The 57,671-nt window shown below is 35.7% G+C and carries 43 protein-coding genes and 1 pseudogene (2 of these 44 cut by a window edge); 20 read left to right on the top strand and 24 right to left on the bottom strand.

Annotated features, from left to right (window positions below; genetic code table 11):
• Positions 1-3,126, bottom strand: partial view of a S41 family peptidase gene (locus CG11_RS00795; RefSeq protein ID WP_052592139.1) — the 5' portion only. 144 nt of this gene lie to the left of the window's left edge; only the first 3,126 of its 3,270 coding nucleotides appear in the window; it begins with the start codon at positions 3,124-3,126; the stop codon falls past the left edge of the window.
• Positions 3,127-3,902: 776 nt separating this feature from the next.
• Between CG11_RS00795 and ychF the strand changes: the two genes are divergently transcribed.
• On the top strand, positions 3,903-5,006 hold the full coding sequence (ychF, locus tag CG11_RS00790) for a redox-regulated ATPase YchF (protein ID WP_052592136.1): 1,104 nt from the start codon (positions 3,903-3,905) through the stop codon (positions 5,004-5,006).
• Between the two features lie 78 nt (positions 5,007-5,084).
• Here the strand turns inward: ychF and CG11_RS00785 are convergent, their stop codons facing one another.
• The gene (locus CG11_RS00785) at positions 5,085-6,260 is read right to left on the bottom strand and encodes a thioredoxin family protein (RefSeq protein ID WP_052592134.1); all 1,176 of its coding nucleotides are present in this window, start codon (positions 6,258-6,260) and stop codon (positions 5,085-5,087) included.
• Between the two features lie 306 nt (positions 6,261-6,566).
• Positions 6,567-6,953, bottom strand: coding sequence for a VOC family protein (locus tag CG11_RS00780; protein ID WP_052592132.1), 387 nt, complete (start codon positions 6,951-6,953; stop codon positions 6,567-6,569).
• A gap of 546 nt (positions 6,954-7,499) precedes the next feature.
• Here CG11_RS00780 and CG11_RS00775 point away from each other — a divergent pair.
• Complete coding sequence (locus CG11_RS00775) at positions 7,500-8,876, top strand: MATE family efflux transporter (RefSeq protein ID WP_052592130.1); 1,377 nt, start codon at positions 7,500-7,502, stop codon at positions 8,874-8,876.
• A 33-nt stretch (positions 8,877-8,909) separates the two neighbouring features.
• Here the strand turns inward: CG11_RS00775 and CG11_RS00770 are convergent, their stop codons facing one another.
• The 3 genes from CG11_RS00770 to CG11_RS00760 form a co-directional block, all read right to left on the bottom strand.
• Positions 8,910-9,818 (bottom strand): polymorphic toxin type 23 domain-containing protein, encoded by a 909-nt coding sequence (locus CG11_RS00770; RefSeq protein WP_052592127.1) that lies wholly within the window; start codon positions 9,816-9,818, stop codon positions 8,910-8,912.
• 4 nt (positions 9,819-9,822) lie between these two features.
• Complete coding sequence (locus CG11_RS00765; protein ID WP_052592125.1) at positions 9,823-10,485, bottom strand: B3/4 domain-containing protein; 663 nt, start codon at positions 10,483-10,485, stop codon at positions 9,823-9,825.
• A gap of 237 nt (positions 10,486-10,722) precedes the next feature.
• Positions 10,723-12,576, bottom strand: coding sequence for a hypothetical protein (locus CG11_RS00760; RefSeq protein WP_052592123.1), 1,854 nt, complete (start codon positions 12,574-12,576; stop codon positions 10,723-10,725).
• A 430-nt stretch (positions 12,577-13,006) separates the two neighbouring features.
• On the opposite strand from CG11_RS00760, the gene CG11_RS00755 reads away from it, so the two are divergent.
• Positions 13,007-13,414, top strand: a complete 408-nt coding sequence (locus tag CG11_RS00755; RefSeq protein ID WP_156039613.1) for a hypothetical protein — start codon at positions 13,007-13,009, stop codon at positions 13,412-13,414.
• A 51-nt stretch (positions 13,415-13,465) separates the two neighbouring features.
• Entirely contained in the window at positions 13,466-14,467 is a 1,002-nt protein-coding gene (locus CG11_RS00750) for an SPOR domain-containing protein (protein WP_052592119.1), read from the top strand.
• Between the two features lie 25 nt (positions 14,468-14,492).
• Here CG11_RS00750 and CG11_RS29630 read toward each other — a convergent pair whose 3' ends face one another.
• Together CG11_RS29630 and CG11_RS00740 are read right to left on the bottom strand one after the other, a co-directional pair.
• Positions 14,493-15,683: an alpha/beta fold hydrolase gene (locus tag CG11_RS29630; RefSeq protein ID WP_081909418.1), complete on the bottom strand. Its 1,191-nt coding sequence runs from the start codon at positions 15,681-15,683 to the stop codon at positions 14,493-14,495.
• Positions 15,670-16,314 (bottom strand): MarR family winged helix-turn-helix transcriptional regulator, encoded by a 645-nt coding sequence (locus tag CG11_RS00740; protein WP_052592117.1) that lies wholly within the window; start codon positions 16,312-16,314, stop codon positions 15,670-15,672. The genes CG11_RS29630 and CG11_RS00740 overlap by 14 nt, the downstream gene beginning before the upstream one ends.
• Before the next feature lie 238 nt (positions 16,315-16,552).
• Here CG11_RS00740 and CG11_RS00735 point away from each other — a divergent pair, with 238 nt between their 5' ends.
• Entirely contained in the window at positions 16,553-19,015 is a 2,463-nt protein-coding gene (locus CG11_RS00735) for a TonB-dependent receptor (RefSeq protein WP_052592114.1), read from the top strand.
• 296 nt (positions 19,016-19,311) lie between these two features.
• Here the strand turns inward: CG11_RS00735 and CG11_RS00730 are convergent, their stop codons facing one another.
• Positions 19,312-19,671, bottom strand: coding sequence for a hypothetical protein (locus CG11_RS00730; RefSeq protein ID WP_052592112.1), 360 nt, complete (start codon positions 19,669-19,671; stop codon positions 19,312-19,314).
• A gap of 196 nt (positions 19,672-19,867) precedes the next feature.
• On the opposite strand from CG11_RS00730, the gene CG11_RS00725 reads away from it, so the two are divergent.
• The gene (locus CG11_RS00725; protein ID WP_052592110.1) at positions 19,868-20,197 is read left to right on the top strand and encodes a hypothetical protein; all 330 of its coding nucleotides are present in this window, start codon (positions 19,868-19,870) and stop codon (positions 20,195-20,197) included.
• A 43-nt stretch (positions 20,198-20,240) separates the two neighbouring features.
• The gene (locus tag CG11_RS29140) at positions 20,241-20,375 is read left to right on the top strand and encodes a DUF1963 domain-containing protein (RefSeq protein ID WP_081909417.1); all 135 of its coding nucleotides are present in this window, start codon (positions 20,241-20,243) and stop codon (positions 20,373-20,375) included.
• 87 nt (positions 20,376-20,462) lie between these two features.
• Here the strand turns inward: CG11_RS29140 and CG11_RS00720 are convergent, their stop codons facing one another.
• Positions 20,463-22,175 carry an NAD(P)/FAD-dependent oxidoreductase gene (locus CG11_RS00720; protein ID WP_052592108.1) on the bottom strand — a complete coding sequence of 571 codons (1,713 nt, stop codon included), beginning with the start codon at positions 22,173-22,175 and terminating at the stop codon, positions 20,463-20,465.
• Between the two features lie 597 nt (positions 22,176-22,772).
• Here CG11_RS00720 and CG11_RS00715 point away from each other — a divergent pair.
• Positions 22,773-25,649, top strand: a complete 2,877-nt coding sequence (locus CG11_RS00715; protein WP_052592107.1) for a CocE/NonD family hydrolase — start codon at positions 22,773-22,775, stop codon at positions 25,647-25,649.
• 69 nt (positions 25,650-25,718) lie between these two features.
• On the opposite strand, the pseudogene CG11_RS00710 reads toward CG11_RS00715, so the two are convergent.
• Both CG11_RS00710 and CG11_RS00705 read right to left on the bottom strand, forming a co-directional pair.
• Positions 25,719-26,594: pseudogene (locus CG11_RS00710) on the bottom strand (ADP-ribosylglycohydrolase family protein); the annotation flags it as partial.
• A gap of 304 nt (positions 26,595-26,898) precedes the next feature.
• Positions 26,899-27,489, bottom strand: a complete 591-nt coding sequence (locus CG11_RS00705) for a GrpB family protein (protein WP_052592103.1) — start codon at positions 27,487-27,489, stop codon at positions 26,899-26,901.
• Positions 27,490-27,691: 202 nt separating this feature from the next.
• Between CG11_RS00705 and CG11_RS00700 the strand changes: the two genes are divergently transcribed.
• Positions 27,692-28,372: an alpha/beta fold hydrolase gene (locus CG11_RS00700; RefSeq protein ID WP_052592101.1), complete on the top strand. Its 681-nt coding sequence runs from the start codon at positions 27,692-27,694 to the stop codon at positions 28,370-28,372.
• 36 nt (positions 28,373-28,408) lie between these two features.
• On the opposite strand, the gene CG11_RS00695 is transcribed toward CG11_RS00700, so the two are convergent.
• Together CG11_RS00695 and CG11_RS00690 are read right to left on the bottom strand one after the other, a co-directional pair.
• Positions 28,409-29,161: a hypothetical protein gene (locus CG11_RS00695; RefSeq protein WP_052592099.1), complete on the bottom strand. Its 753-nt coding sequence runs from the start codon at positions 29,159-29,161 to the stop codon at positions 28,409-28,411.
• A gap of 12 nt (positions 29,162-29,173) precedes the next feature.
• Positions 29,174-30,781 (bottom strand): FMN-binding glutamate synthase family protein, encoded by a 1,608-nt coding sequence (locus CG11_RS00690; protein ID WP_052592098.1) that lies wholly within the window; start codon positions 30,779-30,781, stop codon positions 29,174-29,176.
• Between the two features lie 249 nt (positions 30,782-31,030).
• Between CG11_RS00690 and CG11_RS00685 the strand changes: the two genes are divergently transcribed.
• The gene (locus CG11_RS00685; RefSeq protein WP_156039611.1) at positions 31,031-32,257 is read left to right on the top strand and encodes a hypothetical protein; all 1,227 of its coding nucleotides are present in this window, start codon (positions 31,031-31,033) and stop codon (positions 32,255-32,257) included.
• A 2-nt stretch (positions 32,258-32,259) separates the two neighbouring features.
• On the opposite strand, the gene CG11_RS00680 is transcribed toward CG11_RS00685, so the two are convergent.
• The 8 genes from CG11_RS00680 to CG11_RS00645 all read right to left on the bottom strand — a co-directional run bounded on the left by CG11_RS00680 (position 32,260) and on the right by CG11_RS00645 (position 39,428).
• On the bottom strand, positions 32,260-33,120 hold the full coding sequence (locus tag CG11_RS00680) for a hypothetical protein (RefSeq protein ID WP_052592095.1): 861 nt from the start codon (positions 33,118-33,120) through the stop codon (positions 32,260-32,262).
• A 31-nt stretch (positions 33,121-33,151) separates the two neighbouring features.
• On the bottom strand, positions 33,152-33,889 hold the full coding sequence (locus tag CG11_RS00675; RefSeq protein ID WP_156039610.1) for a hypothetical protein: 738 nt from the start codon (positions 33,887-33,889) through the stop codon (positions 33,152-33,154).
• 145 nt (positions 33,890-34,034) lie between these two features.
• Complete coding sequence (locus CG11_RS00670) at positions 34,035-34,355, bottom strand: helix-turn-helix transcriptional regulator (RefSeq protein ID WP_052592091.1); 321 nt, start codon at positions 34,353-34,355, stop codon at positions 34,035-34,037.
• A gap of 299 nt (positions 34,356-34,654) precedes the next feature.
• The gene (locus CG11_RS00665; RefSeq protein WP_052592089.1) at positions 34,655-36,595 is read right to left on the bottom strand and encodes an OmpA family protein; all 1,941 of its coding nucleotides are present in this window, start codon (positions 36,593-36,595) and stop codon (positions 34,655-34,657) included.
• Positions 36,596-36,888: 293 nt separating this feature from the next.
• A complete protein-coding gene (locus CG11_RS00660; RefSeq protein WP_052592087.1) occupies positions 36,889-37,443 on the bottom strand; it encodes a cob(I)yrinic acid a,c-diamide adenosyltransferase in 555 nt (184 codons plus the stop codon).
• A 201-nt stretch (positions 37,444-37,644) separates the two neighbouring features.
• Positions 37,645-38,310 (bottom strand): deoxynucleoside kinase, encoded by a 666-nt coding sequence (locus CG11_RS00655; RefSeq protein ID WP_052592085.1) that lies wholly within the window; start codon positions 38,308-38,310, stop codon positions 37,645-37,647.
• A 5-nt stretch (positions 38,311-38,315) separates the two neighbouring features.
• On the bottom strand, positions 38,316-38,807 hold the full coding sequence (gene folK, locus CG11_RS00650) for a 2-amino-4-hydroxy-6-hydroxymethyldihydropteridine diphosphokinase (RefSeq protein WP_052592083.1): 492 nt from the start codon (positions 38,805-38,807) through the stop codon (positions 38,316-38,318).
• Positions 38,808-39,428: an NUDIX hydrolase gene (locus tag CG11_RS00645; protein ID WP_052592081.1), complete on the bottom strand. Its 621-nt coding sequence runs from the start codon at positions 39,426-39,428 to the stop codon at positions 38,808-38,810.
• A gap of 180 nt (positions 39,429-39,608) precedes the next feature.
• On the opposite strand from CG11_RS00645, the gene CG11_RS00640 reads away from it, so the two are divergent.
• On the top strand, positions 39,609-40,730 hold the full coding sequence (locus tag CG11_RS00640) for an 8-amino-7-oxononanoate synthase (RefSeq protein WP_052592079.1): 1,122 nt from the start codon (positions 39,609-39,611) through the stop codon (positions 40,728-40,730).
• A 9-nt stretch (positions 40,731-40,739) separates the two neighbouring features.
• Here CG11_RS00640 and CG11_RS00635 read toward each other — a convergent pair whose 3' ends face one another.
• A complete protein-coding gene (locus CG11_RS00635) occupies positions 40,740-46,832 on the bottom strand; it encodes a hypothetical protein (protein WP_052592077.1) in 6,093 nt (2,030 codons plus the stop codon).
• A 240-nt stretch (positions 46,833-47,072) separates the two neighbouring features.
• On the opposite strand from CG11_RS00635, the gene CG11_RS30030 reads away from it, so the two are divergent.
• The gene (locus CG11_RS30030) at positions 47,073-47,561 is read left to right on the top strand and encodes a hypothetical protein (RefSeq protein WP_156039609.1); all 489 of its coding nucleotides are present in this window, start codon (positions 47,073-47,075) and stop codon (positions 47,559-47,561) included.
• Positions 47,562-47,658: 97 nt separating this feature from the next.
• On the opposite strand, the gene CG11_RS00625 is transcribed toward CG11_RS30030, so the two are convergent.
• Complete coding sequence (locus CG11_RS00625) at positions 47,659-48,078, bottom strand: DUF4293 domain-containing protein (RefSeq protein WP_052592073.1); 420 nt, start codon at positions 48,076-48,078, stop codon at positions 47,659-47,661.
• A 263-nt stretch (positions 48,079-48,341) separates the two neighbouring features.
• Here CG11_RS00625 and CG11_RS00620 point away from each other — a divergent pair, with 263 nt between their 5' ends.
• The 8 genes from CG11_RS00620 to CG11_RS00585 all read left to right on the top strand — a co-directional run.
• Positions 48,342-49,523 (top strand): thiolase family protein, encoded by a 1,182-nt coding sequence (locus CG11_RS00620; RefSeq protein ID WP_052592071.1) that lies wholly within the window; start codon positions 48,342-48,344, stop codon positions 49,521-49,523.
• Between the two features lie 70 nt (positions 49,524-49,593).
• Positions 49,594-50,844, top strand: a complete 1,251-nt coding sequence (locus CG11_RS00615) for a YihY/virulence factor BrkB family protein (protein WP_063832977.1) — start codon at positions 49,594-49,596, stop codon at positions 50,842-50,844.
• A gap of 352 nt (positions 50,845-51,196) precedes the next feature.
• On the top strand, positions 51,197-52,393 hold the full coding sequence (locus tag CG11_RS00610; protein ID WP_081909415.1) for a caspase family protein: 1,197 nt from the start codon (positions 51,197-51,199) through the stop codon (positions 52,391-52,393).
• A 504-nt stretch (positions 52,394-52,897) separates the two neighbouring features.
• Positions 52,898-53,839: a hypothetical protein gene (locus tag CG11_RS00605; RefSeq protein WP_052592065.1), complete on the top strand. Its 942-nt coding sequence runs from the start codon at positions 52,898-52,900 to the stop codon at positions 53,837-53,839.
• A gap of 248 nt (positions 53,840-54,087) precedes the next feature.
• Positions 54,088-54,456: a BlaI/MecI/CopY family transcriptional regulator gene (locus CG11_RS00600; protein ID WP_052592063.1), complete on the top strand. Its 369-nt coding sequence runs from the start codon at positions 54,088-54,090 to the stop codon at positions 54,454-54,456.
• A gap of 90 nt (positions 54,457-54,546) precedes the next feature.
• The gene (locus CG11_RS00595) at positions 54,547-55,869 is read left to right on the top strand and encodes a M56 family metallopeptidase (RefSeq protein WP_052592061.1); all 1,323 of its coding nucleotides are present in this window, start codon (positions 54,547-54,549) and stop codon (positions 55,867-55,869) included.
• 154 nt (positions 55,870-56,023) lie between these two features.
• Positions 56,024-56,455: an energy transducer TonB gene (locus tag CG11_RS00590; protein WP_052592059.1), complete on the top strand. Its 432-nt coding sequence runs from the start codon at positions 56,024-56,026 to the stop codon at positions 56,453-56,455.
• Between the two features lie 285 nt (positions 56,456-56,740).
• Positions 56,741-57,671, top strand: the 5' end (the start) of a protein-coding gene (locus CG11_RS00585; RefSeq protein ID WP_052592057.1) for a sensor histidine kinase. The gene runs 2,837 nt beyond the window's last position; only the first 931 of its 3,768 coding nucleotides appear in the window; its start codon is at positions 56,741-56,743; its stop codon lies off the right edge, out of view.

Below are 57,671 nucleotides of genomic sequence, written 5' to 3'. Positions count from 1 at the left end.
AACCATTCCTACTTGTGGAATACCAAAAACATATCCACCGGGCAAACGTTCCCACCAAACAGCTGTCCCCGTTCCTGGCACAGGCATTCCAACCAGTTTTCCTACACCCAATGCCTTGTAAACATATGGAAATAGATGCGCGTCAGAATAATTTCCTTCCCCCATCAAAACACAAGATGGCTTAGACCATTTAAACATAGGCTCTCTTCCTATATCTTGTCCACGAGGCAAAATTTTCATATATATTTTTCCCCCTAAGAAAGTTGCTAAGTCATCGTGCAACCAACCACCTCCATTAAAGCGAGTATCCACAATAACAGCATCCATGCCAGCATTACGCCCTAAAACTTCTTCGTAAACCGTTTTATAACTTTCTGTATTCATTCCTCTAACATGCACATACCCGATGCGACCGTTCGAAACTCGTTCTGCTGTTTCCCTACAGTTTTCTACCCAACGATCATAACGAATATTAAACTCCGCTCCTCTGCTAATTGGCTTTACCGTTTCTTCCCAACGCTCTCCAGAAGCTGGATCAAATAAAGAAACTAAGGTATAGTTGCCCGCTTTTCTATTTAACATTGGATAAAAATTGGTCTCTGCTAGAATTTCGATACCATCTATTTTTTCTATAATGTGCCCAGCTTCCAATTTAGACGCTTTTTTATCAAAAGGACCTTTATTAATCACTTCTGCCACTTTCAAGCCTTTACCCTTATAGCCTTCATCATAATACAATCCTAAACTAGCTGTTGCATCGACCGTTCTATTATAAGGAGGACGATAGCGACAACCTGTATGAGAAGCATTCAATTCACCTAACAATTCGCTCATCATCTCTGCAAAATCAAAACCATTATTAATATGTGGCAAGAAACGCGCATATTCCTTTTTATAAAAGTCCCAATTAACGCCATGCAAGTCTTTTTTGTAAAACTTTTTAACAACTTGTCTCCAAGCATGCTCAAACAAATAAGCTCGTTCTTCTGCTTCCTTCAAAATCATTTCTCCCCGAATAGTAATCGCTTTTTTCTTCTTTGAAGCTAGTTCAATGCGAGCGATACGCCCTGCATTAACAACAAAAAGATACTTACCATCCTTAGACAATTCCATTCCTCCACCTCTAGCACCTAGCTTCATTAAGATTTTTGTCTCTCTAGTTCTCAAGTTTGTTTCCCACAAATCAAAGCCCTTCTCAAAGCTAGCCATATAATATAGCTTTTCACCATCTTTCGAAACAATAGCATCCATAATAGAAGCAGAATGAATGGTTAGACGTTTTTTTCTATCGTGAATTCCATCAAAATCAATTGTTATTTCCTCCAACTTAATTTCATCATCATCTCCATCCTTATCTTCTTTATCTTTATCTTGGTCTTTTTTATCCTCAGTTTCTTCCTCTGTATCCTTTTTGTCCGTTTTCTTTTTCTTTTTGTCTTCCTTCTCCTTTTCCTTCAACAAAGCATACTCTTCCTTTGTCAAGTTGAAACGATCCCATCCTTCTTCTGTCAAAAACATACCGTAAATATCCGACTGTCCGCCCCAACTAGCTTGCGCCTTCATACCATCTCGTCCTGATCCCCAAATAATCATTTTGCCACCCATTACAAATTTAGGCGCATAATCACCATAACCACTACGAGTCAAGTTAATGACGGATTCTTTCCCATCGGCTTTAATTAAACCAACTTCAGAAATCCATTGTTGAGGCTGTAAAAAGTTCACCAAGAACCATTTTCCATCTGGAGACCAAGAATAAGTTTGGTCGCCATCTGCATAAGAATAGTTCTTATCTGCAGGCATTACCTCTCGAACTGCCTTCGATTCCAAGTTAATTACCTTCAAAGCCGTGCGCTCTTCCAAGAAAGCAACCTCTTTGCCATCAGGAGAAAAAGCAGGTTGAAACGTTTCGTTTTTACTTTCCAAGATAGGCTCTTCTTTAAGAATCGTAGAATTGAAAAAATACGTTTCTTCTTCTCGTCCTAATTTAGTCTGATATAAGTTCCAACTTCCGTTGCGTTCACTCGCATACAAAATAGCACGTCCATCTGGGCTAAAACTGGCTGTACGTTCTCTTTCTGCCGTATTGGTAATTCGCTTTGTCATACCACTTTCAACAGAAGTCACAAATACTTCTCCTCTATTGACAAAAACGATTTCTTTTCCATTTGGAGAGACATCCATTTCTTGTGCAGCACTAATCGCAACTGTTTTTTCCTCATTGTAACGAGCATCTGCAACGATGTTAATCGACACTTTTAATGGTTTGTTGCCATCTCTCAGCAAGTAAATTTCACCATTATAACTAAAACACATTAACCCTTCATTAGAAATCGTTAAGTTACGAACAGGATGATTTTTTAGTTTGGTTACCCTTCTGGTGCTTTTGGGGTCGTCTAATTTAATTGCATGAACATTCATTGTCCCGCTTTCTTCACTTAGGTAAAATAACTCCTTGCCGTCTTTTGAAAAAACAGGGTTTCTATCTTCTCCGATAAAAGAAGTTAATTGAGTATATTTCTTGTCCTCTATAGAATACGTCCACAAATCGCGCGTCACAGAGGAGGTATGATGCTTACGAAACTCATCTTCATAGCCTTTTCTATCGTGATAAGCAATCATTTTTCCATCTTTTGAATATACAGCATCATCAGCCGGGATGGTCAAAATTTGTTGCACTCGCCCTCCTTTTGTTGGAACCTGATACAATTCTGGCATTCGTCCTGAAGGAAACATTCTATTTTGAACATTATCCAAGCGCAACGAACTAAACAACACCCCGCTATCATCATTGGCAAAATCTGTTGGAAAATCATTGGCGGAATGATACGTCAAACGCGTAGGACGACCACCTGTAGCTGGCATGATATAAACATCAAAATTGCCATATCGATTAGAAGCAAAGGCAATTTGCTTACCGTCATTAGACCATACTGGTCGAGAGTCATGCGCATCGTGCAATGTTAAGGCTGTTGCCGTCCCTCCTGTCGAAGGCACCTTGTATAAATCTCCTTTATAACTAAATACAATCTGCTTTCCGTCTGGGGAAATGGCAGCATATCGCATCCACAAAGGAGGTCCATCCTGCGCCCATACTTGATTTATTGCTACGAATAATAATGCCATTAGGCATAATCTCCAATTTGTTATCATTTGAGTAGTATTTTGGTAGTATTAGTGTAATAATACTCCGTTGATTTTTTAGTTTTCCTACGAAAAACGTAAAAAATCATCTTGCATTAGTTTGATTATCAGCCTTTTAGTACAAAAATCAACAAAAGTACATCTTACTGATAATCAAACTAATACGATTTTTCAACGGAGTAATGTGTAATAATAGAAACTTCTAAGTTAAAAAATATCTAGCGATAATTGGATTGAGAAAGGGCTTGTTTCGGATTACATTCAACATTATCAGACGAACGGCTTGTTATAAACGATGAATTAAGAAAAACTAGTGATAAAAGCTTTCTTTAATCCTCTGCAATCATCGGTACTATCAGTAGAAACCACACAGCAAATTTGGTTAACAGAAAGAGAAAAAAACACATTTATAGTAGCTTATTTCATGGAGTTATAAACTCCGCTAGTTTCGCTCCTACTACCTCGCATTTCAAAAGCATTATAAATACTGATAATCAAAAGGTTAATACAAAATAAAATAAAAACATAAGTCGTTAATTCTTAGGCTTATAAAATTTAGCTGTGCTGCTACTACATGGTTTCAGCGAACTATTGTTTCAGACTTTGACAAATAATTGTATTTTTGCAGCAAGTTTTGGCAATAACGTTTCAAATGTTTCAAAAAACAACTGTCTTTATTAGACATTTTGAAGCATTTATAAATTTTATTAAGTGGCCATTAACTTCTAAATTTGCTAACTATTTAACTTACATACAACATGGCATTAAAATGTGGAATTGTTGGACTTCCAAACGTAGGAAAATCAACGCTTTTCAATGCACTTTCTTCTGCTAAAGCCTTAGCAGCTAATTATCCTTTTGCGACCAAAGAACCCAATATTGGTACGATTACAGTACCAGATGAGCGTTTGACAAAATTAGAATCTATTATCAATCCTCAAAAAGTAATTCCTACTACTATTGATATTGTGGATATTGCTGGATTGATTCGTGGTGCTAGTAAAGGGGAAGGACTTGGCAACCAATTTTTAGGTAATATTCGTGAAGTAAATGCTATTGTGCATGTTGTTCGTTGCTTTGAGAATGGTAATATTGTACATGTTGATGGCGATGTAGATCCTGTTAGAGACAAAGAAACGATTGATTTGGAGTTAATTTTCAAAGATATTGAAAGTGTTGAGAAGCAGATTCAAAAACAAAAAAAGATGGCTAAAGGTGGCGATAAAGCGCTACAAAAATTAGTCGTTATCTTAGAAAACTTGTTGAAGCACTTAGAAGATGGCAAACCTGTTCGTAGTTTTGACGATTACGAAACAGAAGAAGCTGAAATTATTATCAAACAATTGCAACTTCTAACTGCAAAACCCATTATCTATGTTTGTAACGTTGATGAAGATTCTGTTATCTCTGGCAACGAACATACTGAAGCTTTTAAAGAAGCTGTAAAAGATGAAAATGCAGAAATCATTCTAGTTAGTGCTGCTATTGAAGCTGATATAGCGGAGTTGGATACTTACGAGGAACGCATGGAATTTTTATCTGATTTAGGCTTGACAGAGCCTGGTGTCAATAAATTGATTCACGCTTGTTATAGTATTCTAAATCTTATCACTTACTTTACTGCTGGAGAAAAAGAAGTACGTGCTTGGACCATTAAAGTTGGAACCAAAGCTCCCGCCGCAGCTGGTGTTATTCACTCTGACTTTGAGCGAGGATTTATCAAATCCAAAACCGTTGGTTTTGATGATTTTATTGCCAACAATGGTTGGAAAGGTGCCCAAGAAACAGGCACTTTGCGTCAAGAGGGCAAAGAATATGTCGTTCAAGATGGCGATTTGTTAGAATTTATGTTTAACGTATAGAATATACTTCGTTTTTTGTAAAAAAAAAGCGTTGAGAGAATCATTTAGAAATCTTTCAACGCTTTTTTATTTTAACAATTATTCCCCCTTAATTTGAGCTATCAAAGCTTCTGTTTCTTTGATGTATTTATTCTCTTTTTTGCTCAGCTCTAACTGTTTATTGGCCACCTCCAAAGCAGCCTCCCGATCTTCTAAGGCTAGTAGAATCAAAGCTTTGGTTTCTAGAGTTGCGATACTTTCTTCTAACAAAATTGCTCGATCTACCCACTCCAAAGCCGCATTCAATTGCGTTTTACTTTTACCATATACATCCAACATATAACGAGCGATTCCATTCAAGCTTTTGGCATCTTTGCAATGCTTTTCATATTTGCGAGCCAAACGATAATCTCTGCGCTCATCTCCACGCTTGCTATAAAAATCAATTCTCGTCTTAAAATACTCTACCCTATCAGGCAAAATTTGTTTTACTTCTTGTAAAAAATCACGAATAACTACTTGACTCGAACCATTTTCAATAATTTCATAACAACGAATGTTAAAAGCGGCATCCAAATAACTATCAACTCTATCAATCCCCAAACTTGTGATAAAATCTGATTTGTTAGCTACGACATAATGATAAGCTCTATGGTTATAGTTATTGATACAATGCTCTAGAACATCAAAATGCTCTGCCTCTTTTAGTGCCTCCATCCCCACCAAATCAATGTATACATCGGCTATATAGGTATAATCTTCTCCAACACGTTTCAATGCTTCGGCATATTTTTTAAGAAAAGCTGGGTTATCTTTTTCCGTTTCAAATTGCTTTTGTAAAGTGTAAATTTGATTTTCAGGCAGTAGAGCTTCTTTGCTTTTAGTAATTAAATCTTCTGCTTTGTAAGCACCAATAATTCGGTGTACCAACTCCCCCTCTGCATCAAAATACAACAAAGTTGGATAAGAAGTCACCCTATATTTTTTCGCAAAATCTACTCCTTCTCCTTTTTCTATATCCAACTTATAACTAATGTAGTTTTCTTTAAAAAACGCACCGACTTCGGCTTTAGAAAAAGTATTGTTATCCATCCACTTACAAGGCTCACACCAAGAGGCGTAGGTATCAACAAAAATTGGTTTATTCGAGTCTTTCGCCTTTGCTTTTACCGACTCCCAGTCTGCTGCTTCAAAATCAATACCTTGAGCATTTATCAACGAGGAAATCATAAACAATGGAGCCGTAAACAGAAAAGTAAGTAAGTAATTTTTCATCATGGATTGCTTTTACAATAGTTCGTTGAAAACCTTATTAGTTTGATAATCAGCAAGTTGCACCTTTGTTTCGTTTCACACTAAAGCTTTGATTATCAAAACTAATATAAATGTGCTTTTTTATTTTTTTGGTAAAAAAGTAAAAAACTAAGCTTGCACCCTCATGAGCGTAGCGAACTAATCAACGAACTACTACTTTTAATAAAGAAGAATAAAGGCACTTTAAAACAACAGATGCATTGTTTTCGTTTCGATAACACTAAAATAAGACCAATTGTTCTAATTCAACGTCATAGAACTGTCATTCTAAAGTTTTTCATCTACGGGCTCCCACAACTCAATCTTGTAACCATCAGGATCCAAAATCCAAGCAAATTTACCATATTCAAAGCTTTGCATTTCTCCTACGATCGTTACGCCTTCCTCTTTTAGACTAGTCAACAAAGCCTCTAAATCATCTACTCTGTAATTAACCATAAATTCCTGTTCAGAAGGATTAAAGTAAGTTGTATCTTCTGGGAAGGCATTCCACACCGTATTTCCTTCTTGTTCAGGATTTTCTTTTTCTAACCACTTAAAAGTTGCCCCATACTGGTCAGACTCTATCCCTAGATGATTTTGATACCAATTTTTGCTTTTTTGAGGGTCTTTTGTTTTAAAAAAAATGCCTCCAATTCCTGTTACCCGTTTCATAGTTATAAAATTTTAAGTTGATAAGTATAAGTAATCGTTCAGAAAAAACTATATAAAAAACAACTTTCTTTTTGCGCTACTCTTCATCGAAACATCTTGCTTTAGCCCGCTAAATCTGCACTTTTTCTCTTTGACTAGCACTAAAAATAAGTCTATTTTTTTAGCTATATTTTTTTCTGCCCACTTACTTAATAGTTGGTGACACTTAAGAAATACAATGCAGATATCTTTTAATTTAAAATACTAGAATCCAGCAGTTTTACAAGTTTAATGCCTTTTAATAATGACTTTTTTATTTTAAACTAAATGAACAATTCTTACTTTATTATGTTTGCAAATAAGTGCCTTTAATAAACCTTTACAATTTACCAAAACCAACAAATTATAATTACAAAATACACATTTCTTTTATTAGCACCTAAGTAAGTGAGCATAAAAAATTATCGGTAAAAGTTATTGAACACGCATCTCATTTATGAGTCAAACAGTAACTTATTATGGTTGCTATATTTTTTTCTAAACATTTACTTATATTCCAGAACTTGTATGCAACCCAATAATCTAAGTACAGAAAAAAAATCCAACGAATTAGGCACCGAGACAATCGACAAATTGATTGCCAAGCAAGGAATTCCAGCTGCAATTGGTTTTTTAGTCATGTCTATCTATTTGATTGTCGATACTATCTTTGTAGGGCATTGGGTTGGTGCCATGGGAATTGGAGCTATCTCAGTTGTCTTACCTGTTACATTTTTAATCGCCTCTATTGGAATGTCGATAGGAATTGGAGGCGCCTCAATCATTTCTAGAGCATTAGGTGCAAACGACAACCAACACGCACAACAAGTCTTTGGCAATCAGATCACATTAAACATGTCTATTGCTACCTTTTTTGTTATCATGGGAATGATTTTCAAAGAAGAGTTATTAATGATCTTTGGTGCCAAAGACGACATCATGCCCTTTGCCAAAGAATACTTCACCATCATACTGCTAGGCATACCTTTTTTGTCGTGGGGAATGATGAGCAACCATGTTATTCGAGCACAAGGTTTTCCCAAAATAGCTATGAATGTAATGCTTGTTCCTGCTATCTTAAATTTAGTGCTAGATCCTATTTTTATCTATTGGCTTGATTGGGGAATGCAAGGAGCTGCTTTGGCTACTATTTTTTCGTATTCTGTAAGTGCTAGTTATACCATTTGGTTCTTTGTAAAAGGCGATAGCGATTTGAGAATTAGTAAAAAAAACTTAGTCCTACATTGGTCCATTATTTCTGAAATTATCTCTTTGGGTTTTGTCTCCTTAGCACGCCAAGGAGTGATTAGTATCTTGGCTATTGTCCTCAACCACTCCTTATATACTTATGGACGTAGCGAAATTTATATTTCGGTCTATGGAATTATCAATCGTGTTATGATGTTCGCTATGTTCCCAATCACAGGAATTACACAAGGTTTTTTACCTATTACCAGTTATAATTATGGCGCAAAAGAATACCATCGTGTCAAAGAAACCATTCGAAAATCAATTATTTATGGAAGCTTAATTGCGATTCTTATATACATCTGTATTCTGTATTTTCAAGTTACAATTGTTAAACTTTTCTCTACCAACAAAGAGATTTTAGCAATTACTCCCGAAGCTATGGCGATTGTATTTATGGCAATGCCTTTGATACTCATACAATTGATTGGTTCTTCCTACTATCAAGCTATCGGGAAAGCCGTCCCTGCGTTATTACTAACCTTAACCAAACAAGGTTTTTTCCTCATCCCATTGGTTTTTATACTTCCTCGTTTTTGGGGGATTAATGGCATTTGGTATGCTTTTCCTATTGCAGATGTTTTGTCAATGTTGGTAACCGCTATTTTCCTATGGAGGGCTTATCGTCAACTGGGCACCCCTTCTAAAATAGAATAATACGAATAACTAAAAAACAAACAGACTGCTGAACTAATACAATGCCGTATTATTTCCTTGTATCTGAAAGAACAATTTAGCAGGTCGAACTTTTTGTCCTTCTTCGTACAAATATTGTTTTCCTTCGGTGTCGATCATTGGAATATGTGGATCTGTTAATAAAAAGGAATCGTGAATCAATAGATTTTGAAAAGCATTTCTTACTTGATCTGCATCAACCCCTAGCGTTGCCCCTAAATATTGCCCAAAACCTAGATACTGTTCTATTCCTATTGCCAATACGCCAGCACTTTTTTCTTGATACAAAACATCTTTCATGGCTCGATAACCATATTTCGCAGGAAATTGCTTTGATTTCATGGTAATGCTTCCTGGACCGTAGGGATCGGCTGTCCAAGCAATATTAGCAATCGAAATTTGAGTATTTTGTATTCTATAATATAAACCAACCGCTCCAGTTCTGTGCTTATCCTCTTGAAAAAATGCCAAAAAATCATTTTCCATCAACAAACTAAAACCATAAATTCCAAAACCAAATGTCCCAGTTAATTGAGAAGTTTTTATATTATCCAAATAAAAATTATAGCTATAACCAATGGAATATGGGCGACTTGTTTGGTTGCTAATTTCATGAATAAAAGGACTGTAATGCACCGAATCTTTAGCTCCAAAAGCAGCTACAACTCCCACTCTAAGCTGCCCCTCCCAAGAAGGAATTTCTGTTGCAAAAGAACGTGGATTGTAATAACCTGCTAGTTGTAAATTTCCTTGTATGTGCTCGTAATGGAAATAAACCTTTGCGATCAAACCAATTCGGTTAAAATGGCTTCCCAAATTAAAAGAAAAACCAATCTGCCCGCCAAAACCTTGTCCAAAATCCAGTTGGGCAGTTGCACTACATGTTATCAAAAAAAAGAACGTTGACAAAAAAAATTGCTTCATCAGATTACTCGATAATTAAAGTTTGGCAATCCGTTGCATTCGTATATTCCTCATACAAGCTCTTGGTCTGTATCAAACTATCTTTTAAAGTGGCATGATTTCCAAAGTTTAGAAAAACCATCAAAAAAGAACTTGTATTTTCTGTCACCATCGTTCGAGTAGAGTCACTCGTTGGCGTACCAAAAGCCCCTTTGTTATCTCTAAAAACAGGCAAATGTTCAATATTTAAATCTCCCTTTCCTATCCCCTCATAAAGTTCTCCTTTTGCACCTATTCCCAACACAATATCCCCCTCTATTTTTGCAGCATCATAACCTCCTATCGAATATCCCGTCTTTATGGAAATTAAATTCAATGTATCTACAATCGTATTAATTTGATACAATCCCTTTCCAGAGACTACTCGCCTTAATAAAGCCTCTGCCGATAAACGATAACGGCTAGGATCTTTTCCCAAAGCCTTGTAAGCTGCTCTAGAAGAAGCGATCGCTTCAATTTGACTGATTTCTGGTCTAGTCAACTCTTGAGCCAAAGAAGCGCAAGTATCTTGTATTTTTTTTTCGAGTCCTTTTGAACTAGCCTCCCAAGTCAATTGACAAGAGAAGCAGCCCAAAACCAAATCAGGGCATTTTTTTCTTATTTCTGGAGCAATAGAAATATTATTCATAAATGTGTAATAATGCTTTTATAGTTTAGTCGTATGCTAGTAATGCCTTACTAAGCCATTTTTGTCCCAATTGGGAACAATTAGAAATTGATTTCGGGGGCTTTTAATCGGCTTATTGTTTTAATACTGGAAGGATTAATCATCCAATCCATCCCAAAATGCATTTTTCAGTTTTTTGTTAAAACTCAAAAAAATATAAAACCACGCAATAATAGCACAGTTAAGTTTTATCTTTTACTAATCGTCTAATTTAATAAACTGTTTATTTCTCAATATATAACGATGCGCTCCAATTTCAACAATTTCTCCTTCTTTTTTTTCGCTAAGATTGAGAATATCTTGTCTTAAAGTATGAATAGAACCTTTTGTTCGATGGGCAATGGTCAAATACTCTTCGTTGATATCTGGCTTAAGTACTTGATAAAAGCTATTTTTTTCTTCTGCTCCACATAGAATAATTCGAATTGGAATGTCGATTTGTGAGAGTAACTCCATATCACGAACACGACTATAACTATCTGCAATTAGCACTACTTCTTCTATATCTTGACGTTGTTGAATGCCTTTTAAGACCGCTTCTAAATCATTTTCGGGCGGCTCTCCCCCTCCTAAACCTCGTTCTATAGCCAGATGCATGGTATTTATAACTAAAGGCAATTCTTCCCAAGCACCTTCACAGTCATAAATCCCCCCCGTTGCTCCTATTTTTTTTGCGCTGGCCATTTTCTGATCGCCATCATTAAAAAATAAATACTTGGTGTGTTCTCCTTGTTTTAGATTTAACAAATGCCAAATTAAAACCTCCTCCAAGTAAGGGTTCATACTTTGTGTTATATCTGTCACTACAACTTTTCCTTTCCATGATTCCTTAAAACGCTGTAATGTTGCCAAAATCGGTTTCCCTTCATCCACAAAATAATTGGGATTAACCTTCAGTTGCTCTTCTATGATTGCTACCTTAGCTTTTACCGCTTTTCTAATTTTAAACGTTCGTTTAATCGGAATAGGTTGATTTTTTCGAATCAGCTCTTGTATCAATTTTTCTTCTAAATTTAGCTTCCTTAACGAGTCTAATTCTTTTGCTTGCCGCAACTCTTCTGCCACCGCTATAGAATCTCGACGGGCAGCCAAGAGCTCCTGTTTCTTTTGACGAGCACGCCATGCTTTAGAGGTAACCGACTCATAAACAATAGTTTCAACTACAATATCACTCTCCTGATCCAAAACAACTTCTTTTTCACCAAAATTGAGATTATAAGTCGCATTGAGCACATAGACATCATCTAGAGGTACCAAAATCTGTGCAATCCCATAAGCATTTGTCACTCCTTCGTAGCGAGTCCCGTCTTTTTTGCTAATCAACCAAAAGGTTTCTCCTTCGGTCAAATTTCCATCCAAATCTTGAAATACAAAATTAAATAATGCACGATGAATAGATGGGTATTTATCCATTCCTAATTTTCGCTCAAACAACACATCCTCAGTCCAAGCAGCGTAAGGTTTGTTAGGAATTTCAAATTTATAATAATTCGGTGCTCCTTTCAAATTTAGCATATACTCACAACCTATTGGCAAATCAAGTGCCGCTCGCCCATTCGAATCCGTCGTTACCCGATGTGTTTTTCGGCTCGTTCCACTTCGTATCGTCAATTCTTCCACCAAATTAGATGGCTTATTATCACTGTTAATGAGCCGAATATGCACTGGTATATCAATCAACAAAGCACTCCCATCTTTAGGCATTTCGTAAAAAGGCACTGGAATTTCGTGTCGTTGATATTCCCCCTTGGGAATTGTTACCGAAGCAAAACGCTGCCAATTATCCAAATGCACTGCATAGATGTCGTCTATAGGTACCAACGAAGCTGCTTTCCCTTCTTTATCCGTCTCTAAATAGAGTTCTTTTTTATTTTTTTGTCCTTCTAATACAAATTTCTTCCCTCCAACGGGTTCTTTTGTCATTGGATTAGTGAATATAAATGTCACAACCGCTTCTGTTTTGGTTGGTTTTAATTGTGCCTTGACAGAAATGGGGATATTGCACAGCAAGAATAGAAGAAGAAAAAAATGACAGATTTTGGACATGGGCATATAAAATAATTATTGAATATCGACGTTTAATAATAGTAATTGGTTTATTCTATACAAAACGAAGCCGTAAATAGAGTATAATAATATTATCTTTAAACGAATAATTCTCTTTGGTTAGTACCTCAAATATTAGGTTAATAATAATTTTTTGTGTCCTATTGATTAAGGTTTTATTTTATAATTGTTATTAACCAAATGGTTGTTAAAACTATAACATTGTCTTAAAAAAAAGAAATTAAGCATTCTAAATTTGGTAATTCTACCAAAAAACCCTATTATTGATAGCCGTATAGATAGAATATTGAAATAAAAGACATCAAAAGTAAGTTCCTATAACATTGTAGTAAATAAAAAAAATAGCTATTCTCCAATGTTGAACTACTTTTTAAGAAAAGAAAAAAACTCGCTAAATTTTCTAAAAAAAAAATTAATGAAGGCCGTAACTTGCATTACCTTTATTCTCCTATTATGCCAATACGCAATAGGACAACATCAAACCGCTTCTACCTCTGACATTGCCATTGTTTCTACTCCTTCCTCTGATATTGATTGGGCTAATTTTGAAAATGAATTAACCAAAGAAGATAATTGGTCTTTTCACACCAACCAAGAAGGCAAATTGCTTTATATAGATTTTGAATCTTTAGGTGGCAAAATGAATCGTTTGGTCTTAAAGTCTTCCGAAAAAGATATTGTTATTGAAGATAATCACCTTTTTGACCTTCCAATCAACACTATTTACGAAGTAAATTTGGAAAAATTAAAAAGAGGTAGTTATTTTGTAGAGTTATATACTTACGACAACAAAATTATTCGTGAGGAAATAACCATTCAATAAATTATCAACAAGATAGAAAAGAGTTTTTCTATCTATCTAATTAGACTTGGCTTGGATCTATCTTATCACATAGAAGAACTCCTTTTTTCAAACGATTGTGTTATTATACCCACAATTGGGGGCTTTATTGTCAATTACGCTTCTGCATCAATTGACTTTGTAGAACAGCGTCTATTACCTCCTCAAAAAGTCGTTTCCTTCAATCCCAAGTTAGTCAACAACGATGGCTTGTTAGCCAACCATATTGCTCAAAAAGAACATTTAACTTATAAACAAGCTACTCAAAAAGTAGAGGCTTTTAGTCGTCAAATTGAAGTTGATTTATTTAACAATAAAATTGTTCATTTTGAAAATATTGGTAAACTGTATTTTAACTCAGATTCTAAATTAGAATTTGTTCCTGCTGATACTAATTTCTTGAAAGACGCTTATGGGTTACCTAGTTTGGCTTGTACTCCAATTCTTCGCAATAAGGATTACTTGAGCAAACAAGACATACCAGAGCATTTAGTTCCGATCAAACGAAAACAAAAAGCAGGTATTTTGTCGATTGTAGCACAACCTAAAGTGATTGCTATTGCTGCTGTCTTTATTTTTGCTTTATCTACACCGTTTATCTATCGGGCTATTGTTGGTACTTCTAGCACTAATCCACCTACAACTATTGCTAGCAATAACAATACATCTACTCAAGATACAAACAATAGTTCTCAAGCTTCTTTGATCCCATCTATCGGAAGTAATCCAACAGCAACCCAACCTGAAGTTGAAGAAACACCAGTTGATACAATTGTTGAGAAAGTGATTGAAGAGTTGCCTGAGATAGACAAAAATGCAGAAGATTATGTTATTGTTTTGGGAGCTTTTGGAAAAAAGAGAAATGCTGATCGTCTGGCCAAAAAATTAGAAAAAGACAATTACCTACCAGAGGTAACTGTAAAAAATGGGTTAAATAGAGTTGGTGTTCAAATTACTTGTACTCCAGAAGAACTAAAGTTGCATTTAGATTTTTTACAAGAAAATTATAACAAAAAAGCTTGGGTTGTAGAGTAACCCAATTGCTAAAGTTGACTTTGTATTAATCAAAAAAAGAGACTACCTTTTGGCTAAAAGTTTTCACATCTACTTGTTCTATTGGATGCTTAACTCCCTCTAATAATTTAAACGTCCCGTTGGGTAAAGTATTGGCAACCGCTCTAGTCTCTTCTTCACTAACCATTCTATCTTTTGAACCGACTGTTAATAAAACCCTATGCTGAATTTTTTGAAAATCTTCTGTAGACAACTTTGCACCATTGCCCAAAGCTAACATCATTGCAGCTGTTTTGCTTAAATGAACCTTCCAATCTAAGGGAGCATGTCGTTCTTTCAATGTTTCTGCAAAAGCAGGAACTTTCTTTTCTATCACAACTGGATCAAGCATTTTTACTTCTTTAGAAGCACTTTCTGCCGACCAAGCAAATTTTGTTGCTAACGTAAAAATCCTAAAAACTTTGCTAGGATGTTTCAGAGCTAGATTCAAAGCCACATAGCCCCCCATTGAATATCCTAAGATATCAATCTGCGCAATTTTATTTTTATTGAGGTACTCCAACACATTTTCTGTGAAACAATCAATAGAAAAATTTGCTGCTTCTGTCGCTCTTCCTCCATGTCCTTCAAAATTAAGTGTATGTACCTCAAAATAAGGTTCCAATGCCTGTTTCAAGGGGCTTAATTGCTCAGCACTCCCTAGTGCTCCATGTAGTAACAATAGTTTCTGATTCATTTTGCGTTGAATTTCAAATACGATTCTTGCGGAATAGTTTTCTTTTATAGTATGAATTGCTTGCTCATAAAAATTGCGACGTTCTTCTAATTTTTGCTCAATAAAAAGACGCAATGCCACGCTATCTTTGCCCTTTAGCAAAGGTCTTTTGTCTTGTTCGCCAATCAAACGTTCTACCAATACATCAATCGGCGGATCCAAAAAGAAACTGCATCCCGTTTGATTGATCCAAGGCATATTACCCGAAAAACAAGGCGTTCCCCCTCCCAAAGCAATGACTGCTCTAGCCGATTCTAACTGCCGTAAACACACTGTTTCTACCTGCCGAAAGTAAGCTTCCCCTTTCTGTTCAAAAATATCAGTGATTGTACATCCCTCTTCGGACTCAATAAAGGCATCTAAATCTATCAATGGCACGTCTAATACCTCTGACAGTATTTTGCCAATATGCGATTTTCCAGAGCCCATAAAACCCAGCAAATATATATTATGTTTCAACATAGTCCTCTACAATTATCTCCAAAGGAGCGTCTTTTTCATTGTGAAAAATAGGATTATGAAAATAGTTCAATTTATTCAATAGTTCAAACAATTGCTGTTTTTCTATATCCGTCAACTCTCCTGTCGCTATTGCACCTATTTGTTGTAATATAGGCAAGGCACTAAAAAAAACCTCCTGACCTTTTGCAGTAATTTTCACTCGTTTGGCCCGTTTATCCTCTGGATCAGGAAAAGACTCAATCAATTCATTCCGCTCTAACCTACGAATAACTTCCATTCCTGAAGTAAATTCACTAGTATTTTTTTGAATTAATTTATTCTTTCGTAAATCTCCAAAAGTAGCTAGCGTTGCCAAAAAACCAAAATCTTCCGATGTTTGTAAAAGTGAATTCTTAAATCCCTTTTTATAGTAAAATCGAGTGTATTTATACATTAATGCAATCAATTGACAAATTTGAGCATTAATATTTCCCTGCAATGGTACCGACTTTAATCTTTTGCTCCCCACACTTTCATCTAAGATTGGAGTTCCTTGCATCCAACTAATAAAGTCTTTTACCGTCTCTCCATCTCCTTTCTTTTCAAATTGCTCTAAATAAGGAAGTATTTCTATCAATAATTTGTATTTCATCCACTAAGCTGTTTAAATAATTTTCTATTGACAATTATTTTTTATTAAAAATATCTCAAAATAAAAAGCAAAAACACCACTGTATATCAAACATTTAAATCACAAAACAGTTTGCTTTTCTTGTCATTTAGAAAAAAATAAGCTGTAAAATAAACTTTTTTTTCTTGGATATTAAACCTAATTACATTTACTATGTTATCACAATATTATTAACAATATTACAACAAAAAAATATCAAATGAGTTCTAATTGTCTACAAAAGTCCTTCCTTTTTGTATTTGTGCTTTTTATTCCCCACTTTTTTTGGGCACAAACAGGAATTATCAAAGGAAAAGTCCTTGAAGCCGCCAACAATCAACCCATTCCTTTTGCCAATGTATTCATCGAAGGAACAACCATAGGCGTTACAACAGATATTGATGGAAATTATGAATTGAATCAACTAGAACCTGGATTGTATACCGTTAATGCTACCTTTTTAGGATTTAAGACCGAAGCCAAACGAGAAATACAGGTTACCAATTCAAAACCTGCTATTGTAGACTTTGCATTGGAAGAAGATACTGAAAAAATAGACGAGGTTGTTGTGAAAGCATCGCCATTTAAGCAACCAGCAGATGCCCCTGTATCCCTACAAACAATCGGAACAGCAGAAATTCAACGAAATCCAGGAGGCAATAGGGATATATCAAAGGTTATACGTTCTTTGCCAGGAGTCACGAGCGCTTCTAGTTTTAGAAACGATTTATTGATTCGTGGTGGTGGTCCTAGTGAGAACCGTTTTTTCTTGGACGATGTTGAAGTGCCCAACATCAATCATTTTGCCACACAAGGTTCTTCTGGAGGTCCTAATGGTTTGATTAATGTGGACTTTATTCGTGAGGTAGACTTTTACAGTAGTGCTTTTCCTGCTAATCGAGGCAATTCCATGAGCTCTGTCTTTAATTTCAAACAAAAAAATGGTCGTGATGACCGCTTGGGGTTTACAGCAACCGTTGGTTCTAGTGATTTAGCCGCAACTTTGGAAGGTCCCATTGGAGATAAGACAACATTTATCTTTTCCATTCGCCAATCGTATCTACAATTCTTATTTCAGGCATTAGATTTACCATTTTTGCCCATTTATAATGATTTTCAATTTAAGTTTAGAACTCGTTTTGATGATAAAAATGAGCTTTATTTTGTAGGCTTAGGTGCTTGTGATCGCTTCAAGTTGAATTTAAATGCTAACAAAACAGAGGCACAACGTTTTCAATTGGAACGACTACCTGTCTATTTTCAATGGAATTATACAATTGGAGCGGTATACAAACATTATATGGAAAAAGGCTATTTTACAGCCGTTGTTAGTAGAAGTATGCTGAACAATGATATTTACAAGCATGTTGATAATGATGAAAGTCAAAAAAGGATTATTGACTATACTTCTCAAGAAGCAGAAAATAAAGTACGTCTAGAACATCGTGTTAATCTACCAAAGGGTTTCATTTTAAACTATGGTGTTGGATATGAATACGCCCGATATACTAACTTGACTAAGATTGATGCTACGACTTATCAAGAAATAAGAACCGACCTAAGAATGAATAAATACGCTGCATTTGGACAGCTAAGTAAAAAATTCTTTTCTGATAGGCTTGTCTTATCAACAGGAGTTCGATTGGATGGAAATGATTACAATGAAAATATGATGAATCCTTTTAATCAAGTCTCTCCAAGATTCTCTGCTTCTTTTGCGATTATGAAAGGTCTAACCATCAATGCCAATACAGGGCTTTATTATCAACTACCTTCTTACACCACATTGGGCTACCAAGAAGATAATGAATTTGTGAATCGAGATCGACTACAATATACTCGCTCTTTTCACCTTGTAGGAGGACTTGCATATGTGACAGAAAGTAGCACTAAGTTTAGTTTGGAAGGCTATTATAAATTATATGATAATTATCCTTTTTTAATTGAAGATCAGGTTTCTTTAGCAAATTTTGGCGCTGATTTTGGCGTCATTGGCGATGCTCCAATCTCTTCTACTGGAAAAGGGCGAACATATGGTTTAGAATTGTTGGTTCAACAGCGCTTGTACAAAGGATTTTATGGCATTCTAGCTTATACGTTGGGATGGTCTGAATATACTGATGGCAGTGGGCAATTCGTTCCCTCAGCTTGGGATAGCCGCCATATTGTTAACTTAACCTTAGGTAAGTCATTTAAAACCATGAATCAAGCCATTCGTGATAAAATCAACGCCAAACGAGCAGCCAAAGGCAAAGCCGTTTTAACCAGAAAAGTTGTTGCTCAAACATTAGAAATTGGAACTAATCTTCGTTTTCAAACAGGACTACCTTATACACCATACGATGTAGAACAATCAGCATTGGTGACCAATTGGAATCGTTTTCGTCAAGGTATTTTAGATTATGACCAACTCAATTCTCAGCGATTGGGTGCCAACTACAGTCTTGATTTTAGAATTGATTACAAATGGTTCTTTCCAAAGTGGAGCTTCAATTTATACCTTGATCTACAAAACATTCCTGGAGTTGTCACAGAAAATGCTTCCTTGGTTTTGGATAGAGATGCTGATGGAAATCCTCAAATCGAAAATCCTGGGGGACAAAATCAATCTTATAAGTTAAAAACGTTGGACGCAGGCAGAGGCACAGTTATTCCGACCATAGGCATTATTGTACAGTATTAATACTATTTATAACTTACACTACTCCGTTGAAAAATCGTATTAGTCTAGCTGCGCTGCTACTACGTGGTATTGCATGAGTGCTTCGCAGTTGATTAGCAGCAAGATACTTTTTTATATTTTCACTTCGTAAGTCTACGGGTTCTTAGAAAAACTAAAAAACTAAGCTTGCGCCCTTACGACCGCAGGGAGCTACCACGAAGTAGCACCGCAGGTAATCAACGGAGTATTAAACTTATTGATATAAAAACATAAAAGCTGCTTTTTATAAGTGGCTTTTTTTCTAAATAAACGCTGCATCATCTAGGCTTGGGATACACAATCACCTTGGGAGGATTAAAAGTTTTCAAATCCATTTCTTTTAAAATTCGATACATTGAAATGCCATATAGACACTTCCCTTGATGAATTTTTCCTACTATCTGATTATTATCCTCTCTCTCAAAAAGAAAAAATGTATCTTCCTTTATTTTCCAAGTACCGCATTGAGTTCCTATTGTTCGGAGACAAAATGTAGAATCTGGATACATTTCAAATTGATAGGAAATAATACTACTATTATAATAACCCGCCATAGATGCCTTTTTTTTCTCTGAAAAAAGCAAACAACTCCCTAGAAGGCTGCTCATTAAAACGACTATACCTATGCTTCTTTTCATTTATTTTTTAAATGTTTCTTAATTCCCTCCCTCTACCTAACAACAATAACAACTGCTTTTACACCAATACGGAACGTTTTCTTCAAAGTAGCTGTTATCGATAAAAAAAAATTATGGAAATAATAATAGAGCTGGTGGTTGCCTTTTTAAGTTTTTTAACGGATGTAATTCTAAAATTAATTGGTGTCAAAAAATAATGGGAGAAATTGTTATAGAAATTATCGGTCAATTTGTCTTAGAATTATTTTTTGCGGTCGGTGGTCTCCTATTGGACTTGTTGTTAATAATAACAAATGTTCGTATTTCATGGGGACATTGTTATAATAAGCATCCACTTGCTTCTATCCTTACTATAATTCTCTGTATTTTATTTCCAGTCCATATTTGTAACTGGGGGTTCACCAATGGATTATTTGTATATTTAGGTATTTTAGTATGCACATTTATTGTTGTTTATTTATCAAATGTTAATGTAAAAAAAACGCTTAATAAATCCAATATTTTGGACGATGAGTTTTTGAGCTAACAATCACCAAACTTCTCAATACCCTAGACCTGATGAAACTTGGATATCATTGTTAAATCTTGCATCAATTCAAGAATTGGATTGGTGTTGGCACGATGGAGATTTTTTAATGTTATTTATTGAAAAAGAAAAACTTGCTAAAGGAGACTTTTCGAATATCCAGTCTGATGCAGGATAAGGTATATTTCTCATTCACTTTCTTTTATTAACGTCCGTTTAAACAAAAAAGGCTACCCATCAAAAGACAAGTAGCGCTTAAAAAAATTTAATCCTTTTTATTTCTTTTTTCTTTTTGCTCTTCGGCAGGCGTTTTGCGCTGCACCCAAGAATTGTCGTATGCTTCAAAGGCTCCTGTTTCATGAGCTTTCTTGTGATCTATTTTCCCATCTGCGTATTGGGCAAAGGCTTTAAATGCCTCTGTTTTTTGAGTTTTCAAAACAATCAAAGCTGCATTGGCAGCAGATTTAACAGCAATAGGTACACCGCCACCTAAATCCGCCCAGTGTCCACCCAAAATTAAGTTTTTGACAGGCGTTTGATAATGCGCAATTTTTGCTTCCATATTCGCCCTTCCTGGACGTGCTCCCATGATCGATCCTCCCCGATTATAACTATACCTCCAGTGTGTAATAGGAGAAGCTACATCCATAAACATAATATGGCTGCGCAAATCGACCTTTAGACGTTCTTCTATACGGTCTAAGATAATATTCGCAAATTCCTCTTTTATTTTATAATAAGCGTCTGTACGAACATAGTTTCCAGTAGCGTCTACTTCACACCCCCAATAATTCTTATAATCAATATAAGCAGAAGAATATACTGTTAGAGTACCTTTCCCTTCTGGTGCCAAGCTTTTATCTCTCAAACTAGGCGGAATAATAGAAATAGCAGTTTTGTAAGGATCTCCTGAATCGTGCTCTGCCCTGCTAATTCCTTCCGCTTGAATCATAATTAACTCTTCGGTAAATCCTAAATCCTCTGTCGGGCAATCTAATGCTAAAGAAATAGCCACTGCCGAACTATATAATTCAGCTGACTTTAGATTATCTTTCAAACTTTGAGGAATTAAATCGGTCGGTAGTAAGCGTTCGTAAAGCATTTCCACATCACAAGCGGCAATTACCTGTTTGCTTTTAACCGTATGTACTTTTCCTTTTCTCTCAAATACAACCCCCTTACAGACATTGTCTTCCAACAAGATACTTTGAACCGTAGCACCATATACGATATCGTTTCTATAAAACTCCGTTACGTGCGTCAACCACTCTATAAATACTTGGCTTCCGCCTTGAGGTGGTAATTGATAATCTCCAATATAAGCCCAAGCAATTGGAAACAAACAAGACAACAAATCATGCTCCGAAGCCCAATAGCGGTGCAATTCAGGGTCTTTAAAGAACAAATTCAGCCCTTTTGTAACGCCCTCTTCTCCATGATACCAAATGTAGCGAATGAGTGGGCGGATGAAATTCAGTTTTTTCATTCCATTAGACACCTTATCCAAAACAGACATGGTTTCTGCTGCTCTAAAATTTTCTGCATACAAATCCCAAGTACGTGCTATTTTTTTTGCAGCTCCAAAGAACTTTTCTATACCAGCCTTTTCGTGTGGAAAATCTTTGATCAACTGCGCTTTTAAGTCTTCGGGATTACTAGTTAATACATAATCCAAATGCTCTGCCTTGTTTCTGTAGATTCGATCCAAAGGTTTTGGTTTAGGGCGATCTTCTCCTATAAATTGAAACACTCTGGTTACAATTCCTTTTTCACCACATTGATTCAACCAATGAATAGCAGAATCAAACCGAAAGTTTTTTCGTCTAAATCCTGCCAAATATCCTCCCGCATGAGGTTCTTTTTCTACGACACAAACAGACAAGCCCGAACGGCTTAACAAAGCAGCCGCAGTCATTCCTGCGATTCCTGCACCAATAATGACGACATCATACGCTGATTTTGCCACAATTTCACTCATTCCTTATTTTATTTTCAATGAATAAAGCAACTTTACAATATTTCGTTACAAAATCTTATCCATTTAATTATCAACAAAATAACCTTCAAGCATTTAAAGAATTAAAAACATGACAATCAAACCGAGATAAAGAAAAAAGCTATGCTGCCAGTACTAGCCTTTAGTGTACACTTACATGACTTAGCATATGGTTTCTATCATTTTTTTAACGACTACTTTCTCTATTCATTATTGTTTATATTTTAAGAGCATGTAGATTTATACTCTTCTAAAACCGCCCTTTGTTTTTGGGGAGAACAAAGCTAACAAATAATTCAGATATACAGAATTATTTGTTCGAACACCTTTATTGTTAGTTTCTATCAAAAATAAAAAGCATACTAAAGTTTTATAAGATCAATAGGCTAACATACAACCATCTATAAAACTCAATTTGCAGTATCTTTGAACAATGCTCCCTCTATCTACTCCTTCACAACTAAAAGCATTTTTATCCTTTTCCTCTCTCATCAATAATTCTAACTACTTTTTTTTAGCAAAAAAAATGCTTATATTCATCCGTTATTTTTTATTCAACTGAACAGACTACTTAACAATATGCTATTAAAAATTCCCCCACTTTTATTGTCCCTTTTAATCAATACTTTTTTTTTCATTTCTGCTTATGGTCAAAACAACAATGGTCGACTAGATCAAATCGAAGAGCTAGGCACCAAACTATCGGTTCCGATTAGAGCTCCAGGAGACGTGCATATTGCTACCGATTTATTTTTACCAATTACAAGTGATAGCTTGGTCATTAATACCAATATTTTAGGACAAAACATTAATTTAGAATTAATTCCAAAAGGAACACAAATCGTAGTATATCCCGAAATTATGGATAGCTCAGGAAATTGGATTCCTAATCCTAATCCATATCAACTTCCTATCGTTCTGACTAGAACACCTTATGGCAAAGATGGTTTGGGAGGCATTGGCAATATTATTCCCATTTTAGGCTATGCTTACGCCAATCAAGATGTACGAGGTAGAGGTGAATCCGAAGGCGTTTATCTGCCTCTTTATAGTGACAGTTGGCAAAAAGCTCCCTATCACAACTACAATCATTTATTAGACATTAGCAACTCTACAGATTCTACCAATGGTCGTTTCCATGAAGATGGCTGGACTGTTTATAAATACTTGTTGAACGACCTAAAAAAAGATTTTGATTTAGATGGAGATGGAATTGCCGAAACGAATGCTACTATTTGTAATGGTACCATTGGACTCTTTGGCGCGTCAGCCTTTTCTATTCCTCATTTTCAACTGATGGCATCCAACTACATTGATCCATCTCCCAATCTACCAGGCTTAAAGGGCAATGTTGCTTTAATTGCTACAGGTGAACATTACAATACAACAGGCTACCATAATGGTGTTTTCAGACAAGGTCTAGTCAGTAAATGGCTAGAAAAAGAAATGGAATCTATAGAAGACTCTATTGGAACAGACAATTCACTATCCAATGCCTTGCATACCCCTTTTGATTTTGGCTTACCCACCAAAGCAGATGTTCTTTATGCAACTGTTGACCATTATACTGCATACAAATACCCGAACTCCTCCATTGCCAATGGCTACCCCAACTCTATTGGGCGGACTGAAATGGACATTAGCTATGCTCCTGTGGATATAAATGGAAAAGGAGATCCTAACGGAACTTTTTCTAGATATACCAATATGAATGTTCCTACTTACCACTTAACAGGTTGGTACGACTTATTTGTAGATGGGCAAATCAAAACTTGGAAAAATCTACGTACACACACCTCTACTCAACAAAAAATTGTCATTGGTCCTTGGGCACATACCTCTCTTACGATGAATCAATCTGGCGACTTAGTTTATCCCAAACAAGCTGCTGATTTACTTGGTTTTGACGGCTCTGGACTGGATTTAGGAAATTTAGCAACAATAGACTTTAGTAAAATACTGGGAACAGAACCTATCGAGTTTATGCGTTACACACTTAGTAGCAATGGTTACCTCAAATTGGGCGACCCAGTGATTCGAATTCCTGAAAGTAACACATGGCAAGGCAATAATTTAAAAGTTAGAATTCCCTCTCAAAACTACGATTTGAGTCTTATCCAATTGCTCAATTTTATTGCAGGGCAAGGAAGTTTGCCTGATATTCCTGTAGAAGCGCAACTCGGTATTTTACCAGCTGTTAATTTAAACATTCCATTTCCTAATGTAAGCGGCTTATTACCTAACTTGCCCTTTACTCTAAACCAACCCATTGCAGAACCCAAAGATATAGATTTTGATACCATTCCAGATGTTCGCTTCTACGTCATTGGTCCAACCGATAGTTTAGCAGGAAACGAGCGAGCTGGCAACTACTGGTATGCTGCCACAGAATTTCCTCTTAGTCAAGGCATTCATTATACTCCTTTTTATTTGCATCAAAATGGAACCATTGATGGTATTCGCCCCACCACAAATGAAGGAAGCACAACTTATATACACGACCCTAACCACCCTGTTTTAACAGTCGGGGGCGGTAATCTTTTCATCAAAAATCCTGACGGCAGAGATTCTCACGGGCAAATGAACTTGGCTGATTCTTCTGTTATCAACAGAACTTTAAATCATGCGGGAGTTATTCAGTTTGAAACAACTGTCTTGACGGATACTTTTTCTATGATTGGTATCCCTAAAGCCACTATATATGCCCAATCAGAGCCTCAATCTAGCGGTTCTGGCGAAACAGATACAGACTTTTTTATTAGAATTGTAGATGTTTATCCTGATGGCAAGGAGTATTTGGTCATTGAAGGGGCTGTAAATGCTCGGGCAAGAGCGTACGCTAAGTCAATTTATGATAACAACGAAAATCCTAATGCCCTATTCTCAAACATCCAAATCGGTCAAATTTATGCGTATCAATTTAATTTATTACCTATTGCCTACACATTCGGCAAACAGCACAAAATGAAAGTGTTGATTAGCAGCAGCAATTACCCTCGTTATATGGCAAACCCTAATATTCCTTTAGAAAATGGTGATTTCTTTAGAAGAAGACCCAACGATGGTAAAACGTATACCTACCAAAATCAAACCTATAGTGCTAGAGTCGCTGACAACAGCATCCATTTTAGTGATAGTTTGGCTTCTCGATTAGAATTGCCTATATATGGCAAAAATCCTTTTCCTGTTTCTATTGAAAAAATTGTATCGAACTCAGAAAATTTCTTACAATTAAGTCCCAATCCTAGCAAAGACTACTTACAACTTACATTATCCCAACAATGTGATGGTTTGATTTCGGTTTATGATAATCTTGGTCAATTAGTACTCCAAACATCCATTCATTCCAAAATAAAACAATTAGACATTCGAGCCTTAGCTACTGGGGTTTATAGGGTTCAAATAACAGATCATGACACCCAACAAAAACGAATTGGCAGTTTTGTAAAGCGCTAATTTCAAACAACTTCCAAGTTAGAATACTTTAACAAAAACGACTTCCTGTAGATCACGAAGTCGTTTTTGCTATTCATTTTGACCGTTCCAAAAAATACTAGTCTCAAAATCCTCCACTGCACGCACCCACTTTTTAGGAATATTTTCTTCTTTTGAGGATAAAATGGTAATACTTCCTACAATTGCCCCTATGGTATCTCGATCTCCCAAAATAGAAACAGCCTTCCACAAAGCATTCTCAAAATGCTCTAAATTATGTGCAGCACACCAAATTGTAAAAGGAACCGTATCTTGCGTCATAATCTTGCTGCCATTACCTAATATAGTTTTTACCGTATCTATATGATAAGAATAAGGCACGGATAAACTTTTCTTAATTTTGGAGCGCGTGTCTGTATCAGGCAAATGAGCTAGAATCCGATTTATAAATTCATGAGGATTTAAGGATATTTGATGCAACTTGATTTGAGTTGCTAAAGCAGCTCCTAACGCTACAGCTAATGCTCCTGTTTTTGCTTCTATGTTAGCATGCGTGACTTTTGATGCATCAAAAGTTAGCATTTTTATCTTCTCAAAATCATCATAGTAGTAAGCACCAATTGGAGCTACATGCATAGCTGCTCCATTTCCCATAGACCCCATTCCATCAAATACAACCGTTGTGATTTTACGCCAATCTCCCCCTTCGCCTACTTCTCGTAAAATTCGCCTAGCGGTAGCTCCATATCCTCGATTTGGATCTTTATCATGATTTTCTACAAACAACTGAATCAACTCGTTGGGTACAATCGATTCGTGCCGTTTCAACTGCTCAACAATAGCAATTGCCATTACGGTATCATCAGTAAACTCCCAAGTTGTTGTCGGAATTTCTCGTTGCGCTATTTTAGATAATACAAACGCCCTTTCACCAAAAAAGCTTTCACCAAAAGCATCTCCAATCGAAAGTCCTTTTAAGGATTTTTTTTGCCAACTTTAAACGATTCATCCTTGTTATTTTATTTTTTATGGTTCTCCCCAGCCTCATTGCTTCGTGGAAAAATCGCATCAGTTTGATTATCAATAGAGTACACTTTCGTCGCTTGATTTCTTAAAGAATTGATAATCAAACTGATGCAAAGATGCTTTTTTAGTTTTTTACAAAAAAGCTAAAAAAGCCACGAAGTACTACAGCCTATAATTCTCATTAAATTATTACAACAATAACCATAGTACAAATCGTTCACGAATCCCAATCAATTATTCATCTTTAGGTATTTTCAAACCCCAACGATTTCATAATAGTGTTGATAAACCCTGATTTAGCTTGAGCATAATCATTTTCCGATTCCCAGTTCAAAGCCCCTAAATGCAGTTTCAATGCTTCGTAGGCTTGTCTATCTTCAACCTGCTTTCTCAAATGATTTCTAAAGGCTATGTGCCGTGCATAAAAATTAGTGTCTTCATGTACTATGTGGACATGAAACACTCGATCATAAGTTTGACGCAAGGGCATCTTATCTTCAGTACCAATCTCTTTTTGAGACCATTTTTGTAAAGGATTCTTTGATTTGATCTTAATAAAAAAACGACGAAATGGCATAATTCCATTATATTTGGAGACATATATATACCCCAATTTCTTAAAAACAGGAATGCAATCATCTAGTGTTGCCTCTTTGGCTAAACCTAATAAAATATCTATCGTTGGCTTAGCAGACAACTCAGGAACAGAAGTACTTCCAATGTGGGCTATTTTAGACGATATATTTGCTACCTTTAAAGCTCTTAGTATCCTTTGTTCTTCTTTTTGGTAAATTAATTTCCAATAAGGATTATGGGGAACGATTTCGATTTGCATTTGTTAATTTAAAATGAGTAATCTTCAAAAATAATAAATACCATACAGTAGCAGCATCGCTACAACCATCTTATTCTTTAATATTATTTTTTTTGACCACTGACTTAGAATGATAAACAGTAAAACTATCTTTTTTAATTTATTCTTGTTATGTTTCTTCATAACACTTAAAAGTAAAGCTAGTTTTATAAATTCCCAAACAATGCCAGTACAAGAGAAAAAAACAACGGTCTATCTATTATCTGGATTGGGCTTAGACCCAAATGTTTTTAAACATTTAACAATTCATTCAGATGACATTCATCATCTCAAATGGTTAGAACCAAAAAAGAAAGAATCATTAGAGTCCTATGCTTTGAGAATGTCAGAAGGCATCCAGCTTAAAGGAGACAACAAACTTGTCTTAATTGGACATTCCTTCGGAGGTGTGTTGATGCAAGAAATTTCAAAAATTATAACAACAGATCAAATTATTTTGATTTCAAGTATTAAAGCAAAAAAAGAAAAAGATGCAGGAATGAATTTTTGGATGCGTACTTTTCCTCTACACCAATTAGTAACTCAAAAAATGGTCGTTAACAGCTTCAAATCTTGGGGCAAAAAACATGGTTACCAAAGTCAAGAGGCACAAGCTATGTTTCTCCATGCAGCACAGCAACACAGTAGTTATTATTTCCGCTGGGCAACTTCCCAAATTATCGCTTGGGAATCAAAAGATATAACCACCCCAATTGCTCATATTCACGGCACAAAAGACAAAACTTTTGCCTTCAAACGCATTCAACCACCCCTTATAGCAATCGAAGGGGGTAGTCATTTGATGGTTTTTAACAAAGCTGCTGAAGTAAGTCAACACATCAATCATATTCTTGATAAGATGTAATATTCTCAGCAACTCTAACGATAAACAGAATTATATTTAATAGCTTCTAAATGCCCCATTTTTCCAAAACAATTGATGGTGCAATCCTTTTTCTCTTGCTCCCGTTTTAAAATTAAATGTAGGCTGGTAATAATGTATTTGCTTTCTGCGAGCATTGTAAGTTAATTCGACGGGATATTGAGTGGACCCCTCGACACTCCAGTAAGATGTTTTACTATCAAAGCAATGAGCACATTCTAAGAGTTGATTGTGTTCAAGAGAAAAAATGCGAAGTGTCGTGTGTTCTTGCCCAACGCCATGGCTGCCTTTTCCCAAGAATAGATAATACAAATCATTAGAAGGAGTGTCTAACAAATAAATTTCTTGAATAAAAACATCCTTATAATCTCTCTCCCTTTCCTTTCCATCGGACAAAACATGGAAATAAGACTCATTTCGAGCTCCTCTAAACTGAGCAATGGAACAGACTGTTCTGCCATTACCTAAACAGAATGCATCCCAACTAAAAACACGAATTCTCTTATCGGGAGATTCGACTATTTTGATCAACTGTTTTAATCGCAAAAAAGGATAATAATAACTCCCTTCTTGCAACAAAACATACATCAATTGACTTTTTAGTTTCTCACTAAAAATTTGTTGACGCTCTGGGTTTTGTTCTAAGTTCGCCTTTTTTAGAATTCTATAAGTATCTAAAATTTGCTGCTCAACTTGTCCAAAATCTATTTGTGCCTGCAAATCAAGTATTGCAAACAATATTACAATTAGTACAAAACCTATTCGATTCATATTATTAACCTCTTATTCGTCCTCTTCTGTATCTCCTAATAACATCAACATCTCTCGTTTAAACAAATCAGGAATTTCCTCTGTATTCAAACAACAACCAACAGGGATATTGGGATACAATTGATCGTATCGGCGAACCAAACCAACGGTTGTTCGTCTAAATATATGCTTACGTTTGATTTTTGCTGGTTCTGCAATGCCCGCAGCAGCCATCATATCCACAAAAGCGTACAATGTTTTTTTATGGAAATGATAAACACGTTCACTCTTATCATCAACATGCAAACCTTTCATTAACTCTTTGTCCTGCGTAGCGACACCAGTAGGACACTGATTCGAATGGCACTCCAATGCTTGGATACATCCCACCGCCATCATCATAGCTCGAGCACTGTAACAAGCATCTGCTCCCATTGCTAATACTTTGACCATGTCAAATGCTGAAGTAATTCTACCAGCAGCGATAACTCTAATGTCTTTTTTTAGATTAAAGCCTCTCAATGTATCAATGGCAAATGACAATCCTTCTTTCATAGGCATTCCCAAAGAGTCGGAAAACTCGACAGGAGCAGCTCCTGTTCCTCCTTCGCCTCCATCAATGGTAATAAAATCGGGATAAATATTAGTCTTTATCATCGCTTTGCACATATCATAAAACTCTTGTTCGCTTCCTATGCAAAGTTTAAAACCAACGGGCTTCCCTCCTGATAAATCTCTCAATTTTTTGATAAAATGCATCAACCCTTCAGGGCTGCTAAAAGCTTTGTGGTAAGCTGGCGAAATAACATCTTGATGAGGCTCTACACCACGAATTTTTGCAATTTCTTTTGAGTTTTTAATAGCAGGCAAGATACCACCTTTTCCAGGCTTTGCTCCTTGAGATAATTTTAGTTCTATCATTTTGATAGATTCGTAGGCAACCGTTTTTTTATACTTTTCGGCATCAAAAGAACCATCTTCGGCACGAGCACCAAAGTACCCTGTTCCTAACTGCCATATCAAGTCGCCACCTTGCTTGTGATAAGGGCTAACTCCGCCTTCTCCTGTATTGTGTGCAAATCCACCTTTTTTAGCTCCTTTGTTCATTGCCATTACAGCATTAGCACTCAAAGAACCATAACTCATAGCAGAAATATTGTACAAACTTAAATCGTAGGGATGTTGACAATCGGCCCCTCCTACTCGAACTTTAGGATGTCGATTCATTTTGGAGGGATCCAACGGGTAAGCTGAATGCACCATCCATTCGTACCCTTCTTCGTAAACATCAATCTGAGTTCCAAAAGGTACGTTCTCATTGACCTCCTTGGCACGTTGATAAACTAAAGAACGGCGACGGCGACTAAATGGCTTTCCATTTAAATCATTTTCTACAAAGTATTGTTGTATAGCTGGTCGAAAGGATTCCATTACATACCTCAAACGTCCTAATATAGGGTAATTTCGTCGAATAGCATGTTCTTTCTGAAAAACATCATACAAGCCCATTAGTATAAGTGGGGCAAGTACGGCGAATGCCCATAAAGCTTTTGGTGTGTAAAATTGTGCCAACAATAGGACCATCGCAATGGATAAGATCGAAACAACATAGAATTTCAGACGCAGGTTTGGTATTGTCATTGAGGATTTTTTTAGTAAAATAGTCACTAGTATAACTGCAAAAACAGAAAACAGTTTAAATTAATAAAAAAATCTGATTTTTTGACAATGGATTGAATGAAATCCTAGAGCAGTGGCTTTTGTGGTTGTGTATAACCATAATATAACTTGCTTCCCCTTCTAGCAGTCTTAAAAGGAACTTTCTAATGACACCAAACGGTTTATTAAATAATCATTTCTAACACTATTCATTTTTAAACCTAACCCTTCATGAAAAAAAACACTCTTTCAGAACTTAGAATAACAAAGAAACATATCATAAGTGTTATGGTTATGCCCAGCATCATCTTTAGTTTTTTATTTTATCATGGTTTTATAAATCCAACCAAAGATGATAGTAACGACACCTTGTTTATCTATTCTATAATGATAATCTTAATTTTATGGGCTATCACTTATATTTGGAATGCCTTAAAATATAAATTAACTGTCACCGACCAATTTATTCATTTAAAAAGTCTATTCACAGATAAAAAAATATTAGCTGCAAGTGTAGACAACTATAAAACAGATCAGTATGGTTTGCATATTTACATAAAGAACTACTCTGAATCTCCTTGTATTTCAATAACTGCTAATTTAGATAATTCTGAAATACTATATACATGGTTGGCGTATTATTCTAAAAACCTCGAAACAGAAACTTATGTAAGAGCTTATGAAGATGAATTAAAAGAAATTTTGAGTGATAATAAATATGGAAAAAATAAAATAGAAAAAGAAGAGAATATAGCTTCTGTCAATCACTTTGTGAAAATACTAAATAGGTTTGCATTTATTTTATTCATATTGGTCTTTGTAGGTAGTCTAAATCTATTCCCCATCCCCTATATTCTGCTAGATATAAGCATTTTTTTAACCATTTTAATTCCTATCATATTAGTGTACTTCTCTCTGAGATACCAAGGCTTTTTCAGTTTAGATGAAGAACAAAATAAAATATCTCATTTCCCAAGCATATTTGAATCATTAATCAATCCAAGTATATCGCTCAGCACCTATTGGCTTTTGACTGGTTTTTATATCTTTGACATTTCTACTATTTGGATATATGCTTTAGTGATAAGCTTACTTATCACCTTTCCTATATTTTATTCTGCAAGAGATGTTTCGTTTAAAAAGATTGGTGATTACTTTGGTGCATCATTGGCTGTTATTCTCATGCTAGGATATGGGTATGGAACCATAGCTTATCTAAATTTTTATTTTGATAAATCTGAAGCTCAAATATACCCTGTTGAAATATTAAATAAAAGATCAGGGAAAAACAATGACAGTGCAAAGCATATAACATTGGCTCCGTGGTCCACCTACAACAAACCTCAAGAAGTAGAGGTTCTTCAATCTTTTTTTCATAAAATAGAAAAAGGAGATAAAGTAAATATTTACCTAAAGGAAGGCTATCTTGGGATTAAATATTATAGTATCAATACTTAGTTTCATTCTAGCACTGAAGTAGCATGGAAATATTTTAGACTCGATTGATTAACTAGATTAAATACTTCTTTTTCCAAGCCTCTTGCATCATACAATGTCTTTATAATGAAACTATCCCTTTGCTCACTTAAATCTGTATACAAAGCTTTCTTTTGAATTATCAGCTTACTTTTTCCTTGATACCTAAAAGTTTCTTCAATTTTGGGTTTAGAAGAAAGCATTACTCCTTCAAAAGGGTTGTGTAAAACTGTCATATAACGAAAATCTTTTTCTAAGTTCAAATATAAAGTTGTGATTTTTTTGACTCTATTCAATGAATCATACTGATATGCTTTTTTGTAAGCAATACTTTTTACCTCTTTATCTTCGTGCCAATATCCATTTTCTGATAATAGCAAGTTTTCTGATGAGAATATCAAAATAGTAGTATCTGAAAGCGGCATTTCACTCGGGTCCATTGTTTCTAATGATTGTTGGGTCTTGAACCAAATTTGGTGTAGTTTTCTTTCTTTAGGGAAAAAATCATATCTAATGCTAAAAGAGGCTATATAATCTGTTATGAATTCTTTCTTTATAAGAAATCCTAATGAATCATATTTTAAACGAGTACGCCCAGTTGAGGCATTTATATAAATTACGTTTCCTAATGAATCAAATAAATTATATCCAACTTGCAAGGTATTATGCAAAGAGTCCTTGTAACAAACAATCGTTTTCTTGATTTCGTTTTTGATGATAACAGGTTGGTTGGTTACAGGGAAAATTAAATCTGAAATATTAGGCAGATTTTCAGTTTTATTGAGCGTACATCCTTCTAGTATAAAAAGTAGTAAAGTTAAGACTACTATTTTAGTTTTTATCACCTTGTCAATATTTATATTACAGGAGAAATAACTACTTCTTAAACGAGCATTGAACTCCTAGCATCAAACTAACTTGGTCTCCTTTGTATTGAGCATTAAGAATGCCTTCATCATCCAAGGCAGGTGTTTTTCGTTCCCAATAAACCAAAGAGTCATGTATAGAAGTACTTCCCAATGTAAAACCCAACGACAAAGTAATGCTAAAATGTCTTGTGATTTTATACTGAGCAATCAACCCCGCTTCACCAAGTAACAAATACCTAGATTTGAAACTAGCATTGTACTCATATTTAAAGGAAGAACTATTGGTAGGATCTTCTATTTTTTGCTGTTGAAAACGCCACTCATAACGCCCTGTTTCGTGTCGATGCACCAAGAGCGCAATTCCAAGATAAGGATGAATCGATAGTTTTTTGTCAATCGTAAAAATAGTCGTTTTTAGCCGCAGTGGAAATTGTAAAAATTGCCCAGGCAACCATTGCTCTTTGTCCAACCAACTTACTCCATCCAAATGATAGGCATAGTTATTATTCAGTTGATGGGCATATACTCCCATCTCCAAGGCAAGGTAAGGATTGATTTCAAAACCCAAACGAGCTCCACCAATAAAATCTGGGCGATTGACAAAATTAAACTCCCCTTGCGAAGCAAACGTTTGGACAATATCCCATTTCAGACCACATTCCATATTCACATAGAATTGAGCCTCTACTGATTTATGAATAAAAAGTAAAAATAGTATACACAACCAATAATTCCGTAATGGCATATTTTTTATTTTATAAAGTAGAGATTATCCCTCCAATAAGACAATTCTTTATAAGATACAATTAAAAATTCAAGTCTAAAAAAAAACGTTGCAAGCATTCACTTACAACGTTTTAATTTTAACATTTTTATTACATTCTTGGGAACTAGAAACAATTAACACAAGTATCTAAACAAGATAGCAAATTGTTTAAGGCAGGTAGTTTGAGGTAATAATAAACTCGTTGTCCTTCTCTCTTGCTTCCTAAAATTCCTTTCAGTTTCATATTGGACAAATGATGTGAGGTTAGAGACTGCTCACTATTGATTCGTTCGCAAATTTCGTTAACGGATAATCTATCCTCATTGTCTAACAGTTGCAAGATAGATAAACGAATAGGATGTGCTACAGCTTTTAGTATCGAAGCTGCAAATTCTAATTGATCTGGTGATAAAGAGGTTTTCTTCTCTATTTGAACATCTTTCATAAAAGTGAATTAAACGCAGGTTATACCTAAAAATAAAGTAGGTGTTAATTGATGGCAGTTCGGGGGAGTTTTTCTATTTACAAGTAGGTTAATTAATTCCTGCAATATAAGCAACCAACTGATAACTAAACACATAAAAGCATTGAACTCTCTTAAGTAAATGTAAGATCGAACTATTTAATTGATTGATAGCAATGAATTGGTATTCTATATACCTTGAAATACCAATTCAAAACTCCAATAAAGATACTTCTTTTAAATCACTTTTCAAAATATGAAAGACTTATCATAACTATTTTTTAATTAGAAATAATAATCTCTACTCTACGTTTCTGATGCTTTGCAATATCGCCTTGAACAACGCCTCCTCCTTCATATTTAACTTGCGAGGTATCCAAGCCCAAACTAATTAAATAGTCAGAGACCATTTTAGCTCGCTCTATGGATAGAGCAAGATTAAAATCTTGGTTTCCAACATCATCAGCAAAACCAGTTACTTTTAGCTTTATGGTTGTTTTATCTTCAAATTGGTTCACCATCCGTTCCAATTGTTCTTTTTGAATTTCTGTAATATTATACTTTCCAGAATCAAAGTAAACGGAAAGATTTTTACGCACCTTTCGTTTGGGAGGTATTTTTGCTTCTGTCTTGGTCGTGCTTGGAATTAAGAACACTTCTATCTTTTTAGTAGGCTCATCTTTGTTTCTTCTAAAATATTCCGCGCCCACAAAAGTTTGATAATCTGGTTTCATTAAAATATAAGAATAGGAATTTTTATCGGGTAAACAAACAAAAAAGCGACCATGCTCATCCGTTTTAAATTCTTGTTTTGGCGTTCCAGATTTACCTATCTTAACCTTGACATTCTCTACAGGCTCTTTGGTAGCCGCATCATAAACATAAGCATCAACCATGACATTCGCTTTTTCTGGAGCGATTTCGGGGTGCATTGCAATGGTGTAAATATCCAACCCACCTTGTCCGCCTTCTTTTGCGGAAGCATAATAAGCAGTCGTACCATCAGGACTAATGACAATTCCTGCCTCTCTAAATGGCGTATTAACAGCGTGTCCCAAATTTACAGGTTGGGTCCATGTTCCATTTTCTTGTTGAACCGTTCTAAAAATGTCTGCTTCCCCAAAACCAGGATGACCATCAGAAGAAAAATACAAGGTGACCCCATCAGGAGCAATATAAGGCGCTTCCTCATCGCCATCAGTATTAATTGCTTCCATATTAACTGGAGGATCCCAGAGACCATCCTCTGCTAACTTACTCATCCACAAATCTGTTCCCCCTTTTCCTCCCTTTCTATTGGATGCAAAATACATGGTTTTTCCATCACAGCTAATAGCGGGTTGTGAATCCCATTGCTTGCTGTTTAGTCCTTGAGATGGGCGCACTTCATCTACAACTGCAAAGTCGTTTTGAGTATCAAAATCTGCTTCAAATATGTCGCAACCGCCTTCCACATTTTCCCAACCACAAGCAGAAAAATAAATCACTCGACCACAAACCGTCAATTTAGCCATTCCTTCATTTCTAGGAGTATTGATTGCTTTTGATATAGATCTAGCTTGCGACCAATTACCATTCGCAGCAGGCTTACTCATTAAAATATTTTCGCCCCCTCTATTAGAAGTAAAAATTAACCAACGACCATCCCCTGTAAGAGTAGGCAAGTATTCATCCGCAGCAGAGTTAATATTTCCTCCGAGATTAATTGATTCTTCTTTCATCCCACTTACATCAATTTCTCTAGCATAAAGACAACTCCTAATTTCTCTCTCCAAAATCATATCATAAGCAATTTGTACCGTTTGCTCATCGGCTTTATAATCCGCAGAAGCAGCATTTTTATACAAATTAAACAATGCCAATGCTCTGTCATACTTGTAACGTTTCATATACGCCTGCGCACATTCAAAATAAGCTGCTTTGGATAGCGTTGGGGACAACTCAAACAACTTTTCATAAGCAAGAATAGATTCGTCGTAGTTTCTTAATTTGGTATTAACTATACCTAATAAACGATAAGCAATAACAAAATTTTTCTTTTGCTTAATTGCCGATTCCAATGCTACCTTTGCTGGTTCAAATTGCTGTCTATTAATAAGTAATTCCGCATCTTGAATAAGCTCTTTTACATTTTTGGTCTTGGTAGGTGTGTCTCCAGGTTGTGCATCAATCTGAGCACAAAAAAGAATACAAGTAATTGTAACAATGAATACTTTCTTCATAAGTATATAATCGTGAGTTGTTGAGTATCGATCTGTTTTGTAATGTTGTTAAGAGCAATTAAATCAGCACCATAGCTGCAATTCTATTCTCAACTCAAAACCTTGATTGACTTAATAGTATTTTGAGCAAGTTCAACATTCAATGACCTATACAAAAACCTATTGAGTTGAATAAAAACTATTGTACAAAGCAAAACTGCACTTTCCTTAATAACAATTTTTAATCCATTCTGGCTTAATGTTTTGTTAAGGTTTGTTTTTTCCTAAAAAGAAAGTCTTGACTACCTTTTTCTTTATTTCCGAGGTATCCAACAAACTTCTTCGGCATTTAACAAAGCTCCTACATAACGACCTAAGACAAATAAATAATCAGATAGTCGATTTAAATACTGCATGACAACAGGCAAAATGGGTTCATTCTCATTCAATGCAACAGTCATGCGTTCTGCTCTCCTACAAACACATCGAGCAACATGGCAAAAAGATACTGTTGGATGTCCTCCTGGTAAAACGAAATATTTGAGTGTTGGCAGCGTTTCTTGCATTCTATCAATCTCTGATTCTAGATAAGTCACATCTGAGTCGTGCAAATCAGGTGTTTTTAAATTGTTTTTAGATGGATCTGTTGCCAAAATAGCTCCTAAAGTAAATAAACGATCTTGTACCTCTTTTAGTACATCTCTCAATGCTTTATCTTCTAAGTAGTCTCGAATCAGCCCTATATAAGAATTTAATTCATCTACTGTTCCATACGATTCGATTCGAATATGATTTTTGGGCACTCTTGCTCCTCCAAAAAGAGCTGTAGATCCTTTGTCACCTGTTTTTGTATATACTTTAAATGCCATTGTCTTTTGTCATTAAATTTATTAATTGGCTTCTAATTGTTTCTGTTACACAAAAGTACAAACAATGTGCAATTTATAAACAGGATTATCACAAATATTCTAAACTTGCTTTGTAGAATGCGTACTGTTTTTATCAAAAATGAGGTTTGATGCATTGGCATCAAACCTCATTTTTGATAAACTTCCTATAACAATAGCGTTTTATTGTTGATAACTCCAGTGATGCAATCCTTTGGGGTACTCTTTCTCTAACTGATCCACAACAATTTGATAGTGCGAGACATTATTAATAAAATCTAAGCCCTCTACATCCATTATCAAAATGGACAAATCATGCTCTACCAGTCTAAAGAAATCAAAATAAGCTTGCTGAATTTTTAGTAAATAGTTGGCACTAATGTCCTGCTCGTATGCTCTTCCTCTTTTAGAAATATTTGCTAACAGGTCATCCACAGAACGGTGCAAATAAACCAATAAGTGCGGTTTTGGAAAAGAGGCATTAAGTGTATGGAACAACCGCTGAAATAGGCGCAATTCTTCGTTGACTAAGTTTTGGCCTGCAAACAACAGAGTCTTGGAAAAGATATAATCTGAAACGACATACTCTTGAAACAAATTACCTTTCATTAACAAATCTTGTAATTGCTTGTGTCGTTCGGTCATAAAAAACAACTCCACAGGAAATGCATAACGATCAGGATTCTTGTAAAAAAGTGGCAAAAAAGGATTATCTGAAAACTCTTCTAAAATAAGACGGGCGTTCAAATCTTCTGACAGTAATTTACTCAAAGACGTTTTACCCGCTCCAATATTTCCTTCGACAACAATATAATTTCCATTCCTCACTTTTAGAGTACTCTTTGTCATAATAATTAATCTGCAAGTTCTAACAATACAACAGATGCTTTATCTGTGCATGCTTCTAATAGCTCTTGAACATTTTTATTTAAAATTGGATGTACCCAATCTGTTGTCAACTCCGCCAAAGGTTTCAGAACAAAATTACGCTCTTGCAACAATGGATGTGGAATTTCTAGCCCCTCTTCTTTAACTACTAAATCATTAAAGAATAGGATATCAATATCCATTACCCTTGGCTCCCATTTTACAATGCGGGAGCGCCCCATTTTTTGCTCAATAACTTGGCACTTGTGCAACAATATAGCTGGTTCTAATGCTGTTTTCACACAAAGTACTTGGTTATAATAATTTTCTTGTCCTTCAACGCCCCAAGGTTCTGTTTCATAGATATTGGATTCTTTGGCAACAATTCCAATATTGCGACTAATCAGACTGTGTACTAATTCTAGGTTTGCCGCTCGATTTCCCATATTGGTTCCTATGGATAAATATACTGTGTTCATTTATAGTTGGTTCAATACGTCTAATATATTTTTGTAAATTGGTTCCTTGTTCTTAAGTTCTTCAACGGGCATCCAAACCGCCAGGTCAATATCCTCTTCCGTTTGTGGTGTCAATAGGGTTTCGTTTGTTGTCATCTTGTACCAAGTAGACCATTTCAAAATTCGTTTGCCTTTCTTAGTTTTATAGGTATGATAGGTATCACAGACGAAGTTCTCTAGGTTCAGTTTTTGCACTCCCGTTTCTTCTTGGACTTCTCGAATAGCTGTTTCTTCTATAGATTCTCCTTCTTCTTCTTTTCCTTTCGGCAAATCCCAATAGCCCATTCTATGAATAGCCAATACTTCATTTTTTGAGTTAAAAACAACACCGCCTCCCGCTCTATGAATTTTATACATTGTAAAAAAATCTTCCTTCAATTGAGGCAAGTCTTCTGAGACCACAATTATAGAATCGTAGCTTTTGGTACCTTTTTCTAGATTATCAACAATTTGATGTAGTTTTTTTCGACGTTTTAGTGTGTGTTGAACGACCATATCTCTCAATCGTCCTGTTGTATATTGAGGTGCCTCTTCTTTAGAAACTAGCAAAACAGGAATCTCGCCAATATATATTTTGTACATTTGTGTTCTTTTATAACCTTTGATAATTGGTATAATAGTTACAACAACTATCACAGAAATTGAATGCCTTGTCTAGCAAATATACTATAAATCTTAGTTTCTAACGATTTAGAATAGAGGATATGCAACTATTTTTAAGATTATCAATTGTAAATAATTCGCTTAGAACACATTAGCCAGATGAATAAACTATTAGAGAAAAGAATGTTAGCTTTGCTAAACCGCCGAAAAGCCCAAAATGCTTTTAGAGTGGTTCGCAGTCAATCCCACTTAATTGATTTTTGTTCTAACGATTATTTAAGCCTAGCTCGATCCGAAGAACTACAAATAGAAACCAAAAAACAGTACAAAAACCAATTATCAGGCGCCACAGGATCTAGGCTATTATCCGGGCATTATGATTTGTTAGAAAGATTAGAAAACCAATTGGCAATTTTTCATCGCGCTGAGTCTGCTTTGGTCTTTAATTCAGGGTACAATGCTAACCTAGGACTTATTAGCACCATCCCAAGACGATCGGATGTTATTTTGTACGATGAACTCATCCACGCAAGTATTCACGATGGGATACGATTAAGTCCTGCAACACCCCTAAGTTTTGCACACAACGATTTAAGTGAACTAGAGCATTTGCTTAGCAAACACCTTGGAAAGAATATTTTTGTCCTCGTTGAATCCATCTACTCTATGGATGGAGATGCTGCTCCTCTAGTGCAAATTCAGGAACTTTGCCAGAAATATGATGCCAATTTAATTGTTGATGAAGCACACAGCACAGGAATTTATGGCAGTCATGGAGCTGGGCTTTGTGTCGAATTGGGTATCGAACAATTTGTCTTTGCTAGGGTACATACATTTGGCAAAGCCATTGGTACACATGGCGCTGCTATTGTTGGTTCCCAACTACTTAAAGAGTATTTAATTAATTATGCTCGCCCTTTAATATACACAACCGCCTTGAGTCCTCATACTGTACAAAGTACTTTAGTAGCCTATCAATTCTTGGAACAAGAAGGCAAGCATTCTATTCAGCAATTAAACGAACGTATTGCTTATTTCCGAAAACTCATTCTCAAACAGAACAAATATACTTACATACAAAGTACTAGTCCTATTCAATGCCTTATTGTCCCTGGAAATGAAGCCGTTTCTCGACTTGCATTGTCCCTACAAAATGCGGGGTATGACGTGCGCCCTATTCGCACACCAACCGTTCCTATGGGAAAAGAACGCATTCGAATTTGTCTTCATTGTCATAATTCACTAGAAGAAATTAAGCAGTTGATCGAACTAATCCTTTAGAGTTTTTTTCTAAAGAGGACCTCCTTGCAATTTATATTTTTGAGCGTCCATTTGAGATTTCACCCCTTCGTTTAAATTAACACTAAAATCGTCAAAATTATATTGATATTGCTGCCCCATATGAGCACCTCCTTCAATACTTGGCGTTACCAATGAACCACTCATAAAAGTCAATTCGTTAGCAGATTTCACATAAGACAAACCTCTAGCTTTAATCTCAAAGCCATTTTGTTGCATTAAAATTTCTGCATTTTCGATATGTACATTCTCAGCATAATGATCTAAATAAAAATTCCCCGATCCAAGTACTGAAGCTTCAATAGCATCCGATTCTTTGTAGGTATATAGACCACTCAATACCAAGTCATTAAAGATATCAATATCCTCATAAATATCCTCCCTATTTCCCTCTGAACTTTCCAAATTGATTTTGATGTAGGTCAATATATCTTCGTTAGATTCCAAAGGTGTATCAAAAGCCAAACTATCTTTCATTAACAGACGGATGCTATCTATTTTTTCCTTTGCAGCAGCTTCTGCAGCTTGCCAATCATGGTAGATTTGCTGTTGATTAGCGCGCTTACTTTCTATTTCTGCTTTTAGAATATTAATAGACATTTCTTTAGACAGCGATTCACCAGGGCTAAGGTTTCCTTCTTTTAATTCTTTCTCTAGTCGTTTTAATTTTTTTAAGTCCTCTTTTAGAGATTCATCTTCTCCCATTTCCGCCAACATTTGGTTGACTTCAATTTCTCTCAAATCATCTTCTATATGGTACTGCACCTCTTCCACTTTTGTTTCTAAGGCAAAAAACATATCCAACAATAGTAGATCGTCCAGATAAAAATCTTGAGAATCTCCAAAGAGTAAATCTTTGAGTACATTTAAAATGCTATTTCCTGATTCTCCCAAACCATTATCAATTTCACCCCCCATTCCACCACTACTAACTTCTTTCCGTTTATCCAGAGCGGCCGTCATTGCAACAGCATTTAGCTCTGCCAAACTCTGAGCACGAGCAATTTGATAAGCCTCTTTATAACTTGACTCAAAACTTTGCCAACAAGACACGCGCTCATCTTCAGACAAATCGGCAAAAGAATAATTCAAATATTTATTAAAACCTTCGTCCAAATAATCAGATACAACGGTTAAGTCTTTTACTTCATAATAAACCAGCAACTCCCCCAAAGACCCCATACTTTGTTCTCCAACACCAAGTGCTTTGATGGTATTCAATTTTTTATAACGGCTATAAAATGGATCTTGAGAGTAAACAATTTTTCGAATTATTTTTTCACTTAATTTCAATTCATGAACAGCGTCAATAGCCGCATTTCGTTCAGCATATTTTGCCGTAATTTTTTGAATAACTCCTAGTGGCGATTTAGGAGTCGCTCCAGATTTCCCTTTAGCTCCATACAATGCCTCTTTAGGCAAACCAGCAATAGCGACACTTCTTCCTTCATCTACCCCTTTAAAAAAGGCATCTTTATCATCGATGCGAACCCCATCTTCTGGCTCCACATTAAACATAGCATCCCCTCCTAGAAGTCCACGATCATAACCTAACAACTTGCCATATTCATAATCTCTATTTGTCCAATATGCTTCAAAATACGCTTTCACATAAGCCGATTTATAATCGTAATTCATAGCATCGTGCTTACCTTTATTTTTTCGTCGATAATCATCGTCCAATTGCTGTACTATTTCTCTTCTTGAAGGTGGTTCTTTGTGGGGCTCTTGAGCATCTAATGCCCCCTGTTCCCTTCCTTTAGATTGTCCATCATCAAAACCCTGCTTATATTCATCTCCACTAGCCGTTGCCAAGTCTGCATCCGAAGGCTGTATTACTCCATTTTTGATCAGTACTCCTACTTTAATACCTTCTAAATATCCTGTTTTGTAATAAGAACTTTCATAATCAATTTCATCACCAGACATTTGAGCATACGGAGCACTAGGAACTTCTATTGCTGTCTCTGGAGCCATCTCTGTGATCCCCATATAGTAACCATAATCCTGCAACCAGTCTTGCATGAATTTATCTTTGTAATTACTTTCAATAGATGCAACTTTTGCTTGATAACCTTTGATGTAAGCCTCTTTCGCCTTTTCTTTAGATTTATCGTAGCCTTGCAGAGCATCTCCTAAAGTTGAAAAATCCAGCGAAAAAATACTCAAGAATACATCTTTAGTATAATTTTCTTCTATGTAATAATTGGCAATTTTTTTAATATAATCATCTTTTTTACCATAAAAATCATTAATAACAGCCAAATCAGTTGAGTCAGTTATCGTTACTGTCTCCCCAGCCTCTAAATCAGCCTCGCCTTCAAGATATCTAAACGTTATTTCTTTAGGAATATTAACACCTTCTAACTTCACTCCTTTCCTCATGTAGATAATTTTAGTCCAAAGCGATGTAGCATCATTATTGCCTTGCAAATAAAACCGTTCTTTATCTTCTTTCTCCTTATTTAGATCCACGTTTTCCTTTTCTGCCAATTCAGCCAAACCTCCAGTAAGGCTTGCATCTGTCACACTTTCTTCCAAAGTTGGATCGGTTCCGAGTTTGCTTATGAAGCCACCTAATCTCTCAAGTAGTCCCCCCCCTTTGTCATTTCCTTTTGCTGTTTCCTCTTTGCCTTTTTTATGATTACCCGATGCACCAGTAGCCGTTTTCTCACCAGCAATAGAGCGAATCATTCCTTTTTTGAAAGCATTGTATCTAGCTTGATACTTAGCGGCACGATATCCCTCTTGATAAGCAGCTTTAGACGTTGCCTCACCACTTCTATCAGCAATTTTTCCTCCTTTAGATTCCTCTTCAGCCACACGATAACCCAAGTTAAAACTTTCCGCATCTGCCTTTCCTTTTGGCAAACCATATTTTAGAGTCGATTTATCTTTATTATGATATTGATATCCAATTAAGAAAAAATACAGCATTCCTGCCCCCATATCTCCTGCATATTGAAGCTTACCATCCTCCGTTTTCATCCCCTTATAGGTCTTATACTGATCTCTTATTTGCGCTTCGTCTTCCTTTGTATTATTTTCAGGTTTGCCTGTTTTCGCATCAACCACATATGTACTATACCCAGAGCTATACCCTCTAGCAAGACCATCCTCAAAAGCTTCTTGGGTTTTGCCCTTAAACTTTGAGTGAGCGCTTTCTACCCCCTTCCGCAAAGCAGATTCCGTTAGGTTTCCTCCCAAATTAACTTTCGTAATAACTTTATCGTAAATTTCTTTTACCAAATACGAACCTTTACCACTTGCATTTTCAAATAAATCATCCGTATCCAAATTCCCTTTATCTGATTTCTTCCCCTCTTTGGCTACTCTAAAAGCATGATTATAACCATTTCTATACCCTACAAAATAATCCTCTCCACCTTGATTTTTAGAAGTAACCTTCGCTTCTTTTTCCGAAGCTTTGATAGCAGCATTAAGTTGCGCACTACGAGATTTTATGTCTCGTCCTTTCCGATTAAGTTCTTTTAATTTTTCTTTTCCTTCAATAACTTTAGCCCCCACTTTCAGCCCCCAGTTAAAGCCCTTTCTCTTAGGAGAATTCTCTGCACCAGCATATCCTTCCTCTTGTTTCTTTGTTTGTGCTTTTTTAATCAGTTCTTTTGTCCACCAATTAAAATACTCATCTACTCCCAACTTATAGTAACTACTTTCTGCCCCCACAACTCCATTCAAAGCATCTATTGCTTTGGTTAAATCTGTCAATCGTTTTTCCTCTTCCTTTGAACGACTATTCTTTGTCAGCAGTTCGTTTTTCTCAAACTCAGCATTTGCCAACAACTGCCCCATTGTAAACCCTTTAGCAACATTTCCAGTTTCGGTTGGTCCCGCATAAGTAGATTCATCGCTTGGCATCAAGACCAATATCGATCGTTGATAATCAGGGTGCATTTTATGCTTATCCCGTTTAAAAGCAACTCTAGAATTTTGCCCTTGACGGTACCCTTGATTAAAGCCCATCAACAACCCTTCCTTAAATAAGGGTTTGCCCAATAAAGCCTTGGTTGGGTTCGACTCGTTCTCCTTGTCTGCCACCTCTCCAAATATCAATGTTGCCTTGATACTTTCTCTCAACTCATCGGGGATAGGAAAATATTTAGGCACACCAGCCGCTTCCATTTGATCAGGATCGTTTAAAGCCGTTAACAGATCAATCCCCGAAGATTCTATCATTGCCGATAAAAAGCCCTTTAGATTTCCCGTAGAGTAACCTGCAACAAAGTTCGGTTTCTTGTATTTTGCTTCTCGTTCAGCTTTCGCTTTATTTTTCTTTCCCTCTTGAACCTGTGCATAGCCCTTATTATAACCTGCATAGAACCCACGGTATCGCTGCATATCAGCGCCCTTTAGTTCTCGTTCATCTTTTCCTTCAAACGTTTTTTCTAGTTTCAACAAATCTGGGGCACCACTTTCTCCATTTGCTTGTTGTACCCCTAGTTGGTAGCCTTGCTCATAAGTAGCTTTATAATTTTCATCCATTTTAGGAGCTTGCTTCCGCTGGTTCTGAGCTTGGCGATATCCTTGATTAAAATGCAACAAAAAAGCTTTTTCATAAGCAGGACCAGACAATTCACCACCTGGAGTTTGTTTCTTCTCAGAAGCAGCATTCTCCAATTCAGCAACCGTAGTTTTCACAATTACTTCGTGATATTTGCCATCTTTTGTCATCGAGAACTTTGTATCGACATTTTTTTCACCTTTTGCCAAGAGCACCCCACAAGTCATTCCCAATGAAGCCCCCACTTTATATTCTTCCGAACCTTGTTCTTTCTCCATTTGAGCCGTTCGCTCTGCTGCTGCTGCTTCAGCTTTTAGGGTTTCCCCTTCTCTATAACCTTCATTATAACCTTGTATATAAGCATCATAATACCCTTTCATAGGAGTTCCAACGCCACTTTCTGGTTTTTCCTCTGTACCGTACTCCTCCATATTTTTGGCGATCTCCGTATTAACACGGTCATACTTATTTTTTGCCGTTTCTTCCTCTGCAGGGTCATCACTTTCCGAAAATTTTGTAATGCTAAACTTCCCTCCAGCAGCAGGAGTAAGCTTGGCACCATAGCCTAAGCTTCGTCCAACCATTAATCCTCTATTCTTTCCTTCATTTTTAATGTTTTCCGCTTCAGCATCTTCCTTAATCTCTTCATCTGTTTCTTTTACATCAAAAGCGGCTAAAGCCTTGGCTTTAGGATCTTCTTTTCTTTCTTCCTTTTTCTCCTCCTTTTTAGGCTCTGTCGTTTTAGGTGTAGAAGTTCCCCCTACAGAAGTCGTATTAGTAGTCCCTGAGGATGTTGTCGTTGATTTCTTCTTCTTGGTCAACGCATTTTTTGCTTGTCCGATCTGCTTAGCGCCATCTTTATCTGGTTGTCCTGTAGGTACCGCCCCATTCTCATTTTTGTCTTTTTGAGCCAAAATCCCTAACACACCTTTTAATTTATCAGAAGCAAAAATTCCTTTTGGGGCTTCCTTTTTTTCTTTCGGAGCTTCTTTCTTTTGAGAATCGGGGGTTCCTGTTGTTCCAGAAGGCACTGTGCCAGTTTGTTTAGGAGCAACCTTTTCGGTTGTTTCGGTAGGCGGTGCTACATTTTTAGGTGTTGGAGAAGGTGTTACATTAGGCATAGGACCTTTAGGGGTAGGTGGAACATAAGTACTAGGCGCTACTCCAAGTCCACCCCCTGTATTTTTTTGAGGATTAGTTGTGCCAACGGGTTTGCTCTTCAGTCCTCCGCTAGTATTTGTATTTAATTTATTTTTAACTGTTGGAGGTGTTCCACTCAAGCCACCTGATGTATTAATTTTAGGGTTAGACTCTATTTTTTTTACTGTTTCCCAATCGGTGTATTGGGATTTTTTTTGTAGGCTTCCCTCTCCTATGGCATAAGTTTTACTATTTCCATCAAAATTTATGGCTACAGGTTTTGTGTGTTTAGATTTAAACCCTGCTTCTACATTTATGTTTTTAGGTTTAGAGTGATCGTTCATACGAACAAACTCTTTGCCCTCTTTTTCTTTATTTTTATTTAAATTATTACCGTTGGTAAGGTCATTTGGATTAGCCATGTAGGATATCAATTAGTCTAGAAAAAAGTGTGTTGCATGCTCCCATTTAAACAAAAACAAAATGAGCCAGCTAATACAGCATTAAATTACAAATAAAATGTAACTTTGCCAAACAATATTTTCATAAGTCATCTCTTTTTTAAGTTTTTGATATTTGCTCTAAAAATAGTTTTTTTACAGCCCTATTTATCAGCACTTAACACCTTGTGGCTTTTTAATTCTAATGCATATTTTTTTACTGTGAAAATTACAACATCTAGTTTTTTAATACTATCCATACTACTCACCACTCCTTCCTTCTTATCCGCCCAAACTCCTGTCAATGTACATTACATTGATTTAGATGATTTATTGTTCTATGTATTGCCATTTTATGCCATCACTATTTTAGGCTTGGGTTTATTTATTCATAAATTAATGCGCCCTAACTTCTCGTCTAAATGGCTATATATATGTAGTTTAATTGGCATCTTAGGAGCTGCGGCTATTGCTTATAAGTTTCAAGAAATTCGTACAACTCAGTTGCCAAGTGCGCAACCTTCTAAGATTGACATGCGTAATATTCCCAAGGATATTCAAGAACAAATAAGAGCAAGAGAAAATGATGAGTTGAAAGAAACAATTGCCAATTATTGGGTAGTCGCTATTCCAAACTTTATTCTATTAGGACTTGGTTTGGCAATTGATTGGAGAAATAAGAAAGATTATGAATTAAAAGACAACTCATAAATCCCTCTTATCACAAAGCCTGCTTTGCATTTCAGATCAAGAGATCGTATTAAAAATACAAAGCAGGCTTATTGAATTATTGAGCAGATAAGTTTGGTTAACGCAAACGGTTAGAATCACGAACCAATTTGTCATCTTTTTGAATTCCTTTATTGGCTAAGATAATTAAAATCATTACCAATACGGGCATAAACAAACCTCCTCCAACAGTTGCAATTGATTGAATGGTGTAAAACAAGTAAGCAGCAAAAGCAAACAACCCTGCTGTAATCAAAATATTAAGCTTGCCTAAATTCATTTGCAATTTTCGATTGTTGTACAAGAAAATCGTGACAAATGATAGCAAAACCACTAAAACGGTCAAAATAATTAAAGCGATATTATCATTAATATTTAGATAACCATCAGCCAAGACTCCTTCTGATTTAACAGGACCACTAGCAAATGGAAGTGCAAACAAGGAACTTCCTACCAAAGATGCTAATAATAAGTAAACAGATTGAATGCGTTGTATCATGTTTTCTTTTAATTTTTTATGATAAGTAGTCGGACACAAAACAAACATATGACGTAATTTCTTCTGTGTTCATTTACTTATATTGTAGATTATAATAAAAATCAAATACTGAACAAGCTTGCCTATTAGTTGTTATAAGATTCAAAACAATTCTCGCTAGACATTTCCTTTGCTCTACTATTTTAATACCTTTGAACTCCTTTTTGCGAAAAGGTCACTTCAATATTAAAATAAACTCTCGCAAAATTAATATTTTGCTTCAAATGAACAATAAAAATCAAACAATATACATCATAGATGCTCTAAGGACACCAATAGGAAAACTACATGGAGCACTATCACATATCCGCCCCGATGACTTAACAAGCCTACTTATCAAGGGGTTAGTTAATAAAAACGCTATTAATAAAGAAGAAATAGATGGCATTATCCTAGGTTGTGCGAATCAGGCTGGCGAAGATAATAGGAATATAGCCAGAATGGCTAGTCTATTAGCAGGACTCCCTTACGGCTCTACAGCCACTACCATTAATAGTCTTTGTTCTTCGGGAATGGAAGCCATGCTAAATGCAATAAAAAATATTGCCCTTGGGGATGGTGATTTGTATTTAGCTGGAGGCGTAGAAAGCATGAGTAGAAGCCCAATGGTTACAAGCAAAGTAGATCAAACGACAGTAGATAGCCTTATTGGCTGGCGATTCGTTAACCCCAATATACAGCAAGCTTGTCCTCCTTTGTCGATGGCTGAAACAGCGGAGTTATTGGCTCAAAAATATGCTATTTCTAGAGACCAACAAGACTTATACGCTTATCACAGCAGACAAAAATACCAAGCTGCTCTCGAAAAAAACATCTGGCGATCAGAGATACTAGCTTTGGCAGATCAAAAAAAGAAGCTTTGGCGATTAGACGAACAACACCGCCTTTTATCTTTGGACTTGTTAACTAAATTACCTACATTAGTTTCTAATGGATCTCATATTAGTTCAGGAAATGCGGCTAGAATCGGCGATGGAGCAGCTTTGGTTGCTTTTGCTTCGAGAAAATACATTCGCAAACATAATATTCAACCTATTGCAAAAGTAAAAGCATGGGCAAGTGCCTCGTGTCATCCTAGCGAAATGAGTCTTTCGGCTGTAGTAGCAGCACAAAAAGCTTTGAATAAAATTGATTTAAAAACCAATGATCTCGACTGGATTGAAATGAGTGAATCTTTTGCTGTTCAGACTTTGGTTTGCATCCAAGAACTGGGACTAGATCCTCAAAAAGTAAATCCAAACGGAGGGGCATTGACCATTGGCAATCCTATTTCTGTGAGCTCTGCTCGATTGGTTGTTTCTCTGGCAAAAGAGATGCAACGGAATAAAAAAATCAAGTATGGATTGGCGACAACTTGCGCTGGTTTGGGTACAGGAACCGCTTTGATTTTAGAAGCTCATAATTAGAGTAGTCATTCACAGGTTATCGCTCCAAATCCGCACAAAGCACCTTGTGTGTATATTTGATTAAAGAACAATGATTAAGAAGCTATTTAATAATATAAAGGCAAAAGTTCTTCCAGTTGTACATTATATTTACAACCACCCCTTAGTACATCCTATTATACATCCAATATATACTATTCTCAGCAATACCATACAAAGTTACAACGATCACAAGGTATTTCGCCTAGGAGCAGCACTAGCCTATTACACTATTTTTTCCTTGCCAGCACTTATTATTGTAATTGTTGGTTTGGTTGGCTTTTTCTTAGGAGAAGCAGCTGTTCATGGAGAAGTCTATCTTTTTTTGGTCGAATTTGTTGGACCAGAGGCTGCCAAACAAGTAGAAAATGCCGTGATCAACATCGGTACTCCAGATACCAATTGGTGGGCAACTGTTATTGGTATAGGGGTTCTTATTTTTGTTGCTACAGGTGTTTTTTATGCCCTCCAAGATACTTTAAATCATATTTTTGAAGTCAAACCAGTTCCTACAAGAGTTCGAGTATTGGAAGTGCTTATCAATCGGGTACTTTCTTTGGGAGTTGTACTAAGTATTGGTGGTTTGCTTCTTTTATCCATTGTTCTCAATGCATTACTCTTAGAAATGAGTAATTTCATTAGTGGCAACAAAGCCTTTTTGCACGACACACTTCCTGATTTCTTCATTCCCTATATGGAATATTTGACCGATTATTTTTTAGTATTCTTAAATCTTGGCATTTCTGTTTTTTTGGTCACCTTATTTTTTGCTATGCTATATAAAATTCTTCCCGCAGTCAAATTGCAGTGGAAATATATCTGGTTAGGTGCCTTTTTTGCTGCCATACTATTTTGGATTGGGCAATTGGTCATGGGAATCTATTTGAGCAAGACTAGTGTCATTTCAGCCTACGGTGCTGCGGGGTCTATTATTGTCATCTTAATTTGGGTTTCCTATTCTTCTCAATTAGTCTTTTTGGGGGCAGAATTTATTATTGCTGCTTGTAATTACAACGACGTTGAAATCAAACCCAAACGATTTGCTAGAGCACTACAAAAGACTCGCCGCAAAAAGATAATCAAACAAATTGCTCGCAAACAGCTAGAAGATCTTTCTAATGATTTCTTGATAGCAGCTCCACCTTCATATACCAAACTCCGAGAAGCTAATGAGATGGCAAGTGTAGAAAACCTTCCCAACCCTCCTGTTCCCGATCCTCAACAAGAGGACATAAGTAAAAACATCAAATCCAATGAAGAACTTGGATTCAATTCGGATAAAAACATTGATTTAACCAAATAAGATTGATATGATCTTAAAGTTTCAATTGGAATGATAATTGATTTTTAGGTTAAAATCGTATTTTTACTACTGTCATAACATCAACTTTATTTTCCATATACTTTATTGAATACTTCGTGGATTTTTTCGTTTTTTACAAAGAACAAAAAAGCAATTTTTCATCAATCTGATTATCAATATTTTAACCATTTAAACCCTAAGAAACACATCTTATTGATAATCAACTGCGCAGTACTCACAAAGTAGCACGTAGTAGCAATATAACTAAAAGCGCAGTGCTCACGAAGTGAACTGATGCGCTTTTTACCCGAAGTAATGTTATTAAAAAACACACGCAAACGATTTCATCATTATGTTATCCAAACAATACCTATCTTCTTTTATTTCTATTTTCATCTTAACAATACTTAGTACCCTTGGATTTGGGCAAACAGGTTGCACCATTGGCGATTGCCAAAATGGAAAAGGTCGATTTATTTATGAAAATGGAGACAAATACATTGGGGAATTTAAAAACTCAGTGCCTCATGGTCGTGGCGTTTATTATAACAAAGATGGAAGCATGTATAAAGGTCCCTTTGTAAATGGGAAACGCCAAGGTTATGGTACGTTTATTTGGACTAATGGCGAAAAATACATTGGAGAGTACCACAATAATATGCGTCATGGAGAAGGCATCTATACATTTTCGGATGGCACGCAACAAAAAGGTATTTGGCGAGATGGAACATTTGTAGAAACTATTGTAGAACAAAAAACAGAAGTTGTTGTTGCTAGCAACGATCCTTTTGGTTCCAACAAAGAAGAAAAATATGTTGGCAAATTTTTCAAAGCATTGAGCAATGTTGACACTAGTCAAGCAAGAACTGCGTTGATTATTGGTAATAGTTACTATCAAAAAGCCCCTCTAAAAAATCCAGTCAATGATGCCATTGCCATTGCAGAAGAACTCCAACGTTCTGGTTTTGATGCCTATGTTTATACGGACTTGAACCAAATTACTATGAAAAAAGCCATTCGAGAGTTTGGAGAAACTCTAAAAGAACGAGGCGGTGTAGGTCTATTTTTTTATGCAGGGCATGGTCTACAAGCTGATGGACGAAACTTTTTAGTTCCTGTTGATGCGGTTATTGCCAAAGTCCAAGATATTGAATTTGAATCGGTCGATTTAGGGCGTGTTTTGTCAGAGTTCGAATACGCAGAAAATGATATGAATATTATTATTCTGGATGCTTGTAGAGATAATCCATACAAAGAGGAGTTTGAAAAATCTAAGCATGCCAGTTATAATGGTTTGGCATCTATTGGTTCTGCGCCTTACAACTCGTTTATAGCTTTTTCAACCGCTCCTGGATCGGTTGCTTTGGATGGTAAAGGAGTCAATGGGTTGTATACGCAAGAACTGCTAAAAGCCATGAGCAAAAAAGGACCTGGATTGGAGGAAGTATTCAAGCAAGTCCGCAGAAATGTTCGTAAATCATCGGAAGGCAAGCAAATTCCTTGGGAAAGTTCGTCTGTAGAAGACGATTTTTATTTCAAAATTCCATAGGTATTATTTTTTTTTTCATTCTGTATCCTCGCTCAGTTCTGATTCTTTTATGCTAAGAAAGTAGGCATAAAAGAGCCCTCATACTGAGATAAACACCTAAGTAACGATAAAAAATAATCTTCCGATTTGCCTAATCTTGCTGCCAATTTTTGAAAACTTATATTTTTGAACGTTACTAAGCAATTTTATTTTTTTGCAATAAAATCACAAGTTTTTGTATTTCTTATTATTGAATGTTGATCTATCTTTGGTTTACTAAAAATGGGTATGTTGGTTTCATATTTTGGGGTTCGTCCATACATTACAAATTTTTCAACAGAGTAATAAACGAAGAACCTGTATGATACCAATTCCCAACTAGTACTTAATACCACACCCCAAGCTACGTGAGCTATTAGCTATAAGATGAATGAGGCATTAGAAAGAAATCTTCATCATCTTCCTTCCTTAACTCATCATACAACTTACATCTCTACTTTTAAGTACTACTTAATAATCAAAATTATGAAAGAAAAGAAAAATAGACGTCAGTTTTTACGCAATTCTGCTTTATCTCTATTAGGACTTAGTGCAATTCCTACTACTCTAAAAGCCTCCGAAGAAACGACTGATCAATTGCACAACTGCAATCAAACCACAGAAGATTACTACGGAGAAGGTCCTTTTTACACCGCTAATCCACCAACGATTTCCAACAACCAACTAGCACCCACCAATGAACCAGGGACAAAAATGATCATCAGTGGTCGAGTCTTTAATTTGGACTGTAGTCAAATTATTCCCAATACAGTAATAGATGTTTGGCATGCTAATGATGCTGGTGCGTATGACAATTCAGGAGGTTATCACTTGCGAGGAAAAATGCAAACCAATCAACAAGGATTTTATATTTTTGAGACGGTCAAACCAGGTCATTATCTCAATGGTCCTACTTATCGTCCAGCTCACATTCACTTCAAAATCACTCCTCCTAATTTTCCTACCTTAACCACCCAGCTCTATTTTCAAGGCGACCCGTATATTGCTAACGATGCTGCTGCTTCTGTCAATTCTGGTGCTTTTGATGCCACCAATCGAATTATTTCACTAACCAATAATGGAGGTGTTTTAGAAGGAACTTGGGATATTGTTGTTAGTGGTAATGGAATTCCAACGGGAACTAGCAATCTTCACATCGACAAAGGAATCATTTATAATGCTAGCCCTAATCCTTACTCCGAAAGCATTCGAATTTATTATGGGATATTTAGAGAATCTAGGGTTAATATCGCAATTTATGATGTTGCAGGACATTTAGTTGCCAACTTGGGCGAAAAGCAACTCAGTGCTGGCAAATACGAAGCCTTTTGGCAACCTCCCGCTAACCTTTCTAATGGACATTATTTTGTTGCCCTAACAATTAACTCTTTGCAAGTTCATTACTTAAAAATTGTCTATCAAAAATAAAACTTAAGTCCCCAGAAACAGTAAAAACCATTGATTATCAAAAAAAAATAAACTATTTGACGTATTTCTACGTTAAAAAACGCATAAAAAAGTTGCAAAACTTATTCTAAAGGTATACATTTGTTTTATCGCAACACGATTTCTCCATATTTGCAAGTAATAAGCAATCGTTCAGAAAAAATTCTACAAACACAAATTTATTGTTTAGCTATTATTTTTTCTGTCCACTTGCTTAAAAACAAAATAGTATGACCAAATTAACTAAAGTAGAAGAGGAAATAATGCAAATTATTTGGCAACTCGAACGATGCACTGTCCGAGATATTATTGACCAATTAAAAGAGACTCCGAAACCACCTCATAGCACGATTTCTTCTGTAGTAAGAATATTAGAAAAAAAAGGTTTTTTAGGACACAAAGCCTATGGACGTACCTATGAATACTTTCCTATTATAGCCAAAGAAGACTATAGTAAGGAATCTCTTAGTTCATTAGTACGCAATTATTTTGGAGGTTCTGCCAAGCGTTTGGTCTCTTTCTTGGTAAATAAAGAAGATTTGTCTATTCAAGATTTATCAGAAATGATGGAAAAGTTAGATAACACAGAAGAAGAATAATCCATTGATTATAGAGAGTATTATTCCCCAAACAAAGCATAATTCTAGTGAATTATTTCCAAATAACCTTTACCAAAAAATTTGATTCCAATGATTTCTTATATACTTGAAGTTAGTTTTAGTTGGTTGATATTTTATCTTGCTTATATTTTACTTTTGCAGCAAGAACACTTCTTTGGAGTCAATAGAGGGTATCTTTTAATAACTCTAATTACGGGTTTATGGTTACCTTTTTTACAAATTGAAACAACTTACACCTATCCTATTCCACAACTATCCTATTTCTTAGAGGAAATTACAGTAGGAGGACAAGTGGCAGAAACAGTGGAATACACGAACTACTGGCATTGGTCATCCATCCTTTTGGGGATTTATGGAATCGGAGTATTTGTTGGCGTAGTGCGCTTTGTTCTATCATTACAAAAACTACATTCTATGTACAAAAATGGAATGGCAGAACACAAATCTTTCTATACTTTAATAAAAACCAATTCTATTCACTCTCCTTTTTCATTTGGTTCTTACCTATTTATTAGCAACAATATTGCTTTAGAAAAGCAAGCATATCAATATGTCATAGAGCATGAAACAGCACACATTCGCCAAAAACACACTTTAGACTTATTGCTTGTAGAATGCTTAAGCATTCTGTTTTGGTTCAACCCTTTAGTATTTTTATATAAGACAGCCTTGCGCGACCAACATGAATTTTTGGCTGATCAAGCTGTCCTTTCACATGTTCCAATCAAGGAATATGGTCAATTACTAATTGAGCAATCCATCCCGGGATTAAAAATTGGATTGGTCAACCATCTTATTTATTCACAATTAAAAAAACGCATCAATATGATGACTAAAAAAAAGAAATCCAATCGACCTCCTTATTTCAGATACGCACTTAGTTTTAGTGCCTTTCTTCTTGTCTTTTGGACCGTATCTTGCAGCAAAGACCTTCCTTCAGAAGCAGAAGCAGAAATCGCTGAAAAACTATCTTCTGAAAAATTAACCGCATCAAAATACAAACCAACAGAGTCAGATAAAACATCTCCTTTGTTTGTAGCTGAAAAAATGCCTAGATTCCCTGGTTGCGAGCATATCGCTGGCAATAATAAAGCAAAAAAAACTTGTGCTGATGAAAAGTTATTGCAGTTTATTTATGATAATATAAAATATCCTAAAAAAGCAAAGAAAGATGGTACAGAAGGAGTAGCTATTGTCAGCTTTATTGTCTCTGAAACTGGTACTATCAAAAATCCTAAAATTTTGCGTTCTGTAAGTCAAGAATGTGATGCTGAGGTACTTCGTATTATAGAATTAATGAATGAAAATGGGCTTGTTTGGACACCAGGAGAAGATGGAGGAAAGCTTGTGGATGTTACTTATAACTTGCCTATCCGATTTAAACTAAAATAAAAGTAAAACCTAAAAATCAATAACATAAACATAAAACGGGCTTACTTTTCCATAAAGACGCTTTTATTTTTTTAATATTTTTTTCAAAAGTTCAACGTAAAAATACGTTTTAAAATGTTTATTTGCGTTGAACTTTATTTTACAAAAAAATCTCATGATTACAATTATAAAATATTTGATGAGTTTAGGATTAGTTTTCTTTGCTCTCTTGGTCAATGGACAAAATGAAACAACTAAAACAGTTGACCAAATGCCTCAATTTCCTGGTTGCCAAGAAACTGACCAAAAATCACAAAAAAGGTGTTCCCATGAAAAACTCATAGCATTCATTCAAAATAACCTGAAATATCCCAAAGAAGTGGAAGGAAAAGAGGAAGGAACCGTAATGGTCAATTTTGTTGTCAGTTCTAAAGGAACGATCAAAGACATTTCTATTAAACGCTCCCTTAATAAAATCTTTGATAATGAAGGTATCCGCGTGGTAGAACTAATGAATAAAAAAGGAATTCGCTGGATTCCAGGGAAAAAAGATGGGAAACCTATTGATGTTGCCCTAAGTTTACCTCTCAAATTCAAAATGGAATAAAAATTTAACCAATACATTTTATTATTAAGTAATGACCATTCGCAACTCAGAGTACTCTTAAAGGTACTCTGTTTTTTTATGTCAAATGCACACCATTAAATTTAAAAAAATAAAATATATCACAATGTAAACAAATGTAAAACATTGCAAACAAAACTATTATTAGTTTAAAATTTTACTGTTTCTCTTATTTAGCTCATTGCCTTTTTTGTTAAAAAAAATCCTTTTCTTTGGTTCTTATACATCTTTTTCTTAGTATGGTACAAATTATGTGAACGCTTGGCTATGAATCAACTTAAACAAATCCTTTTTAATTCCATTTCTATTTGTTTACTTCTCGCTATACTTGGATTTGCGACAGGTCAAGTAATAGAAAACTACGCCCATCAAGCACCCAATGTAGCTACTTACGCTCAAAATATGGAGCAGGCGTTGCATCAAGCAGAGAAAGAGATTGATGGTTTATTTAATAATGGTTCTTTTCTCTTAAATGCCGTAGAAGGTTACGTTCTAAGCGATAGTGTTGAGAAATACATCAACAAGCCTTATACCTTTATTATTTACAACGATCAAGATTCTATTGTTTATTGGAACAATAATAAGGTGCTTCCCTTTCAATCGGATATACAATATTCCCAAGTTGATACCATTGAAAAGTATAAAATCAACGAATCCATTTTTTTGAGAATTCGGCGACCGTATCAATTCCTGATTGATGGCGTCACTTATTATTATAATCTTGAAGGCTTAATTCCACTCTATAGGCACTATTCCATACAAAACGAATATTTGCAAAACTACTTTGCGCTAATGCCGAAGGAATTTTCTAATTATATCACGATTAGTGAAGAAGAAACAGACTTCAGCATTAAAGATCGTTTGGGGCGACCAATTATTTACATACAAGCTAGCGAAAGTTATCCCTATCACTGGATTATTATCTTTAGTACTATCTTGTACTTTTTAAGTAGCTTCTCATTTTTGTTAGCCATCCATCTAATTGCTCAAAAAATCAGTTTCAAAGGGCACATACTACTCGGTTTAAGTCTTTTTGTCTTTACATTTTTGTTATTTAGGCTTTTCACTATTTTTTATGATTTTCCCTTATTAGCGCACGAATATGGCATATTTAACGAGCGACTTTCGAATGCAAACAACATTTGGTTTTACTCTTTGGGGGATTTTCTAATTGATAGTGCACTACTATTCTGGTTGT

This window comes from Aureispira sp. CCB-QB1 (assembly GCF_000724545.1).
GTDB lineage: Bacteria > Bacteroidota > Bacteroidia > Chitinophagales > Saprospiraceae > Aureispira.
The sequence above is the reverse complement of the archived record's forward strand: the minus strand, read 5'-3'. Positions and strand labels throughout refer to the sequence as shown.

Excerpts from the sequence above, each read along its gene's own strand:
- CG11_RS00660 (WP_052592087.1), bottom strand. The coding sequence starts at position 37,443 with ATGGCATTTAAAGTATATACAAAAACAGGTGACAAAGGATCTACAGCT.
- CG11_RS00705 (WP_052592103.1), bottom strand. The coding sequence starts at position 27,489 with ATGCAAATCGAAATCGTTCCCCATAATCCTTATTGGAAATTAATTTAC.
- CG11_RS00675 (WP_156039610.1), bottom strand. The coding sequence starts at position 33,889 with ATGCCATTACGGAATTATTGGTTGTGTATACTATTTTTACTTTTTATT.
- CG11_RS00755 (WP_156039613.1), top strand. The coding sequence starts at position 13,007 with ATGAAGGCCGTAACTTGCATTACCTTTATTCTCCTATTATGCCAATAC.
- CG11_RS00740 (WP_052592117.1), bottom strand. The coding sequence starts at position 16,314 with ATGAAATACAAATTATTGATAGAAATACTTCCTTATTTAGAGCAATTT.
- CG11_RS00610 (WP_081909415.1), top strand. The coding sequence starts at position 51,197 with ATGTTATCCAAACAATACCTATCTTCTTTTATTTCTATTTTCATCTTA.
- CG11_RS00665 (WP_052592089.1), bottom strand. The coding sequence starts at position 36,595 with ATGAAGAAAGTATTCATTGTTACAATTACTTGTATTCTTTTTTGTGCT.
- CG11_RS00640 (WP_052592079.1), top strand. The coding sequence starts at position 39,609 with ATGAATAAACTATTAGAGAAAAGAATGTTAGCTTTGCTAAACCGCCGA.
- CG11_RS00725 (WP_052592110.1), top strand. The coding sequence starts at position 19,868 with ATGGGAGAAATTGTTATAGAAATTATCGGTCAATTTGTCTTAGAATTA.
- CG11_RS00780 (WP_052592132.1), bottom strand. The coding sequence starts at position 6,953 with ATGAAACGGGTAACAGGAATTGGAGGCATTTTTTTTAAAACAAAAGAC.
- CG11_RS00695 (WP_052592099.1), bottom strand. The coding sequence starts at position 29,161 with ATGAATCGAATAGGTTTTGTACTAATTGTAATATTGTTTGCAATACTT.
- CG11_RS00730 (WP_052592112.1), bottom strand. The coding sequence starts at position 19,671 with ATGAAAAGAAGCATAGGTATAGTCGTTTTAATGAGCAGCCTTCTAGGG.
- CG11_RS00765 (WP_052592125.1), bottom strand. The coding sequence starts at position 10,485 with ATGAATAATATTTCTATTGCTCCAGAAATAAGAAAAAAATGCCCTGAT.
- CG11_RS00685 (WP_156039611.1), top strand. The coding sequence starts at position 31,031 with ATGAAAAAAAACACTCTTTCAGAACTTAGAATAACAAAGAAACATATC.
- CG11_RS29630 (WP_081909418.1), bottom strand. The coding sequence starts at position 15,683 with ATGTTGAAACATAATATATATTTGCTGGGTTTTATGGGCTCTGGAAAA.
- CG11_RS00770 (WP_052592127.1), bottom strand. The coding sequence starts at position 9,818 with ATGAAGCAATTTTTTTTGTCAACGTTCTTTTTTTTGATAACATGTAGT.
- CG11_RS00605 (WP_052592065.1), top strand. The coding sequence starts at position 52,898 with ATGAAAGAAAAGAAAAATAGACGTCAGTTTTTACGCAATTCTGCTTTA.
- CG11_RS00620 (WP_052592071.1), top strand. The coding sequence starts at position 48,342 with ATGAACAATAAAAATCAAACAATATACATCATAGATGCTCTAAGGACA.
- CG11_RS00700 (WP_052592101.1), top strand. The coding sequence starts at position 27,692 with ATGCCAGTACAAGAGAAAAAAACAACGGTCTATCTATTATCTGGATTG.
- CG11_RS00775 (WP_052592130.1), top strand. The coding sequence starts at position 7,500 with ATGCAACCCAATAATCTAAGTACAGAAAAAAAATCCAACGAATTAGGC.
- CG11_RS00735 (WP_052592114.1), top strand. The coding sequence starts at position 16,553 with ATGAGTTCTAATTGTCTACAAAAGTCCTTCCTTTTTGTATTTGTGCTT.
- CG11_RS00655 (WP_052592085.1), bottom strand. The coding sequence starts at position 38,310 with ATGACAAAGAGTACTCTAAAAGTGAGGAATGGAAATTATATTGTTGTC.
- CG11_RS00600 (WP_052592063.1), top strand. The coding sequence starts at position 54,088 with ATGACCAAATTAACTAAAGTAGAAGAGGAAATAATGCAAATTATTTGG.
- CG11_RS00625 (WP_052592073.1), bottom strand. The coding sequence starts at position 48,078 with ATGATACAACGCATTCAATCTGTTTACTTATTATTAGCATCTTTGGTA.
- CG11_RS00690 (WP_052592098.1), bottom strand. The coding sequence starts at position 30,781 with ATGACAATACCAAACCTGCGTCTGAAATTCTATGTTGTTTCGATCTTA.
- CG11_RS00715 (WP_052592107.1), top strand. The coding sequence starts at position 22,773 with ATGCTATTAAAAATTCCCCCACTTTTATTGTCCCTTTTAATCAATACT.
- folK (WP_052592083.1), bottom strand. The coding sequence starts at position 38,807 with ATGAACACAGTATATTTATCCATAGGAACCAATATGGGAAATCGAGCG.
- CG11_RS00645 (WP_052592081.1), bottom strand. The coding sequence starts at position 39,428 with ATGTACAAAATATATATTGGCGAGATTCCTGTTTTGCTAGTTTCTAAA.
- CG11_RS00615 (WP_063832977.1), top strand. The coding sequence starts at position 49,594 with ATGATTAAGAAGCTATTTAATAATATAAAGGCAAAAGTTCTTCCAGTT.
- CG11_RS00635 (WP_052592077.1), bottom strand. The coding sequence starts at position 46,832 with ATGGCTAATCCAAATGACCTTACCAACGGTAATAATTTAAATAAAAAT.
- CG11_RS00760 (WP_052592123.1), bottom strand. The coding sequence starts at position 12,576 with ATGCCCATGTCCAAAATCTGTCATTTTTTTCTTCTTCTATTCTTGCTG.
- CG11_RS00785 (WP_052592134.1), bottom strand. The coding sequence starts at position 6,260 with ATGAAAAATTACTTACTTACTTTTCTGTTTACGGCTCCATTGTTTATG.
- ychF (WP_052592136.1), top strand. The coding sequence starts at position 3,903 with ATGGCATTAAAATGTGGAATTGTTGGACTTCCAAACGTAGGAAAATCA.
- CG11_RS00720 (WP_052592108.1), bottom strand. The coding sequence starts at position 22,175 with ATGAGTGAAATTGTGGCAAAATCAGCGTATGATGTCGTCATTATTGGT.
- CG11_RS00595 (WP_052592061.1), top strand. The coding sequence starts at position 54,547 with ATGATTTCTTATATACTTGAAGTTAGTTTTAGTTGGTTGATATTTTAT.
- CG11_RS00590 (WP_052592059.1), top strand. The coding sequence starts at position 56,024 with ATGATTACAATTATAAAATATTTGATGAGTTTAGGATTAGTTTTCTTT.
- CG11_RS00670 (WP_052592091.1), bottom strand. The coding sequence starts at position 34,355 with ATGAAAGATGTTCAAATAGAGAAGAAAACCTCTTTATCACCAGATCAA.